The 56,025-nt window shown below is 71.0% G+C and carries 50 protein-coding genes and 1 rRNA gene (1 of these 51 only partly in view); 15 read left to right on the top strand and 36 right to left on the bottom strand.

Features of this window, described 5'->3' with window-relative positions; all coding sequences use genetic code 11:
* The 3 genes in view from ACLJQE_RS41410 to ACLJQE_RS41400 are tightly spaced (each overlapping or abutting the next) and all read right to left on the bottom strand, a layout consistent with a single transcriptional unit that may run on beyond the window.
* Positions 1 to 680 carry the 5' portion of a flavin monoamine oxidase family protein gene (locus ACLJQE_RS41410; protein ID WP_410645223.1) on the bottom strand. Its footprint begins 1,012 nt before the window's first position, so the window shows 680 of its 1,692 coding nt (coding positions 1–680); its start codon is at positions 678 to 680; its stop codon lies beyond the left edge, outside the window.
* Positions 677 to 1,420: a carbon-nitrogen hydrolase family protein gene (locus ACLJQE_RS41405; protein ID WP_410645221.1), complete on the bottom strand. Its 744-nt coding sequence runs from the start codon at positions 1,418 to 1,420 to the stop codon at positions 677 to 679. The genes ACLJQE_RS41410 and ACLJQE_RS41405 overlap by 4 nt, the downstream gene beginning before the upstream one ends.
* On the bottom strand, positions 1,417 to 2,808 hold the full coding sequence (locus tag ACLJQE_RS41400; protein WP_410645219.1) for an amino acid permease: 1,392 nt from the start codon (positions 2,806 to 2,808) through the stop codon (positions 1,417 to 1,419). The genes ACLJQE_RS41405 and ACLJQE_RS41400 overlap by 4 nt, the downstream gene beginning before the upstream one ends.
* 220 nt (positions 2,809 to 3,028) lie before the next feature.
* Between ACLJQE_RS41400 and ACLJQE_RS41395 the strand changes: the two genes are divergently transcribed.
* Entirely contained in the window at positions 3,029 to 3,862 is an 834-nt protein-coding gene (locus tag ACLJQE_RS41395) for an SCO6745 family protein (protein WP_410645217.1), read from the top strand.
* 38 nt (positions 3,863 to 3,900) lie between these two features.
* Here the strand turns inward: ACLJQE_RS41395 and ACLJQE_RS41390 are convergent, their stop codons facing one another.
* The 6 genes from ACLJQE_RS41390 to ACLJQE_RS41365 all read right to left on the bottom strand — a co-directional run bounded on the left by ACLJQE_RS41390 (position 3,901) and on the right by ACLJQE_RS41365 (position 9,736).
* Positions 3,901 to 5,190 (bottom strand): sensor histidine kinase, encoded by a 1,290-nt coding sequence (locus ACLJQE_RS41390; protein WP_410645215.1) that lies wholly within the window; start codon positions 5,188 to 5,190, stop codon positions 3,901 to 3,903.
* A gap of 2 nt (positions 5,191 to 5,192) precedes the next feature.
* Positions 5,193 to 5,903 carry a response regulator transcription factor gene (locus tag ACLJQE_RS41385; protein ID WP_410645213.1) on the bottom strand — a complete coding sequence of 237 codons (711 nt, stop codon included), beginning with the start codon at positions 5,901 to 5,903 and terminating at the stop codon, positions 5,193 to 5,195.
* A 46-nt stretch (positions 5,904 to 5,949) separates the two neighbouring features.
* A complete protein-coding gene (locus ACLJQE_RS41380) occupies positions 5,950 to 6,615 on the bottom strand; it encodes an IclR family transcriptional regulator (RefSeq protein WP_410645211.1) in 666 nt (221 codons plus the stop codon).
* Positions 6,616 to 6,667: 52 nt separating this feature from the next.
* Positions 6,668 to 7,480: a sugar phosphate isomerase/epimerase family protein gene (locus ACLJQE_RS41375; RefSeq protein WP_410645209.1), complete on the bottom strand. Its 813-nt coding sequence runs from the start codon at positions 7,478 to 7,480 to the stop codon at positions 6,668 to 6,670.
* Positions 7,480 to 8,613, bottom strand: a complete 1,134-nt coding sequence (locus tag ACLJQE_RS41370; RefSeq protein ID WP_410645207.1) for a dihydrodipicolinate synthase family protein — start codon at positions 8,611 to 8,613, stop codon at positions 7,480 to 7,482. The genes ACLJQE_RS41375 and ACLJQE_RS41370 overlap by 1 nt, the downstream gene beginning before the upstream one ends.
* Positions 8,614 to 8,695: 82 nt before the next feature.
* Positions 8,696 to 9,736: a LacI family DNA-binding transcriptional regulator gene (locus tag ACLJQE_RS41365; RefSeq protein WP_410645205.1), complete on the bottom strand. Its 1,041-nt coding sequence runs from the start codon at positions 9,734 to 9,736 to the stop codon at positions 8,696 to 8,698.
* A gap of 218 nt (positions 9,737 to 9,954) precedes the next feature.
* On the opposite strand from ACLJQE_RS41365, the gene ACLJQE_RS41360 reads away from it, so the two are divergent.
* The 5 genes from ACLJQE_RS41360 (at position 9,955) to ACLJQE_RS41340 (ending at position 15,933) form a co-directional block, all read left to right on the top strand.
* Positions 9,955 to 10,359 (top strand): nitroreductase family deazaflavin-dependent oxidoreductase, encoded by a 405-nt coding sequence (locus tag ACLJQE_RS41360; RefSeq protein ID WP_410645203.1) that lies wholly within the window; start codon positions 9,955 to 9,957, stop codon positions 10,357 to 10,359.
* A 91-nt stretch (positions 10,360 to 10,450) separates the two neighbouring features.
* Positions 10,451 to 11,215: a lysophospholipid acyltransferase family protein gene (locus ACLJQE_RS41355; RefSeq protein ID WP_410645285.1), complete on the top strand. Its 765-nt coding sequence runs from the start codon at positions 10,451 to 10,453 to the stop codon at positions 11,213 to 11,215.
* Positions 11,216 to 11,300: 85 nt separating this feature from the next.
* Positions 11,301 to 12,692, top strand: a complete 1,392-nt coding sequence (gene lpdA, locus ACLJQE_RS41350) for a dihydrolipoyl dehydrogenase (protein ID WP_410645201.1) — start codon at positions 11,301 to 11,303, stop codon at positions 12,690 to 12,692.
* 287 nt (positions 12,693 to 12,979) lie between these two features.
* Positions 12,980 to 13,876 (top strand): NADP-dependent oxidoreductase, encoded by an 897-nt coding sequence (locus ACLJQE_RS41345; RefSeq protein ID WP_410645199.1) that lies wholly within the window; start codon positions 12,980 to 12,982, stop codon positions 13,874 to 13,876.
* Positions 13,877 to 14,028: 152 nt separating this feature from the next.
* Positions 14,029 to 15,933, top strand: a complete 1,905-nt coding sequence (locus tag ACLJQE_RS41340) for a S8 family peptidase (protein ID WP_410645197.1) — start codon at positions 14,029 to 14,031, stop codon at positions 15,931 to 15,933.
* Positions 15,934 to 15,977: 44 nt separating this feature from the next.
* On the opposite strand, the gene ACLJQE_RS41335 is transcribed toward ACLJQE_RS41340, so the two are convergent.
* Positions 15,978 to 16,607: a class I SAM-dependent methyltransferase gene (locus ACLJQE_RS41335; RefSeq protein ID WP_410645195.1), complete on the bottom strand. Its 630-nt coding sequence runs from the start codon at positions 16,605 to 16,607 to the stop codon at positions 15,978 to 15,980.
* 21 nt (positions 16,608 to 16,628) lie between these two features.
* Between ACLJQE_RS41335 and ACLJQE_RS41330 the strand changes: the two genes are divergently transcribed.
* Together ACLJQE_RS41330 and ACLJQE_RS41325 are read left to right on the top strand one after the other, a co-directional pair.
* On the top strand, positions 16,629 to 17,363 hold the full coding sequence (locus tag ACLJQE_RS41330; protein WP_410645193.1) for an SDR family oxidoreductase: 735 nt from the start codon (positions 16,629 to 16,631) through the stop codon (positions 17,361 to 17,363).
* A 19-nt stretch (positions 17,364 to 17,382) separates the two neighbouring features.
* Positions 17,383 to 18,378: an AraC family transcriptional regulator gene (locus ACLJQE_RS41325; RefSeq protein ID WP_410645191.1), complete on the top strand. Its 996-nt coding sequence runs from the start codon at positions 17,383 to 17,385 to the stop codon at positions 18,376 to 18,378.
* A 136-nt stretch (positions 18,379 to 18,514) separates the two neighbouring features.
* On the opposite strand, the gene ACLJQE_RS41320 is transcribed toward ACLJQE_RS41325, so the two are convergent.
* Complete coding sequence (locus ACLJQE_RS41320; protein WP_410645189.1) at positions 18,515 to 19,522, bottom strand: SDR family oxidoreductase; 1,008 nt, start codon at positions 19,520 to 19,522, stop codon at positions 18,515 to 18,517.
* A 70-nt stretch (positions 19,523 to 19,592) separates the two neighbouring features.
* Here ACLJQE_RS41320 and ACLJQE_RS41315 point away from each other — a divergent pair, with 70 nt between their 5' ends.
* Positions 19,593 to 20,471, top strand: a complete 879-nt coding sequence (locus tag ACLJQE_RS41315) for a LysR substrate-binding domain-containing protein (protein ID WP_410645187.1) — start codon at positions 19,593 to 19,595, stop codon at positions 20,469 to 20,471.
* On the opposite strand, the gene ACLJQE_RS41310 is transcribed toward ACLJQE_RS41315, so the two are convergent.
* Both ACLJQE_RS41310 and ACLJQE_RS41305 read right to left on the bottom strand, forming a co-directional pair.
* Entirely contained in the window at positions 20,468 to 21,040 is a 573-nt protein-coding gene (locus ACLJQE_RS41310) for a nucleotidyltransferase domain-containing protein (RefSeq protein ID WP_410645185.1), read from the bottom strand. The two genes, ACLJQE_RS41315 and ACLJQE_RS41310, sit on opposite strands and share 4 nt — an antisense overlap.
* Positions 21,037 to 21,228: a hypothetical protein gene (locus ACLJQE_RS41305; RefSeq protein ID WP_410645183.1), complete on the bottom strand. Its 192-nt coding sequence runs from the start codon at positions 21,226 to 21,228 to the stop codon at positions 21,037 to 21,039. Before ACLJQE_RS41305 ends, ACLJQE_RS41310 begins: the two co-directional genes overlap by 4 nt.
* Before the next feature lie 397 nt (positions 21,229 to 21,625).
* Between ACLJQE_RS41305 and ACLJQE_RS41300 the strand changes: the two genes are divergently transcribed.
* Positions 21,626 to 21,976 carry a VOC family protein gene (locus tag ACLJQE_RS41300; protein WP_410645181.1) on the top strand — a complete coding sequence of 117 codons (351 nt, stop codon included), beginning with the start codon at positions 21,626 to 21,628 and terminating at the stop codon, positions 21,974 to 21,976.
* 16 nt (positions 21,977 to 21,992) lie between these two features.
* Here ACLJQE_RS41300 and ACLJQE_RS41295 read toward each other — a convergent pair whose 3' ends face one another.
* The 8 genes from ACLJQE_RS41295 to ACLJQE_RS41260 are packed head-to-tail and all read right to left on the bottom strand — an operon-like array spanning position 21,993 to position 30,744.
* Positions 21,993 to 22,619 (bottom strand): VOC family protein, encoded by a 627-nt coding sequence (locus ACLJQE_RS41295; protein ID WP_410645179.1) that lies wholly within the window; start codon positions 22,617 to 22,619, stop codon positions 21,993 to 21,995.
* On the bottom strand, positions 22,616 to 23,893 hold the full coding sequence (locus ACLJQE_RS41290) for an MFS transporter (RefSeq protein ID WP_410645177.1): 1,278 nt from the start codon (positions 23,891 to 23,893) through the stop codon (positions 22,616 to 22,618). The genes ACLJQE_RS41295 and ACLJQE_RS41290 overlap by 4 nt, the downstream gene beginning before the upstream one ends.
* 51 nt (positions 23,894 to 23,944) lie before the next feature.
* On the bottom strand, positions 23,945 to 24,841 hold the full coding sequence (locus tag ACLJQE_RS41285) for a hypothetical protein (RefSeq protein ID WP_410645175.1): 897 nt from the start codon (positions 24,839 to 24,841) through the stop codon (positions 23,945 to 23,947).
* The gene (locus ACLJQE_RS41280) at positions 24,838 to 26,217 is read right to left on the bottom strand and encodes an FAD-binding oxidoreductase (protein ID WP_410645173.1); all 1,380 of its coding nucleotides are present in this window, start codon (positions 26,215 to 26,217) and stop codon (positions 24,838 to 24,840) included. The genes ACLJQE_RS41285 and ACLJQE_RS41280 overlap by 4 nt, the downstream gene beginning before the upstream one ends.
* A complete protein-coding gene (locus tag ACLJQE_RS41275; protein ID WP_410645171.1) occupies positions 26,204 to 26,803 on the bottom strand; it encodes an O-methyltransferase in 600 nt (199 codons plus the stop codon). Before ACLJQE_RS41275 ends, ACLJQE_RS41280 begins: the two co-directional genes overlap by 14 nt.
* Positions 26,800 to 28,458: an alpha/beta fold hydrolase gene (locus ACLJQE_RS41270; RefSeq protein WP_410645169.1), complete on the bottom strand. Its 1,659-nt coding sequence runs from the start codon at positions 28,456 to 28,458 to the stop codon at positions 26,800 to 26,802. The genes ACLJQE_RS41275 and ACLJQE_RS41270 overlap by 4 nt, the downstream gene beginning before the upstream one ends.
* Before the next feature lie 4 nt (positions 28,459 to 28,462).
* Positions 28,463 to 29,701, bottom strand: coding sequence for a hypothetical protein (locus ACLJQE_RS41265; protein ID WP_410645167.1), 1,239 nt, complete (start codon positions 29,699 to 29,701; stop codon positions 28,463 to 28,465).
* A gap of 17 nt (positions 29,702 to 29,718) precedes the next feature.
* Positions 29,719 to 30,744 carry a YcaO-like family protein gene (locus ACLJQE_RS41260; RefSeq protein WP_410645165.1) on the bottom strand — a complete coding sequence of 342 codons (1,026 nt, stop codon included), beginning with the start codon at positions 30,742 to 30,744 and terminating at the stop codon, positions 29,719 to 29,721.
* A 662-nt stretch (positions 30,745 to 31,406) separates the two neighbouring features.
* Here ACLJQE_RS41260 and ACLJQE_RS41255 point away from each other — a divergent pair.
* The gene (locus tag ACLJQE_RS41255) at positions 31,407 to 32,705 is read left to right on the top strand and encodes an aminopeptidase (RefSeq protein ID WP_410645163.1); all 1,299 of its coding nucleotides are present in this window, start codon (positions 31,407 to 31,409) and stop codon (positions 32,703 to 32,705) included.
* The gene (locus tag ACLJQE_RS41250; protein WP_410645161.1) at positions 32,698 to 33,546 is read left to right on the top strand and encodes a DUF5829 family protein; all 849 of its coding nucleotides are present in this window, start codon (positions 32,698 to 32,700) and stop codon (positions 33,544 to 33,546) included. The genes ACLJQE_RS41255 and ACLJQE_RS41250 overlap by 8 nt, the downstream gene beginning before the upstream one ends.
* Positions 33,547 to 33,575: 29 nt before the next feature.
* Here ACLJQE_RS41250 and ACLJQE_RS41245 read toward each other — a convergent pair whose 3' ends face one another.
* The 8 genes from ACLJQE_RS41245 to ACLJQE_RS41210 form a co-directional block, all read right to left on the bottom strand.
* A complete protein-coding gene (locus tag ACLJQE_RS41245; protein ID WP_410645159.1) occupies positions 33,576 to 35,177 on the bottom strand; it encodes an alpha-amylase family glycosyl hydrolase in 1,602 nt (533 codons plus the stop codon).
* Between the two features lie 31 nt (positions 35,178 to 35,208).
* A complete protein-coding gene (locus tag ACLJQE_RS41240; protein ID WP_410645157.1) occupies positions 35,209 to 36,078 on the bottom strand; it encodes a carbohydrate ABC transporter permease in 870 nt (289 codons plus the stop codon).
* Entirely contained in the window at positions 36,075 to 37,040 is a 966-nt protein-coding gene (locus tag ACLJQE_RS41235) for a carbohydrate ABC transporter permease (protein WP_410645155.1), read from the bottom strand. Before ACLJQE_RS41235 ends, ACLJQE_RS41240 begins: the two co-directional genes overlap by 4 nt.
* Entirely contained in the window at positions 37,018 to 38,394 is a 1,377-nt protein-coding gene (locus ACLJQE_RS41230; protein ID WP_410645153.1) for an ABC transporter substrate-binding protein, read from the bottom strand. The genes ACLJQE_RS41235 and ACLJQE_RS41230 overlap by 23 nt, the downstream gene beginning before the upstream one ends.
* Before the next feature lie 264 nt (positions 38,395 to 38,658).
* Positions 38,659 to 39,666 carry a LacI family DNA-binding transcriptional regulator gene (locus ACLJQE_RS41225; protein ID WP_410645151.1) on the bottom strand — a complete coding sequence of 336 codons (1,008 nt, stop codon included), beginning with the start codon at positions 39,664 to 39,666 and terminating at the stop codon, positions 38,659 to 38,661.
* 1,159 nt (positions 39,667 to 40,825) lie between these two features.
* Complete coding sequence (locus tag ACLJQE_RS41220; protein ID WP_410645149.1) at positions 40,826 to 42,286, bottom strand: ATP-binding protein; 1,461 nt, start codon at positions 42,284 to 42,286, stop codon at positions 40,826 to 40,828.
* A complete protein-coding gene (locus ACLJQE_RS41215; RefSeq protein WP_410645147.1) occupies positions 42,283 to 42,957 on the bottom strand; it encodes a winged helix-turn-helix domain-containing protein in 675 nt (224 codons plus the stop codon). The genes ACLJQE_RS41220 and ACLJQE_RS41215 overlap by 4 nt, the downstream gene beginning before the upstream one ends.
* Before the next feature lie 100 nt (positions 42,958 to 43,057).
* Positions 43,058 to 44,569, bottom strand: coding sequence for a discoidin domain-containing protein (locus ACLJQE_RS41210; RefSeq protein WP_410645146.1), 1,512 nt, complete (start codon positions 44,567 to 44,569; stop codon positions 43,058 to 43,060).
* Between the two features lie 159 nt (positions 44,570 to 44,728).
* Here ACLJQE_RS41210 and ACLJQE_RS41205 point away from each other — a divergent pair, with 159 nt between their 5' ends.
* Positions 44,729 to 45,511, top strand: coding sequence for a class I SAM-dependent methyltransferase (locus ACLJQE_RS41205; RefSeq protein WP_410645145.1), 783 nt, complete (start codon positions 44,729 to 44,731; stop codon positions 45,509 to 45,511).
* Between the two features lie 10 nt (positions 45,512 to 45,521).
* Here the strand turns inward: ACLJQE_RS41205 and ACLJQE_RS41200 are convergent, their stop codons facing one another.
* The 5 genes from ACLJQE_RS41200 to ACLJQE_RS41180 all read right to left on the bottom strand — a co-directional run bounded on the left by ACLJQE_RS41200 (position 45,522) and on the right by ACLJQE_RS41180 (position 52,255).
* Complete coding sequence (locus ACLJQE_RS41200; protein WP_410645143.1) at positions 45,522 to 47,285, bottom strand: choline/carnitine O-acyltransferase; 1,764 nt, start codon at positions 47,283 to 47,285, stop codon at positions 45,522 to 45,524.
* Positions 47,282 to 48,106 carry a class I SAM-dependent methyltransferase gene (locus tag ACLJQE_RS41195; protein ID WP_410645141.1) on the bottom strand — a complete coding sequence of 275 codons (825 nt, stop codon included), beginning with the start codon at positions 48,104 to 48,106 and terminating at the stop codon, positions 47,282 to 47,284. Before ACLJQE_RS41195 ends, ACLJQE_RS41200 begins: the two co-directional genes overlap by 4 nt.
* Positions 48,107 to 48,135: 29 nt before the next feature.
* Positions 48,136 to 48,990 carry an arpA protein gene (locus ACLJQE_RS41190; protein ID WP_410645139.1) on the bottom strand — a complete coding sequence of 285 codons (855 nt, stop codon included), beginning with the start codon at positions 48,988 to 48,990 and terminating at the stop codon, positions 48,136 to 48,138.
* Between the two features lie 90 nt (positions 48,991 to 49,080).
* Complete coding sequence (locus ACLJQE_RS41185; protein WP_410645137.1) at positions 49,081 to 49,608, bottom strand: DUF4232 domain-containing protein; 528 nt, start codon at positions 49,606 to 49,608, stop codon at positions 49,081 to 49,083.
* A 49-nt stretch (positions 49,609 to 49,657) separates the two neighbouring features.
* Positions 49,658 to 52,255 (bottom strand): bifunctional FO biosynthesis protein CofGH, encoded by a 2,598-nt coding sequence (locus ACLJQE_RS41180; RefSeq protein ID WP_410645135.1) that lies wholly within the window; start codon positions 52,253 to 52,255, stop codon positions 49,658 to 49,660.
* A gap of 153 nt (positions 52,256 to 52,408) precedes the next feature.
* On the opposite strand from ACLJQE_RS41180, the gene ACLJQE_RS41175 reads away from it, so the two are divergent.
* A complete protein-coding gene (locus tag ACLJQE_RS41175; protein ID WP_410645133.1) occupies positions 52,409 to 53,956 on the top strand; it encodes a transposase in 1,548 nt (515 codons plus the stop codon).
* Here the strand turns inward: ACLJQE_RS41175 and ACLJQE_RS41170 are convergent.
* Together ACLJQE_RS41170 and ACLJQE_RS41165 are read right to left on the bottom strand one after the other, a co-directional pair.
* A complete protein-coding gene (locus ACLJQE_RS41170) occupies positions 53,941 to 54,699 on the bottom strand; it encodes an SDR family oxidoreductase (protein WP_410645131.1) in 759 nt (252 codons plus the stop codon). The genes ACLJQE_RS41175 and ACLJQE_RS41170 overlap by 16 nt on opposite strands.
* Positions 54,696 to 55,484, bottom strand: a complete 789-nt coding sequence (locus ACLJQE_RS41165) for an alpha/beta fold hydrolase (RefSeq protein WP_410645129.1) — start codon at positions 55,482 to 55,484, stop codon at positions 54,696 to 54,698. The genes ACLJQE_RS41170 and ACLJQE_RS41165 overlap by 4 nt, the downstream gene beginning before the upstream one ends.
* Positions 55,485 to 55,943: 459 nt before the next feature.
* Here ACLJQE_RS41165 and ACLJQE_RS41160 point away from each other — a divergent pair.
* A 16S ribosomal RNA gene (locus ACLJQE_RS41160) occupies positions 55,944 to 56,025 on the top strand; the annotation flags it as partial.

Genomic DNA, 56,025 nt, shown 5'->3' with positions numbered 1-56,025 from the left:
ATCTCGCGGTGGCGGAAGGAGGCGAACGCCGGCGAGTCGCAGAGGAACCCGTAGAACGTCTGGTTGTCCAGCCGTGGCACCAGGTCGTTCCACAGCCGCTTGATCGTCTTCGCGTCGCGGTCGCGGATCGCCGTCTGCATCTCGGCGAAGGAGGCGTGCTCGGCCAGCGTCCGGTCCCAGGCCGCGGCGACCTCGCCGAAGACGGCGGGCAGGTCGCCGGCCGTGCGCGCGTAGTGGCTCTGTCCCTTCAGGTCCACGACGGTGCTCGGCGTTCCCGGTGCCAGCGGGTTCGGGAACGGCGTGGTCGCCAGCCCCACCTTGTCGATGTAGTGGAACAACGCGGTCGACGCGGGCGGGAAGCGCATCGCGCCCATCTCGGCGACGACGTCGTCCGGGCAGCCGGGGAACCGCACGGTCCGCAGCCGCCCGCCGAGCTCGGCGGCTTCGTACACCACCGGCCGCAGGCCCAGCTTCATCAGCTCGTACGCGGTGACGATGCCGGAGAGGCCGCCGCCGATCACGGCGACCTCGGTGCCGTGCCGCCCGGCGGGCAGCGAGCCCAGCCCGGCGGGGTGGGCGAGGTGGTCGTCGTAGGCGAACGGGAAGTCCGGGCCGAACATCGTGATCGGGCGGCCGGCCGGTTCGTCGTGGTGGATCGCGGTCGGGACGGCGGAGGTCATGCGGTGGTTCCCCGGTACAGTTCGGGCCGTCGGTCGGCCAGGTGGGTGTTCTCGAGCCGGGACGCGGCCAGCGCGGCCCGGGTGACGTCGGCGGCGATCACCCCGGGGCCGGCACCGGCGCGGGCCAGCACCTCGCCGGTCGGGGCCACGATGCAGGACCGCCCGCAGTAGGTCAGCTCCCGCTCGGTGTCGCAGCGGTTCGCGTAGGCGACGAACAGCTGGCTTTCGTAGGCCCGCGCGGGCACGAGCGTGTCGGCGACCAGCTCGTAGGGGAGCATCAGCGCGGTCGGCACGACCAGGAGCTCGGTGCCGGCGAGCGCGTGCGCGCGGACCAGTTCCGGGAACTCGACGTCGTAGCAGATGAGCAGCCCGACCCGGACGCCGTCGAGGTCGGCCTGCACCACCGCCTCGTCGCCGGGGGTGAACCACGCCTTGTCGAGGTCGCCGAAGAGGTGCGTCTTGCGGTAGTTGGCCAGCCGCCGTCCGGTGGCGTCGACGAGCTGGACGCTGTTGTAGACGTGCTCGCCGTCGGTTTCCGGGTAGCCGTACACCAGTGCGGTGCCGGTTTCCCTGGCCAGCGCGGCCATCCGGGCCGCGGTGGGCCCGTCTGCGGGCTCGGCGAGCTCGTGCGTGCGCGCGCCGATGTGGTAGCCGGTCGTGCCCATCTCCGCGGTGACGACGAGGTCGGCGTCGATCCGGGGCAGGTCGCCGAGCGGCCCCTGGTGGACGGCGACCCTCATGCCAGCCTCGACTTCCGGATCCCGTAGCCGAAGTAGAGCAGCAGGCCCAGTGCGATCCAGCCGCCGAAGACCAGCCAGGTGGCGCCGTCGAGGCTGAGCATCAGGTAGCCGCAGCAGAGCACGCCCAGGATCGGCGTGACCGGCGAGAGCGGCACGCGGAACGACCGCGGGCGGTCGGGCTGGCGCTTGCGGAGCAGCAGGACCGCGACGTTGACCAGCCCGAACGCGAACAGCGTCCCGATGCTGGTGGCGTCGGCCAGCTTCCCCAGCGGGATGAAGGCGGCCAGTACCGCGACGAAGGCCGAGACGACGAGGGTGTTGGTCCGCGGCGTGCCGGTTTTGGCGTCCACTTTGGACAGGGCGGCCGGGACGAGGCCGTCGCGGGACATCGCGAACAGGATGCGCGTCTGTCCGTAGAGGACGGTCAGCACGACGCTGGTGATCGCCACGATCGCGCCGACGGCCAGCAGCCCGGCCCAGAACGGGTTGTCCGAGACGACGCCGAGCACGTGGGAAAGCGCGGCTTCCTGCCCGTCGAACCGCTGCCACGGCAGTGCGCCGACCGCGGCCACGGCGACCAGGCAGTACAGCACGGTGACGATGCCGAGGGAGAGCAGGATCGCCCGCGGCAGGTCGCGTTGCGGGTTCTTCGCCTCCTCGCCGGCGGTCGAGGCCGCGTCGAAGCCGATGTAGGAGAAGAACAGCTTGGCGCCGCCGGCGCTCAGCCCGGCCAGCCCGAGCGGCAGGAACGGGGTGAAGTTCTTCGCCTGCACCGCGCTGAAGGCGATCGCGCAGAACAGCACCAGCGTGCCGATCTTGACCACGACCATGACCGCGTTGGCCCGGGCGCTCTCCTTCGCCCCGGACAGCAGCAGGACCATGGCGAGGACGACGACGAGGATGGCGGGCACGTTGACGACACCACCGGAGCCCGGAGGCTGGCTGAGCGCGTCCGGGATGGCGAAGCCGAAGGCCAGCCGCAGCAGTTCGTTGAGGTACTGCCCCCAGCCGACGGCGACCGACGCCACCGACACGCCGTACTCGAGCACCAGGCACCACCCGCAGACCCAGGCGACGAGCTCGCCGAGCGTGGCGTAGGTGTAGGAATAGGACGAGCCGGACAGCGGGATCATCCCGGCGAGCTCGGCGTAGGACAGGGCCGAGAACAACGCCGTGACACCGGCGAGCACGAACGAGAGCACCACGGCCGGGCCGGCCACCGGGACGGCTTCGCCGAGCACGACGAAGATGCCGCTGCCCAGCGTGGCCCCGATGCTGAGCATGGTCAGCTGCCCGAGGCCGAGCGACCGTTTCAGCGTGCCATGATCGCCTTCGGCGACCAGGTCGGCGACCGGTTTCCGCCGCGCCGCCGCGGCTCGCAAAGTCATGCCGACGACGGTAACGTTCGTTTCCGGAGCGCAAAACACGAGGACGTTGCGCGTACAGATGAATCACAGGTGATTCATTGCACAGCGGCGTCGGGTCGTGGCGATTCGTTCCGCGCTGCAAATTGGCCGAGAACGGGGTGTCGGATCCCGGGGGAGCCGTTCGTGGAGGAGGTGAAGCGGCCGCCACGAGGGCGCCGCCGAGATCCGCAAGGGGATGAAGATGCCGCACCCGGAGCCTGTCGCCCGCCGCATGTACGACCTGGTCGAGCCGCTCGGCCTGGTGCCCTACTTCGCCGACGAGCCGGACGAGGCCCTGCTGGCGCTGGGGCTGGGCAGCGTGTGGGACGCCTACTTCGCCGGCCGGGCCGCGCCCTTCGGCCGGGAGATGCCGGCCGAGGCGGTCCACGCGGTCTTCTACAGCTTCGCCCCCGGCGAAGTGGCCCGGCACATCCCGCGCGTGTGGCAGCTGACCACGCCCGAGGCGGCGCTGGCCGCCCGCGAGCGGGGCTGCGTCGCCGGGATGCGGCGGATCCTCGGTGACCGCGCCGAGGACCCGGCGATCGCCCGCGCCGGCGACCTGCTGCTGACGGCGGCGATCAGCGCACCGGTGGTGGGACGCGCGCTCTTCGCCGCTCTCCGCGCGCTCCCGGTCCCGCAGGAGCCGGTGGCCCGGTTGTGGCACGCGGCCACCCTGCTGCGCGAGCACCGCGGCGACGGCCACAACGTCGCGTTGCTGGCCGAAGGTGTCGGCGGGACGGAAGCCCACGTGCTCCACGCCCTGTCCGTCGACCTGCCCGCGAAGGACTTCGGCCGCCTCGGCCACCTTCCGGAAGCGCAGCTGACCGCGGTCGTCGACGGCATGCGCGCCCGCGGCCTCGTCGGCACCGACGGGTGGCTCACCCCCGCCGGCCGGGCCACGAAGGAGCGGGTCGAGGCACTGACCGACCGGCTCGCGGAGGCGCCGTACAACGCTTTGAGCCCCGGTGAGCTCGACCGCCTCGTCGCCGGCCTCGAACCGATCTCGGCCGCCTTCCGCGCAGTCTTTCCGATGTAGCAGTCTTTCCGATGTAGCGATCTTTCCGATGTGAACAGTCACGCCGGGGCGGTGGCGGGCAGGAGGAGGGTGAACGTCGGCGGGTCCGGGCGGCTCAGCCGCAGCCGGCCGCCCTCCGCTTCGGCGAGGCCGCGGGCCAGGCGCAGGCCGATGCCGTGCCCACTCGGCGTCGTCGCGAACGGGTCCGTCTCGCCGAGGTCGGGGCCTTCGTCGGCGACGTCGATGGCGAGTGCGTCGCCGGCGTCGCGGGCCAGCACCGTGACCGTGCCGCGTCCGTGTGTCGCCGCGTTGTCCAGCAGCACGCCGAGGACCTGCCGGACCGCCGCGGCGGCCACGCGCGCCGGTGGCGGGTCCTGCCGCATGATCCGCAACCCCCGTCCGTGGGGCGCCAGCAGCGCCTCTCCGGCCTGCCGGACTTCGTCGAGGAGCGCATCGAGGTCGAGTTCGGCTCGCGGCGCCCGGCGTTCGCGGCCCAGCGAAAGGAGGTCCTCGATGGTGCGTTCCAGGCGGTCGGCGGACGCGATCCCGGCGCGGATGGCCGCGTACGGGTCCGCGGCCGGGGTTTCCAGCGCCGCTTCCAGCTGCAGGCGCAGGCCGGTCAGCGGGGTGCGCAGCTGGTGCGACGCCTCCGCGGAGAACGCGCGCTCGCGTTCCAGGGTCTCGCCGATCCGGGTCGCGGTGGCGCCCAGCGCCTCACCGACCCGGTCGATTTCGGCGATGCCCGCGCGCGGCGACCGGGCGGTGAAGTCGCCGTCACCGAGACGTTCGGCCGCGGTGGCGAGTTGTTCCAGCGGCCGGACCAGCCGGATCGTGAACCGCCGGGCCAGCAGCCAGCTCACCCCGGTCGTCACCACCGCGAGCCCGGCCATGCCGAGCCAGGTCAGCACGATCCGCAGCCGCAGCTGGGACAGCGGCAGCGCGGCGCGGACCACGCCCGTCAGCCGGGGGCCGCTGACCACCGGCACCGCCAGTGCGATTTCGCCGCCTTCGCGGCCGATGACGACGTCCTCCTGGGCCCTGGCCGCCTGCTGCTCGACCGGGCCGCCGACGGCGGGCCCGTGCCCGGCGAGCAGCCGCCCGTCGGGGGCGTAGATCCCGACCTCGCCCTCGGCTTCGTCGTCCGGCCCGTCGAAGGAGGGCACGGTCGGCCGCCGGCCGGCGTTCAGGTCCTCCGACACGGCGAGCGCGGTGGCGTCCGCGGCCCGCTCCAGGTCGCCCTTCACGTCGTCGTGGTAGTACTGCCACACCGCGATGCCCAGCGGCAGCGCGAACAGCAGGGTGGCGACGAGTGCGGCCAGCACCGTCAGCGAGGTGATCCGGCGGCGCACGGCTACCCTTCGGCGACGGTTCGGGCCGGGTCTTCGAGCCGGTAGCCGTGCCCGCGCAGGGTGGCGATCCGCGGGACCTCGTCGCCCGGTCCGGCGGCCGCGGTGAGCTTGCGGCGCACCGCCGCGATGTGCACGTCCAGCGTCTTCGTCGAGCCGTACCAGTGCGCGTCCCAGACCTCGGACATCAGCGTGTCGCGGCTGATCGCCACCCCCGGCTGCTCGGCGAGCCGGGCCAGCAGGTCGAATTCCTTGGCGCGCAGCACCACTTCGCGCCCGCCGAGGGTGGCGCGGCGGCCGGCGACGTCGACGGTCAGCCCGCCGATGGTCACCGGCGGCCGGGCCGCGGCCGGCGCGCCGCGCCGCAGGTGCGCCCGCACCCTGGCCAGCAGCTCGTTCAGCCGGATCGGCTTGGTGAGGTAGTCGTCGGCTCCGGCGTCGAGGCCGACGACGACGTCCATCTCCTCCTGCCGCGCGGTGAGGATGACCAGCACCGCGGCGGGCAGCGCGGCCCGCAGGCGGCGGCAGACCTCGACGCCGTCGAGGTCGGGCAGGCCGAGGTCGAGCAGCACGAAGTCGAATTCCCCGGATTCGGCGGCCCGCAGGGCGGTCCGCCCGTCGCGGGCCCAGCACACCTGGTGACCGTGTAGTTGCAGGGTCGATTCGAGCACGCTGCCGATCGCCGCGTCGTCTTCCACCACCAGCAGGTTCGGCATGCGGGAAGCCTAGCCAACGCTGCCGCGGAAGCCAGGGAACCGTGGCCTATTCCGTCCGTGTACTGAGCCCGATCCGCGATATCCGCCGGGAAGCCCGCGCCACAGCTTCGGTTAACGCAGTGGTTTCCGCCGGCCCGAACCGGCTGGTGGGCCCGGTGATCGCCAGCGCGGCGAGCACCCGGCCTTCGTCGTCGCGCACGGGAGCGGCGACGCTCGACGCACCCGCCTCCGGTTCGCCGTGGCTGACCGCGGTGTCCCCGGCCGTGCCGTCGAGCACCTCCCCGGCGGCCCCGCACCGCAGCGGCAGCTCGTCACCGGCGCGGCCGACGTGCCGGATGGCCCGGGAGCCTTCCTGCTGAGCCACGCAGACCAGCACGGCGTTGCTGCGCACGTACAGGCTCACTGTTTCGCCGCAGTCGCGGGCCAGCTCGCGCAGCACTTCCCGGACCGGCTCGGGCAGCTGCCACGCCGTGTTCGCCAGCTGCGCCCAGCGCAGCATCCCCGGCCCGACGGTGATCCGCCCGTCCGGCCGGGTCCACAGCAGGCCACGCTGCTCGCAGGTGGCGACCAGCCGCAGCACGGTCGTCTTCGCGAGGCCGCTGGCCGCGGTGAGGTCCTTGACCGCCCACGTCCGGCGGTGTTCGGTGAACAGGGCGAGCAGGTCGAACGCACGCAGGACACTGCGGATCCCGCCGTCGTCTTCCGCCGTCATCGAGCGTCCCCCGTCCGCCTGATGGACGCAGCGTACCGCCAGGCGGACGGACTCAGGCCACGTGTCGCTCGAACGCCGCAACGGTTTCCGCGAGGACGGCCCCGCCCGGCCGGGCCCACAGATCGGCGTTGAACACTTCGACCTCGATCGGCCCCGTGTAGCCCGCGGCTTCGACGGCCGCGCGCAGGTGGCGGTGGTCGATCGGGCCGTCGCCGGGCAGGGCGCGGCCCAGCAGCGGGTCCGGCAGCGGCACCAGGACGTCGCACACGTGGAACCCGGCGATCCGGCCGGCGGCCGCGGCGATCGAGGCCTCGATCCGCGGGTCCCACCAGACGTGGAACTCGTCCACGATCACGCCGACCTGCTCGGCGGGGTGCTCCACCGCGATCGCCAGCGCCTGCTCCACAGTGGACAGCACCGACCGCTCCGCGCACTGCACCGGGTGCAGCGGCTCCAGGCCGAGCCGGACCCCGCGCTCCCCGGCGTAGGGCGCGAGCTCGCCGACGGCGTCGGCGACCCGCTGGCGGGACGCGGCGAGGTCGTTGCCCGCGATCCCGCCCACGACCAGCACGAGCACGCCGGCGCCGAGCGCGGCGGCTTCGTCGATCGCCTCCCGGGTCTGGGCCACACCGTCCACAGGAGACCCTTCCGGCGTCACGCCGGTGAAGAACCCACCGCGGCACAACGACGAAACCCGCACACCGTGCTCCTTGAGCAGCCGCGCGGCCTCGTCGACGCCGGTCTCGGCCACCTTGTCGCGCCACAGCCCGATCCAGCCGACGCCCGCGTCGGCGCAGCCGGCCACCGCCTCGGGCAGCGACCAGGACTTCGTGGTGATCTGGTTGAGGCTCAGCCGGGGATCCATCACACGACCCCCGCGACCTGCAGCAGCGGCCGCATCCGGGCCTCGGCCAGGTCGGGGTCGGCCAGCACGCCGGCCTCGTCGGCGAGCCGCAGCAGCGTGGCGAGGTGGGTGATCGTGCGCGCGGACTCACTGCCGGCGATCATCCGGAAGTGGTCCTGGTGGCCGTTGAGGTGGGCCAGGAACACGACGCCCGTCTTGTAGTGCCGGGTCGGCGCGCGGAAGATCTCGCGGGACAGCGGCACGGTCGGGTCGAGCAGGGCGTGGAACCCGGCCCGGTCGCCGTCGTCCAGACGACGCAGCGCGGCCGCGGCGACCGGGGCGATCGGGTCGAAGATGCCGAGCAGAGCCTCGCTGTGGCCTTCGGCGTCCCCGGCGATCAGCGCGGGGTAGTTGAAGTCGTCGCCGGTGTAGCAGGCGACGCCGTCCGGGAGCGCCCGGCGGAACTCGACCTCGACCTCGGCGTCGAGCACCGACACCTTCACCCCGGCGATCGCGGGAGCGTGCTCGGCGCAGAGCGCGGCCAGTTCGCGGGCGGCGGCGCGGACGTCGGCGTGGCCCCAGTAGCCGGCCAGCGCCGGGTCGAACTGTTCGCCCAGCCAGTGCAGCAGGACCGGCCCGCCCGCCTCGGACAGCAGCTTGCCGTACGCGGCGTGGTAGTCGCCGGGTCCGGTCGCCGCCGCGGCCAGGGCGCGGCTGGCCATCACGACCGGGACCGCGCCCGCGCCGGAGACCAGGTCGAGCTGCTCGCGCCAGGCATCCACAATGGACGACACGGTGGCCGGTCCCGGCGGCAGCTGGTCGGTGCCGACCCCGGCGCACCAGCGCCGTCCGGCCGCGACCGCGCCGGTGCGGGTCACCAGCTCCCGCGTCGTCGGCCAGTCCAGGCCCATGCCGCGCTGCGCGGTGTCCATCGCCTCCGCGACGCCGAGTCCGCACGACCAGAGGTGCTCGCGGAAGGCCAGCGTCGTGTCCCAGTCCACGGCGCAGGGCTCGTCGGCCAGCGCGTCCGCGACGACGTGCGCGGCGGCGTAGGCGATGCGCGATGCCGGCGGCGCTTCCGGGGGCGCGGGGGGCCGTGGCCCGGACGGCGACCAGTTCAGCAGCTCGCCGCCGGGGGCCGGGAGCACGAGCATCGGAGACCTCCGCAAGGGTCAGAAAGCGCTTTCTCAACCCACGGTAGGGCCTGTGCCGCGCTCGCGGCAAGGCCCGGTGGGGTCAGCGTTTGGGGCGTCCGGTGCTTTCGCGCAGGACGACTTCGCCGGACAGCCGGACCGTCCGCGGCCGGCCGGGCGCGGAGCCCTTGATCGCCATGTCCATCGCGCGCTCGCCGAGTTCTTCCAGCGGCAGCCGGACCGTGGTCAGCGCCGGGGCCAGGTCGCGGACCACCGGGATGTCGTCGAAACCGGCCACCGAGATGTCGCCGGGCACGGACAGGCCTTCCTCGCGCAACGCCGTCAGCGCGCCGATCGCCATCACGTCGGTGACGGCGAACAGGCAGGTGGGCAGCTTGCGCTTGCGGCCCGCGAGCAGCCGTTTCGTCGCCTCGTAACCACCGTCGCGGCTGAACGCCGCCTCGACGACGTCGTCTTCGCGCAGTTCGATGCCGTGGGCGGCCAGCTCGCCGGAGAACCCGGCCAGCCGGTCGATCACGGTGCTCAGCCGCCGCGGCCCGGCCAGCACGGCGAACCGCTTGTGCCCGAGGCCGACCAGCTCCCGCGCCAGCGCCGCGGCCCCGCCCTTGTTGTCCGGCTGCACGGTGTCGACCTTGAGCCCGCGGTGCCTGCTCACCGCCGCGACCTGGCCACCGCCGCGGCGGTAGGGCTCCAGCTCGGCGGCCATCGCGCGTTCCCACGCCCGGTCTTCGAACGCCGAGCCGATGAGCAGGATCGCCGCGGCCCGCTGCGCGCGCAGCGTCGAGACGTAGGCGACCTCGCGGTCGGGGTCGCGGAAGGTGCCGGCGAGCATGACGAGCAGCCCGTTGTCGGTGGCCACCCGCATCACCCCGCCCGCGATGGCCGCGAAGTACGGGTCGCTGACGTCGTGGCAGATCACGCCGACCGTGCGGTGGGTGCCACCGGCGAGGGCCTGTGCGTGCGCGTTGGGGGCGTAGGCCAGCTCGGCCGCGGCGGCGGACACCCGCTCCCGCAGGTCGGCGCGGACGGACGCGGTGCCGTTGAGCACCCGCGACGCCGTCGCGAGCGAGACGTTCGCGCTGCGTGCCACGTCTTCGAGTGTCACGTGCGGCCGGGCCTTCATGGCTGGCTCCTCCAAGATCGGTCTCGAGTTGTCTCGGCGTGCTCGGTCGGTGCAATCTACTGGGAGGTGGGTGTGCCGGGAGAAGCCGCTGCTCGGGGGACCTCCCCCGAACGAGTGAAACCCCAGGGGAAGATCGCGTGCCGCGCGTGTGTTGTCCACAAGGAGAACCATCAAGTGGTCAGCCCGCCACAGCCGACCGCCCACGAAAGGAACCACGCATGCTGTTCGGTGACGAGCACGTCCGCCGTTACGAGGAGACCGACGGCGAGGTCGGCCACGACTGGCAGGGAGGCGTCCCGACACTGGTCTTGACCACCAAGGGCCGCAAGACCGGCCAGGAGCGCAAGTTCGCCCTGATCTACCAGGAAGTCGACGGGAACGCGGTGATCGTGGCCTCCAAGGGCGGTGCGCCGAACCACCCCGGCTGGTACTACAACCTCGTCGAGCACCCCGAGGTCGGCGTGCAGATCAAGGCGGACAAGTTCACCGCGCGTGCCCGCACCACCTCCGGCGAAGAGCGCGCGAAGCTGTGGGAGAAGCTCGCCGCCGTCTGGCCGGACTACAACGAGTACGCCAAGAAGACCGACCGCGAGATCCCCGTCGTGGTGCTCGAGCGCCGGTGACCTGCTCGCGGTGAACTTCTTGCTGTGATCTGCGCCGCGTTCGGCGCGGGCGGGGGCCGAACCGGCCGGTGGTGGGCTACGAATGACACTCATGACCGACCGCTGGACCACCCTGGACCTCGAAGGCGAGCTGCTCACCCGGCGCCAGATGATCGCCTACGGCCGGCGCTTCGCCCGCGCCGGCCGTGGTGCCTGGTACAGCTTCGCGATCGAGGTGGTCTGGCAGTTCCTCGTCCAGACCACCCGCTTCCGCGTCCGGGGCTCGCGGCACATCCCGAAGTCCGGTGGCGTGCTGGTGGCGTCGAACCACCTGTCGTTCGCCGACCCGACGACGCTCACGGCGTTCTGCCTCGCCGCCGGCCGCGTGCCGCGCTACCTGGCGAAGGCCTCGCTCTGGAAGCTGCCGGTGGTCGGTCGCGTGATGCGGTCCGGGCGGCACATCCCGGTCTACCGCGGCGCGGCGACGGCCGCGGAGGCCTACCGCGACCTGGTGGCGTCCGTGCGGGCGGGCGAATGCGTCGCGATCTTCCCGGAGGGCACGTTCTCGAACGACCCGGACGGCTGGCCCATGCGCGGCAAGACCGGCGTCGTGCGGGCGGCCCTGGAGACCGGAGCCCCGGTGATCCCGGTGGCCAACTGGGGGACCCACCACCTGCTGCCGTCGACGGCGAAGCTCCCGCGCGCACTGCCGCGCAAGACGGTCGAGCTGATCGCCGGGCCGCCGGTCGACCTGTCGGACCTCGTCGGCCGCGAGCTCACCCGTGCGGTGCTGGAGGAGGCGACGGCCCGCATCATGGCCGCGATCACCGAGCTGCTGGTGTCGATCCGCGGCGAGCAGCCGTCGGTGGCTGCCTGAAATCGTCGGTGGTGGGCGTGGGCTCCTCGCCGCATGAGGCCCGGGTCACCCCGCCCAGGAGCGCCCGGAAGGGTAGTTTCGGGGCATGAGTGCACAACACTTTGATGTCGTCGTCCTGGGGGCCGGGGTAGGCGGCTACGTCGCGGCGATCCGCGCGTCCCAGCTGGGGCTGAGCGCCGCGGTGGTCGAGGAGAAGTACTGGGGTGGCGTCTGCCTGAACGTCGGGTGCATCCCGTCGAAGGCGCTGCTGCGCAACGCCGAGCTGGCGCACGTGGTGACGCAGGAGGCGAAGACCTTCGGCATCTCCTCGGACAGCCCGATCCGCTTCGACTACACGGCCGCGTACGAGCGCAGCCGGAAGGTCGCCGACGGGCGCGTCAAGGGCGTGCACTTCCTGATGAAGAAGAACAAGATCACCGAATTCGACGGGCACGGCACGTTCGTCGACGACCACACCCTCGAGGTGAACGGCGAGCGGATCACGTTCGGCCACTGCGTCATCGCGACCGGTGCGACCACGCGGCTGCTGCCCGGGACTTCGCGCAGCGACCGCGTCGTCACCTACGAAGAGCAGATCCTCTCGAGCGAGCTGCCGTCGAGCATCGTGATCGCCGGCGCGGGCGCGATCGGTGTCGAGTTCGCCTACGTGCTGCACAACTACGGCGTCGACGTCACGATCGTCGAATTCCTCGACCGGATGGTGCCGCTCGAGGACGCCGAGGTGTCGGCGGAGCTGGCGCGCCGGTACCGCAAGCTCGGCATCAAGGTGCTGACGTCGACGCGCGTCGAGTCGATCGACGACTCGGGCTCCTCCGTGCGCGTGACGGTGTCCTCGGAAAAGAACGGCGAGCAGGTCCTCGAGGCCGACAAGGTCATGCAGGCGATCGGCTTCCAGCCGCGCGTGGAGGGCTACGGCCTGGAGAAGACGGGCGTGGCCCTGACCGACCGCGGCGCGATCGCCGTGGACGGCCGCGGCCGCACGAACGTCGGCCACATCTTCGCGATCGGCGACGTGACGGCGAAGCTGATGCTGGCGCACGCGTCGGAGTCGATGGGCGTGGTGGCGGCGGAGACGATCGCGGGTGCCGAGACGATGGAGCTCGACTTCCCGATGATCCCGCGCGCGACCTACTGCCAGCCCCAGATCGCCAGCTTCGGCTGGACGGAGGAGCAGGCCCGCGAGAAGGGCTTCGACGTCCAGGTGGCGAAGTTCCCGTTCACCGCCAACGGCAAGGCCCACGGCCTCGGCGACGCGGCCGGGTTCGTGAAGCTGATCAGCGACGCCCGCCACGGCGAGCTGATCGGCGGGCACCTGATCGGCCCGGACGTGACCGAACTGCTGCCGGAGCTGACGCTGGCCCAGCAGTGGGACCTGACCGTGCACGAGGTGGCGCGCAACGTGCACGCCCACCCGACGCTGGGCGAAGCGGTGAAGGAAGCCGTTCACGGCCTCGCGGGCCACATGATCAACATGTAGGGACGTCGAAGCGGAGCTCGGCCGGTCCCAGCGAACCTTCGGCGGTTTCGCCGGGACCGTGCCCGAGCGCCGCGCACCCATTCGCAGGTAGACCCCTTTGCCTTGGTACGCCGAAGAAGCGAGCATCAAGGCCCCGGCTTGCGCCGGGGTGGCGCGGCGGATCTCGATCTCTTCCATGCCGCGGACCGTACGGCAGGGCACCGACAGTTTCCGGCGCCGCGCGGGTTGACCTCCAGCGAGGTCGAGGTTCCAGGATGGTGGAACCGACCACCAGCTGGAGGAAAGCCGTGAAAGCCGTAGCGTTCACCGAATTCGGCGGGCCCGAAGTGCTCCGCGTCCTCGACCTGCCGGAGCCGCACGCCGGGCCCGGGGAGGTTCGCGTGCGCGTCAAGGCCGCCGGGGTGCAGCCGTACGACGCCGCCGTGCGAGCCGGGTGGGAACCGCCGAATCTGACGCTCACCTGGCCGCGGGTGCCCGGCAACGAGTTCGCCGGCGTCGTCGACGAGGGCGAACTCGAGGCCGGTACCGAAGTTCTCGGCTTCACCGCCGTGCAGGCCGCCGCCGAGTACATCGTCGTCCCGGCCTCCGACGTCACGCCGAAGCCGCCGGAAATGCCGTGGGAGGTGGCCGGCGGGTTCACCGCCGGGACGCAGACCGCGTCCATCGCGCTGGAGGTCCTCGGCCTGCGCGAAGGGGAGACGCTGCTCGTCCACGGCGCCGCCGGGTCGGTCGGCGCCGCCGCCGTGCAGCTCGCGCGGCTCCGGGGCGCCCGGGTGGTCGGCACCGCGAGCGAGGCCAACCAGGACTACCTGCGCGAGCTGGGTGCGACACCCGTCGTCTACGGCGAAGGACTGAAGGACCGCGTCCTGGCCGCCGCGCCGCAGGGGGTCGACGTCGTGCTCGACGGGGCCGGCGGGGAAGCACTCGACGTCTCACTCGAACTGGTGAAGGCGCGGGAGCGGATCCTCACCCTCGTCGACCACCACCGGGCCGCGGACCTCGGCGTGCTCGTCTCGACATCCGGACGTTCCGCCGAGCGGCTCGCCGAGCTGGCCGCGCTCTACGCCAAGGGTGACTTGCGCTTCCTCGTGCGCCGGGCCTACCCCTACACCGAGGCCGCGGCCGCCCACCGGGAAATCGAAACCGGACACGGCCGCGGAAAAATCGTTCTCACGTTTTCTTGAGCGAGCCGGCGCCCAGCTTGTCCAGTATGTGGACCAAAGCACCTTCCCGACTTTGGTCGCTGGAATCCGGACCGGTCGCTCCTTAGATTCTCCCCATTACACCCGGTCGGGTGTCATTCGGTCGAGTGGCCGAGTACCACAGGGAGACATCGATGGTGAGATTCAGCCGGGTCGCCGCGCACGCGGTTCCGCTGACGGTCGGTGCGTTGCTGCTGACGACGGGGGTCTCGGCGGCCCAGCCGTCCACCGTGGACGCGGCGGCCGCGCGCACCGAAGCGGGCATCAACGCGCTGCAGAGCATCAAGAAGAGCCTGAGCCCCGCGGAGCGCAAGCAATCGAGCCAGCTGGTCGTCGAGAAGCGGTTGCGGGCCGACCGGTCGCTGGCCGCGAAACTGCCCGAATACCGCTCCGGCGTGGGCGTCAGCAACACCGGCGCCGTCGCGGTCGACGTCGTCGCGCACAGCAAAGCCGTCGCGAACGCCGTCAAGGCGGCGGGCGGCGCGGTCCGGCACGTCTCGCCGGACGGCGCCGTCCGCGCCGACCTGCCCCTGTCCGCGCTGGACGCGATCGCCGGCCGAGCCGACGTCGCCGAGGTGAAGCCCGCCGTGCAGGCCACCACCTGGAGCGAGCAGGGCAACCGCGACTTCCGCCAGGCCTTGGCCAAGCAGGCCGTCGCCGCGACGCAGGTGTCCGAAGGGGACAAGGCGCACGGCGCCGACACCGCCCGCACCACCTACGGCGTCAGCGGCTCCGGCGTGAAGGTCTGCGTGCTCTCCGACGGCGTCGACTCCCTGGCGAAGTCGCAGAGCGCCGGTGAACTGCCCGCGGTCGACGTCCTGTCCGGCCAGAAGGGCAGCGGCGACGAGGGCACCGCGATGCTCGAGATCATCCACGACCTCGCGCCGAACGCGACCCTCGGATTCGCGACCGCGTTCACCAGCGAAGCCAGCTTCGCCGCGAACATCCGCGCGCTGCGCACCACCGGCAAGTGCCAGATCATCGTCGACGACGTCTCCTACTTCGACGAATCGCCGTTCCAGGACACGCAGGTCGCGCAGGCGGTCAACGACGTGACCGCGGCCGGCGCGCTCTACTTCTCCTCGGCGGGCAACTCGGGCAACGCGACCGACGGCACCAGCGGCTACTACGAGGGTGACTTCCGCGCGTCGTCGTCGAAGATCAGCGGCGTCACCGGCACCCCGCACGACTTCGACCCGAGCAGCACCACGCAGAACTTCGACGCGCTTTCGGCGGGCTCGCTCGGCCGCCCGGTGACGCTGTTCTGGTCCGACCCGTGGGGCAAGTCCGCCAACGACTACGACCTGTTCATCCTGAACTCCGCGGGCAGTGTCGTGGCCTCCAGCGAGAACGCGCAGTCCGGCTCGCAGAACCCGTACGAGATCGCGTCCGTGCCCACCAGCGGCTCCGGCTTCAAGGTGGCGGTCGTGAAGTACAGCGGCGCCGACCGCTTCATCGCGCTGAACGTGATCCGCGGCCGGTTCGTGGCTTCGGGCTCGCTCAAGGCGTTCAGCACCAACGGCGTCACGAACGGCCACTCGGCCGCGGTCAACGCGTTCAGCGTGGCGGCGGCACCGGCGGCGGGCGCGTTCACCCGGCCGCTGGAGACCGGTGACCCGGCCAACCCGGCCGGCCCGTACCCCGGCCTCTACACGGCGTCGAGCAAGTGGGAGCGGTTCTCCTCCGACGGCAAGCGCCGCGTGTTCTTCAACGCCGACGGCACGGCGATCACCCCGGGCAACGTGTCCTCGACCGGCGGCACGGTCCGCAACAAGCCGGACATCACCGCGGCGGACGGCGTCGCCACCTCGGTGACGGGCTTCCAGCCGTTCTTCGGGACGTCGGCGGCGGCTCCGCACGCGGCGGCCATCGCGGCCCTGCTCCTGTCGGGCAAGCCGACGGCCACCCCGGCCCAGATCCGCACGGCACTGGTGTCCTCGTCGATCGACCTGGGCACGCCCGGCTTCGACACGGTGACCGGCAGCGGCGTGATCATGGCCGGCCCGGCACTGGCCGCGCTGGGCGTGGCGGCGAAGTAAGGCGGTTTTTCGAGCGGGGTCCGGCGCGCGCCGGGCCCCGCTCGTCATTTCCCGGACACGAGCAGGTGGAACCCGAGGCCGCTGTGGGTGAACCGCTCGTGCCGCGACAACCGCAGCCCCGCTGTGTCCAGGGTGGCTTCGATCTCGGGGATCGGACGGATGCAGAAGCCGTTGTCGGTGAGCATCCGGGCGCGGCCCATGAGGTCGGGGTCACCGATGCCGAGCACGAACCGCCCGCCTGGCGCGAGGACCCGCGCGACCTCCGCGAAGGCCTTCCCGAGGTCGTCCACGAAGTAGACCGTGTTCGTCGTGACGATCGCGTCGACCGAGCCGTCGTCGAGAGGCAGCGCGGTCATCGGTCCCTCGCTCAAGACGAGCCTGCCCGCCCCGATCTCCCGGCGGAAGGTCCTGCGCGCCCGGTCGAGCATCGTCTTCGAGATCTCCACGCCCTGCACGGTGGCGGTTTTCCGCAGCAGCAGGCCGAGGCCCAAGCCGCCGCCGAAGCCGATGTCCAGGGCCCGTTCCGTGCCCGACAGCTCGAGCGCCGCGACGGCCTGCACGACCGCTTCCCGGTTCCGGCGGTTGAGCGCCGAGCCGACCAGACGGCCCCGCAGGCCGTTAGGGTGGCCGAGTTGCCGGGCGAGACCAGCCTGAAAACGCTCGCGAAGACCCATACGGGCAGTGTAGGAGGCGGGATGGCGAAGACGGCGGTCGTGACCGGAGCCGGTTCGGGGATCGGGCGGGCGGTCGCCCGGGCGCTCCTGCAGGACGGCTACCTGGTCGCCCTGGCCGGGCGGCGGGCCGATGCTCTCGACGAAACCGCCGCAGGCTTCGAAAACGCGCTCGCCGTGCCCACCGACGTCTCGGACGAGCAGGCCGTCGAGGCGCTCTTCGCAGCCGTCCGTGACCGGTGGGGGCGGCTCGACCTGCTCTTCAACAACGCCGGGATCGGCGCTGCCGGCACCATTGCCGAGCTGTCCGTCGAAGACTGGAAGCGGACCGTCGACGTCAACCTCACCGGGATGTTCCTCTGCGCGCGGCAAGCCGTGCGGCTGATGAAGGAGCAGGACCCGAGGGGCGGCCGGATCGTCAACAACGGCTCCATCTCCGCCCACGCGCCGCGGCCCGCCAGTGTCGCCTACACCGCGACGAAACACGCCGTCACCGGCCTCACCCGGTCGATCTCGCTGGACGGCCGGGCCTGGGACGTCGCCTGCGGGCAGATCGACATCGGCAACGCCGCCACCGAAATGACCGAGCGGATGGCCGCGGGCATCCCGCAGGCCGACGGCCGGATCGTCGCCGAGCCGACCTTCGACGTCCGGCACGTCGCCGACGCCGTGCGGTACATGGCCGGGCTGCCGCTCGACGCCAACGTCCAGTTCCTCACCGTCACCGCGACGACCATGCCGTTCATCGGCCGCGGCTAGCTGCGTTCGGGGGGACGAAATGCCGATGCTGTTCGAGGGGCACGACGTTGAGGCGCTCGACGAGGTGGTGACCCGGGAGTTCTCGCCCCACAGCCTGCGCGTCGGCCGGGAAGAAGAACGAGCGCCCGGCCGCTTCCGCCGCCTGCACCGGCAGGGGCTGGCGCTCTACACGCTGGGGTGGGGCCGCCCGGTCGACGTCGCGGCTGGTGAACTGCCCGACTTCTACAACGTGCACATCCCGCTCGCCGGCGAAAGCTCGGTCCGGGTGGCCGGCCGCGAGGTCTCCGCGTCGTGCTCGGTCGCCGGGCCCGGCATGACGCTGGGCATGTCCCTGCCGGCCGGGTCGGACACCCTCATCCTGTTCCTGCCGCAGGCGGCGGTCGACAACGCGGTCACCGCGCAGACCGGTGAACCGCCCGCCGCCGCCCTGCGGTTCGACCCCGGCCTCGCGGACGGCGACCCGGCGGTGGCCGCGTGGCTGGGGACCGCGCGGGCCTTCGCGCAGTTCACCGCGTCTCCGCTGGCGGCCCGGTCCCCGCTGGCCGCCGCGCACTTCGAACAGGTCCTCGTGCACGGCCTGGTGGACCTCCAGCCGCACGACCACGTCGCCGCCCTGCCCGCCTACGCCCATCCGGCGCTGCCGCGGGCTGTGCGGCGAGCCATGGCGTACTGCGAGGAACACGCGGGTGAGCCGGTTTCGGTCGCGGACATGGCCGCGGCGGCGCGGGTCAGCCCCCGTACCCTGCAGGACCGCTTCCGCGTCGACTTCGGGACCACCCCGGCGGCCTACCTGCGGCGGGTCCGGCTGGACCGGGTGCACCAGGACCTGCTGCGCATCGCGGACGGTTCCGCGTCCGGCACGGTCGCCGAGGTCGCGACCCGCTGGGGCTTCACGCACCTGAGCCGGTTCGCCGCGTACTACCGCGAGGCGTACGGGCAGCTGCCGTCCTGCACCGCCGAAAGGCGCCCTTCCGGCAAGCCGATACACGCGGACCTCCCGGCGGATAACGGATAGAGGGCGGCGCTCCGTCCTCCGTACGCTGAACCGGAGGCTGCCGTCGGCGCAGGGGGTTCCACGGGGGATGGACGTCGGCGAGCAGCTTCCGAACCGCCCGGCCGGCGGTGTCTTCGTCCGGCACCGCCGGCCGCGGCTAGGGGATCACCCGCGCCTTCCGGAACTCGTCGAACAGCCGGTAGAACATCTGCTCCGTCTCGACGTACTCGGCGAACCCCGCCCGCCGTGACTTCGACGTGTCGGCGAACACGTCGTAGTCCCAGCCGAACACGAAGTCGCCGAACGCCCACGAAGCCGAGACGTCCGCATACGACGCCGAAAGACCGTGTTTCGAAGACATGGCGGTCCACAGTGGACTTTTGTCGGCCATGACGTCCACCAGCGACATCCGCAGCGGCGGAGCGACGTCGAGGTCGAAGTACGCCGCCAGTTTCGGCCAGAGCTCGCGCCAGCGGAACAGGTCGCCGTTCGCGATGTTGAAGGCGCCCTGGTGCCCGGTCGCCCAAACCGTCGCCGACGCCAGGAGTCCTGCGTCGGTCATCTCCAGCAGGCTGTCGTACGCGCCGGGCTTGCCCGGGAAGCGCAGCGGCAGCCCGAGTTCCTTCGAAATCGACGCGTACACCGCGATCACCAGCGCGAGGTTCATCGGATTGCCCAGCGTCGTGCCGCCGACCACCGACGGGCGGATCGCCGACCACGTCCACGAGCCCGCCCGCCGTTCGAGGAACTGCTGCTGGTCGACGTTGAACTCCGGCGGCATGTGTCCGGCGTCGGTCTCGCGCGCCGGGGTCTTGAACGGGCCGAGGTGCGCGCCGTACACCTTGTAGCCCTGCATCAGGCTGACGTGCTCCAGGCCGGGCGGGGCCGCCTCGACGAGGTTCGCCAGCATCGCCAGGTTCGGCGGGACCAGCTCCGCCCACGTCGGTTTGTCCTGGTAGGCGGCATAGAACAGGTGCGTGACGCCGGTCAGCGGGGCGAGCTTCGCCCGCGTGTCGGCCGGGTCGAGCAGGTCGACGGCGATCGACCCCGGCCCGCCGCGGCGCGAGAGGCCGGTGACCTCCCAGCCACTCGTTCGCAGGTGTTCGGTGAGTGTGCGGCCGATGATCCCGTTCGCCCCGGCGACCAAAGCTGTCTTGCGTTCCATGTCCTCAGGTTGGAACGGCGAAAGCGATAAGTCCAAGGCTTCCTTGTCACCAAGTCGATAAGCTGCCTTCATGGCAAGCCTGCGGCAGCTCGAGTACCTGGTCACGGTGGTCGACACCGGCTCGTTCACCCGCGCCGCGGAGCAGCTGCACGTGACGCAGCCGGCGTTGTCGCACCAGATGCGCGCCCTCGAGCGCAGCCTCGGCGGGCCGCTGCTGGAGCGGCTGCCCCGGGCGGTCCGGCTCACGCCGATGGGCCGGGCGATGCTGCCGCACGCCCGCGCGGCGCTGGCCGACGCCGAACGCGCGCGCTGCGCGGCCCGGCTCGCGTCCGGGACGACGGCGGGTGAGCTGCAGGTCGCCACGGTGTACTCGGTCAGCCTGGGCGTGCTGCCGCCCGCGCTGCGGGTGTGGCGGCGCGACCGGCCGGAGGTCGACGTCCGGCTGATCGAGTTCCGGCACGCCGACGAGCTGCGCGAGGCGATGGCCGCGGGCGAGGCCGACGTCGCGCTCGGCCCGCACCCCGGCGACTGGGCGGGCCCGGTGCGGGAGCTGGGGGTGGAGGAGTTCGTGATCGTGCTGCCGGCGGACGGCGCCACGGAAGCGGACGCCACCGGGGTCGTCGACCTGGCTACCCTCTCCGGCTGCGCCTGGGTGCACTACGCGCCGGGCAACGGCCTGGCGGAGCTGGTCGACGCGGCCTGCGCGGCGGCGGGCTTCCGCCCCCGGGCAGCGGTCCGCACCGAGCAGACGGCGGCCGCGCCGATCCTGGCGGCGGCGGGCCTGGGGCCGGCGTTGGTGCCGGCGAACGTGCTGCCGGCGCGGTTCGACGGCCGGGTGCTGCGGCCGAGCGCGCCGGTCCGTCGAGTGCTGACGGCGTACACCCGGACGGCTCCGGATCCGCTGACCGGGGCGTTCATCGAGACGCTCGTGAAGCACGCCACGGTCTAGAGCCGGTCGAGCCAGGGATGGTCCTTCTCCAGGGCCTCCGCGAGCCAGCGCCGCTGCACCGCATCGAGCACCGGCAGGGCCGCGGCGAAGTCCTGCTCGTCCTTGGGGCGGGTTCCGTGGGCCTTGGCGAACAGCTGGACCTCCGGCGCCAGATAAGGGATGCCGTCGGCCGAGACTGCGCCCAGCGACGCGATTTCCCGGCGCACCGCGGGGTTCCGGCGGGAGACCCACTCGTCACCCTCGGCCTTGTCCAGCATGAACTGGATCCGCCACGGCGCGGCCGCCGACGGGCGGCACCACACGTCGTCGACGGCGTCGCCCAGGACCTCGCCGCGCGACCAGGGCCGCAGCGTGCCCGGCGGGTCCGCCGCCCACCACTCCCACGACGGCAGTGCCTCCTGGATCGCGAGCTGGTCGCGCCGGAGCAGCAGGACGTCGACATCGGCGTGTTCACGGAACGCCCGGCCCACCGCCAGTTCGATCGCGTAACCGCCGGCGATCCACCACGGCGCGCGCACGCGCGAGAACAGCTCGGCCACCTCGGGCAGGGCCGCGGGCTCCCAGCTCACGAGACGCCGATCCCCGCGAGGACCAGGCCGGTGAACGGCGTCGCCGTCACGTCGTGGACCCGCGGCGCCCAGACCGCGTGGCCGTGGCCCGACCACAGCGGGACCACCGGCAGGTCCCGCAGCAGCTGGTTCTCCGCCAGCCCGGTACAGCTCGCCCCCCTCCTCGGCCGTCGCCGCCGCGTCGGCAAGCTCCGGGTTCTGGCGGAAGATGTCGTCGCGGTAGCCGGACGCCGTGACCAGCTCGGAGAGCAGCTCGTCCGGGCCAGGCCGCCAGGGTGGCCCAGTTGCCGGGCGAGCCTCGCGCGGAAACTCTCGCGAAGTCCCATGCGCGAGCAGTCTAGGAGGCGGGATCGGGCGCGCCCTGCTCGACGACGGCTACCAGGGCGTTCTCGCCGGACGGCGCGAGAACGCCCTGGCCGAGACCGCCGCCGGGCCGGCAAATCCGGGTGTGCACTGTGAAACACCCGTACGGCCGGTGGTCCGGCGTGACTCGGCGGCGGTAGTTTGACGTGCACCGGAGGGGAGTCCCATGGGAGACAACGCAGGATTCGTCATGCCGTTCGTCGATGGCGGGAGGAGCCGCCGATGAGCGACGGCCCGCAGCTGCGGCAGGTACAGCACCCGGTGTCCGACGTCGGCGCGGCCGTGGCGTTCTACGCGGCCGCCTTCGGCTTCGCCGAGAAGTTCACCGACGGCGACCGGTACGCCGCGCTGGACGCCGGTGGTCTCACCCTCGCGCTGGTGGGCGCGGCCGAGGATGTCGCCGGCGGTGCGCCCGCGGCCTCGATCAAGGTGCCCGATGTGGCCGCGACGCTCGACGCCGTGGTGCGCGCCGGTGGCTCCGTCGTGCGGGCGCCGGAGCAGGGACCCCACGAAACCCGGGCGGTGGTCCAGGACGCCTGGGGCAACGCGGTCATCGTGTACGGCCCGCGCTGAGAGGTCAAGGCCGGGATCACCGCACGGTGACTTCTCCGGCCGGGGTCCTCAGCGTTGCCTGCAAGGAAGGTTCCGCCGCCTGCCGCACGGTGACGCAGTCCGCCAGGCCGAGCGCGGCCAGGTGCCCCCGCACCATCGCGGGCTCGGGATGCGACACCACCAAGGACACCAGGTGGATGCCCTTGGTGGACAGTTCGGCGGCGTACGCGTCGGTCTCCCACTGGACGAGAAACGGGATGACCCTGCCGAACCCCTGTCCCTCCGACGGTGCGGCCGCCCGCCAGGCGAGGTGGACACCGTCGCCCCGGTCCCGGGACATGGCCACGACCGGGTCGAACCGGCACCCGCGGGCGGTGGCGGTTCGCACGGCCTCGTCCAGATCGTCCACCCGGGCCGCCCAGGTGGACAACCGCGGCCGGGTCAGGTCGTCGATGCCGAGCGGCCGTCCGTGCGCCGGATCCGGCTGGTCCGGGTCGGGGCCCAGCACCTCGAAATACGTCCGCTCGCCGAGATCGGCGAGGTAGTTCCGGGTACCGAGCGTGAGGTGCCGGCCGCCGGGGGAAAGCCGGACCCCGAACCGCCGGTTCAGGTCGCCGACCGCGGACTCGAGATCCGGTGTGGCGTAGAGAATGTGGTCGATCATGGTGTCTCAGCCGGTACTTCGTTCAGTTCAGTGGCCGGCGGCGTTTTCTTCGGCACCCGGACCAGGCCGAGGATCGCCACCGCGACCAGCACCTCGATCGCGCCGAGGAGGGGCCACAGCAGCGCGGTTCCGAGGGAGAGGAACAACCAGCCGCCGACCACCGGGGCGACCGTGTTGCCGAGTCCGAAAGCGAACTGGAAACTGCCGATGTAACGGCTCTTCAGGGGGCCGGCACCGACGACCGCGGGGTACGCGAACAGCGACGGGCCACTGATGATTTCGCCGATCGTCCACAGCAGTGTCCCGCCGATGATCACCGCCGGCACCATCGGCAGCCCGTACACGCCGACCCCGATTCCGATGAGGGCGAGACCGATCGCGATCGACAGCCGCATCGGCATCCGCTGCACCACCTTCGTCGCCGGCAGTTCGAGGGCGATCACCACCAAGCCGTTCAACGAAACGGCGAGCGTGTACCAGAAGATGTCCAGCTTGACCTCGTTCACCGTGAGGGGCAGCGTCGAAAGGTATTGCTGGTAAACGATGGTGTGTACGGCGGCCACCAGCAGAAAGACGACATAGCGGCGGTTTCGGAGCACCGCGAGGTAGCCGCCGCGGCCGGAGCCGGTGGCGGGGTCGGGCGCCACGGGCGCGGCCATCGTCCGCACCACGTCCCGGGCCGGCAACATCACCCAGGCCAGCACGGCGTACGCGACGGCGACCAGCGCCTCGGTGAGGAAGACCACCGTGTACTGCTTGCCGTCCAGGTAATAGAGGGCGAAGCCGAGCATCGGGGCCACGGTGGAGCCGACGTTGAGGCCGAACCGCCAGATCGCGAAGATCATCACCTGGTTGTCGGCGGGGGTGAGGTCCGACAGCAGGGTGGAGGACGCGGGCCGGAAGACCTGCGAGGTGACGCCGACCAGCACACTGGCCAGCAACAGCAGCGGATACTGGGTCGGCACCAGCATGAACGCGATCAGCAGGCCGCTGAGGCCCATGCTCGCCGCGATCGTGAGACGCGGCCCGAGCCGGTCGGAGAGCACCCCGCCGACGAGCGTGCCCACGACCCCGCCCGCTCCGTAGGCGCCGAGGGCGAACACGGCCTGGGCGGTCGAATAGCCGCGCGCGGTCACGTAGAGGACCAGGAAGATCACGAGAAAGCCGCTGAGACGATTCACGATGACGCCGAACATGATCGTCTTCGCCGCCGCGGGAGCGTCGCGGAATGTCGCCCAGACGCCTGGTTTCTGCGGATCGGCAGCCGCCGTCATACAACCCCCTTGCGAACCGGCGAGCGGATTTTTACTCGCGCCGAGCGGATACTACCGAACAATGGAGGTGAGGACCCCCTCCATCGCCGCACCGAAACGCGCTGGAAACGCGTGGCCCATCCCGTCCTCATAACGGAGGAAGCAGTCGATCCCCCGAGTTCCGGCCCATCCTGCGAAGCTTTCGCACGAGGCCACCGATGCCGGTGTCCCACCAGGGAAAATACAGATTCGGGGCTCGATGGCGACAACGGAGCCGAGCGGCCGCAGGTTCGGTGCGAACGCCACCGCGCCGGCCGCCGCCACCGCGCCGGTGAGGGTCGCTTCGATCGCGATCCGCCCTCCGGCGCCGAGTCCGGCGAGGACCAGCGGCACCTCCGGTCCGAATTCGGCCCGTGCGGCCCGCGCGACGGTCCGGACATCGGCGACGGCAAGGTCGTGGTCACGCCACTCGTGGACGCCGCGGGCGGCCAGCTGCGGTGAGCGCACCAGGAAGGCCGCGCACGAGCCGAGCTCGGCCCACAGCGAGGCGAAGAGATCCGCGGGCGCCGGACCGTTGCCGTGCAAGGAAATGACGACGGCGGACGGCGGCGTGGCCGGGCGGACGACCGCCCAGCTCACCTCGGCACGCTCCTGCGCCGCCCGCCAGCGCCGCTCCGACCTGGCCCGGACGTCCTGATCGTCGAGCGGCCAGATGGTCTCCAGTGCGGGATCGGCCAGCAGCTGCGGGCTCCACCAGCCACCGCGCTCGACGGCGTCGGCGAGCAGGCGCAGACCGGCGTCCGGTGCGCCGCGCAACGCCATGACGCCGGCGCGGATGTACGTCGACCACGCGTGCAGTTCGGAGTGCGCGGCCCCCAGTTGCGAGGCCGCCGCGTCGACCTCGGGCAGCGCTCCTTGCTCGTACGCCTCCATCAGCCGGGCGAGGATCCGGTCGGCACGGGAGGTCACGGCTGACGGGCGGCCCACGCGAAAAGTCCCTCCGGGTCGAATTCGGTGCGGATCGCGTCCAGCCGGGCCGCGCTCGGGCCGTAGACGGCGTCGCGCACGGAGTCGGCTTCTTCGGCCAGGCCCGAGAAGTTCAGGTAGACACCCCCGTTGGCGTGCGGCACCAGTGCCGTCCAGCTCGTGCGGCACCAGTCGAGGATCGCGTCGTCGAGTCCGGTCTCGCGCCACATCGCGTTGACGTTGACGTTGAACTGCGCCGCGCGGTGCGGAAACGCGCTGCGGTCCGCGGGGATGTCCCGGACGGCGCCGCCCATCGTGCGGATCACCAGCTCGGTGCCCCCGCCGGTCCACCGCGCCTGCCGATCGAGCAGGGTCCGGATCGCGTCGTCGGTGAGTTCGTCCAGGAAGTGCGACTTCATGAAAGCGCGTGTCTTCCCCGCGGGCGGGCTGGGCGACTGCTCGTAAGGAACGGTCCCGCTCACGTCGAGCACGGGGGTGGCCAGCCGGCGCAGCGGGGCGAGTGCCGCCTCCGCCTCTTCGGGTGGGCCTGCGCACACCGCGCCGACGCCGACGACCGGGGTGTCCCGCCGCTCGGCAGGCACCTGGGGATACGGGGGCATCCCGCGCAGGACCGCCATCGGCGAGACCGTGTCCGGCAGGGCCGAAACCGCGTCGCGCCAGGCCCGCAGCACCTGTTCCCCGTGGTCCGCCGGGTAGTACACCTCCACGTACGAGACTTCCGGCCCGAGGGTGACGAGGTCGAACTCCATGCTGGTGACGACGCCGAGGCCCCGGCCGCAGCCGCGCGCCGCCCAGAGCAGGTCCGGGTACTCGTCCGGACCCGCCGTCCGGACCCGGCCGTCCGCCGTCACGATCTCCATCGACCGCAGGTGGTCGCAGGTCAGGCCGTGTGCCCGGGTCAGCATGCCGATCCCGCCGCCCAGGGCGAGGCCCGCCACGCCGGTGCCCGTCACGTCCCCACCCGGCACCGCCAGCCCGAAGACCTGCGTCTCGGCGTCCAGCTTGCCGACGGTCACCCCGCCCTGCACCCGCGCGACCCGGCGCGCCGGGTCGACGTGCACCGCGGTCATCGCCGACAGGTCGATCACGAGCCCGTCGTCGCACACCGCGCTGCCGGCGACCTGGTGGCCGCCGCCCCGGACGCTCACCGGCGGACGGTGCTCAGCGGCCACGCACACCGCTTCGACGACGTCCGCCACGTCGGTGCACCGGGCGATCAGGGCCGGACGGCGATCCACCAGGCCGTTCCACACGCCACGCGCGTCGTCGTACCCGGGGTGCCACCGGTCGACGACCGTCCCGCCGAACCCGGTCCCGAACGCACGGCGGAGTGCGCGGCCGTCCTCAGCCGTCGACATCGGCCGCGATCCGGGTCGCGACGCAGACGCCCGGCCCCCAGTCCATCAGCGTCACCTGGAAGCCGGGCTCGTCGAAGATCTCCACCCGGAACCGGTCGACCCGGTCCTTGCTCGGCCGCACCGCCGGATCCCAGCTCGCCGACCAGATGACGTCGTCGCACACGAACAGGCCGCCCGGGGCGATCCGGGACAGCGTCAATGCCCGCTCCTCGTACTTCGGCACGCTGGCGTCGACGAAGATCATGTCGAAGAGCGGACCGTCGTACGCCTGCAGCCACTCGATGGCGTCGGCGTGCACCACCTCGACCCGGGGGTCGGAGGCCAGCATCTCCTTGCTGATCTGGGCTGCCTCGGGGTGCACCTCCAAGGTGATCAACCGCGCGGCGCGGTCCATGCCGTCCAGCAGCCATCCCGCGCCGACACCGACGCCCGTACCGATCTCCAGCAGCAGGCCGCCCGGCTTGCTCGCGGCGAGCGTACGCAGCAGCTGGCCCGTGTCACGGGCACTCGACATGTGGAAGTCCTCTTCCATGGCGCGCTTTTCGGCGACCTCGACCAGCTGCGGCACCTTCACCAGTTCACTCACGATTCCTCCACGCCGTCTCGGACGCGGCGGCCCGCGGCCAGTGCCCGGCCGCCGCGTACATCGTTCATCCACTCCAGTAGTGGCGGATAAGCCAGGCGAGCACCACGGTCGGTGCGGATGGCGTGCCCCTCGCCGTCGAGCTCCACGAAGGTGGCCTGCTGGTCCATCCGGCCGAGGTGCCTCCGCACGGCAGGCAGCGGAATCCGCTCGTCCAGCTCACCGTGCGCGATGAAATAGCGCTTGCGCAGACGGTCGGCTCCCAGCGGTGCGCGGTCCCTGAACGCGAACTCGGCGAACTGACGCACGCCGGGGTGTGCGGTCCCGGCAAGGTCGTCGTGGTGCAGGAAGCCACCGAGGAGAGCCACGCCGGCGCACCGGTCCGACAACTCGCCCGCGAGCGCCGCCACGTACCCGCCGTAGCTCATCCCCATGGTGACGACCGGGCCGTCGGCGAGCTCTTCGATCGCCGCGCACAGGTCCGCCACGTCGTCCACGCCGAACCGGACCGGCCCCTTCGGCCGGTACTCGGGCTGGCGCAGCCCGCTGGAGCTCAGGTTGACCCGCACGACCCGCCAGCCCACCTTGTTCAGGGCCCTCGCGAGCGAGGTGAACTCGCCCCACACCGGAACGTGCGGGCCACCGGGGACGAAGAACGCGGTTCCGCGGCAGGCGGCCAGTGGCTCGTGGACCAGGCACGGCAGCAGCTGGTCTCCCCGCCGCACGACCACCGCACGGACCTCGTCACTCGACGCCGGCGCCAGCGAGGACGTGTCGTCGAGGGACCGGAGTGTGCGCGGCAGGGTGGGGGTGCCGACCGCGGCGGCACACGTGCCGTCCGGCGCGGTGGCCACGGACCGGACGGATCCGGTCGTCCCGGGTGCCCACACCGGATCGAGGCGCCCGCTCGCCCAGTCCCAGACGTACGGAACGACGCTCGGCCACTCCTCCGCGCAGAGCACGACCCGGGTGTCGTCCAGCCAGGCGGAGGACGGCAGCACGACCTTGCGCAGCGACTGCGGGCTGAGCACCCGGCCGGTCCCGCACGAGATGACGACGATCTGGTAGCTGCCACCGCCGCGGATCACCGTCAGCACCGCCTCGCGGTCCGGTGACGGCGAAAGGTGCGACACCGTGGCCCCACGCGGGACGCCGATCTGCCACCCGGGCCCGGTCAACGCCGACGTCCCGTCCGGCTGCGTCGTCACCTGGACCGGTTCGCCGCCGGCCGTCAGGACGGCCGCGTTGCCCGCCGGGCTGCGATGCGCCAGGAGCCTGCCGTCCCAGTCGGTGATCCCGGATTCCTCGACCTTGTCCTCGAGCACGTCCCAGCGACCGTCGCGCAGGACGAGCTGCCGGCCGTCGTCGGCATGGTGCTCGTGCCACAGCACGCTCAGCCGGTCGCCGCCCGCCGACATCGGCCGCCGGATCCAGCCGGCCGGCGCCGGGAACTCGGTCCAGCGACGGGCGTCCGGGTCGAACTGCGCCGCCCTGCGGTCTCCCCACGCGTCCGTGGAGACCAGCCAGCGGTCCCGGTACCAGCACACCGAATCCGGCAGATAGTCCACTTGGGACCGCCGGAACGCGTCCGACAGCCCACTGATGACGTCGTCCGGGCGATCGGGCAGATCGGCCACCAGCCGGGTTGCTTCCGTCATGGCGTCAGGCCACCGTGGCCGCGGGATCCAGCTCCGCGGCCACCGCGAACCAGGTTTCCGCCTCTTCCTTGCGATCCAGTGTCTCGAAGGCGACGCCGGCGCGCGCGGCGGCCAGCGCACCGGGGAAGGTGCCCAGCACGCCCCCCGCCGTGAAGCATTCGAGAGCGCGTTCGTCCTGGCCGACCATCCACAGCGTGTCGCCCGCGTAGAGCTGCGTATAGGGGTCACCCGGGTCCAGTTCGAGCAGCCTGCCGGCTGCCGCGTCCGGTTCCATGTCGACGACCATCGCCCGGCCCTTGGAGTTGATGAAGGCCTTGAGACTCGCCTCCAGGCTCAGCCGCTCGTTCTGGGCGGCCGCCACCTTCTCCGCCGGGGTGCTCGCCGCGGAGCTCAGCCCTCTGGCGAGGTCGATGGCGAGCTGCATCTTCTCGGCGATGTCCGCCATGTCACGACGGCGCACCGCGTACAGGGCGAGTGCCCGGTAGGTCCGGCTGATGTACAGGCGCAGGTCGAAGGTGTCCGCCGTGACGCCGTCGATCAGCGCTTGTGCGTCCGCGGCCACCTCGGCGCACTCGTCGAGGTCGTGTTGCCGTCGGCAGTAGTGCGCGATCAGCCGCCCGTAGGCGCTCAGCCGTATCCCCGGCGAATTGCCGGTGTCCGCGACCAGGCTGTGGAACGGTCGCGCCGCCTTGTCCGGGTCGATGACGAGCCCGTAGCACGAGCGGGCCACTTCATAGGTGAGAACGGGGTCGCCGCTTTCGACGGCTCGTTTTCCGAGCGCCTTGGCGGAGATGCTGAACAACCCCAGCACGTTGAGGACCTGTGCCAGGGACGTGAGGGTCGGTACGGACACGTCCGAGCCGGGCTCGAGCATGGCGCGCAGCTCCGCCAGGAATGGCAGCCCGCTCTCGTCCGCCGCACTCAACCGGTGATCGATGGCGTCGTCCGGGAATGCGGTGTGACCGAGGACGTGCTGACGGAAACCGGGTGGGTAGTACGAGCCGGGCACGAACGGGAGTCCCGCGCCGGAGCGGGTGCGGATCAGCTCGAGCAGCAGCGGGATGAACCGCGTGGCCACCGCCGCGTCCGGGCGGCTTTGGCCGCGCAGGTAGGTCGACCACAGCTCACGCCGCCGCAGCACCATCGTCCGGTTGCGGTCGGAGAGTTCCAGCGTGGCCAATGCGGTGTCATCGGATCGGGGATAATCGGCCAGCGCCGGGCGTGTAGCGGCGGTCGAAGTCATCGTTCGGATCCCTTCTGCTATTCCAGGTAGCCCGGAGCGACGATGTAGTCGCCGCCCGACCGCGGTGTCAGGAACTCCGCCGTCGGGATGACCGCCTTGACGACGGCGGTGGAGTTCACCGACGGCACGTCGATGAGCAGCGGCGCGACACCGAAGCGTTCTTCGACGAATGCCGGTAGTTCAGTGGGCGTGATCGCGGCCGGGTTACTCGCCTCGCCCTCGTCGATGGGCTTTTCGAGGTGGCGCAGGAAGGACAGGAACGCCTCCTGGTGACCGGCCGAACGGGCACCGCGGAGGAATTCGGGTTCGTTCCGGTTGACCGGGTTCCCCAGCGAAGCCCGCACCATCACGGCCTCGTGCAACGCGTGCAGCAGCGCGGGCCCCTGCGTGAACCCCGCACCGGCGCCGAAGGTCGCCTGGGCTCGGTCATGCCGGCCGACCAGGACCAGCGTGACGTGGATCGGGGCCATTTCACGCACGTCCCAGGCGTGGACGACGAGCTGACGGTCCGCGAGCGCCTTCGCCAGCCCGGGCGGTATCAGTTCGCCGAGCCGCTCGGTGGCGGGCTCCAACGTGACCGTTCCCGCCCACACCCGCCTGATCGCCTGGCGTTCCAGGCATTCCAGGATCCCGCTGACACCGGCGACGTCGCGGTCCGGGTGTGCGGCCGTGCCGACCGAACTCTGCCGCCACGGCAGCACGCGCAACTTCGTGCTCACCCTGCGGAGCAGGGCGAGGTCCGCCGGCACGCCGGCAGCCTCGCCGGTCGTGGCACGCCGGGCCGGGACCCAGTCCTCGGCGTCCTCGAGGATTTCGTGCGGGGTGAACAGGAAAAGGCCGCGCTCCGCCGCCTCGTCTCGGGAGATGACCAGGAGCGGACCGTTTTCGATCAAACTCGCCCGCTCGGTGGCCTCGCCGTGGGCCCGCACCATCGCGCGTTCGGGCACGTCGTCGCAGGCCCCACCCGCGAACCGGCCGGACCGGGCGTCCACGTGATCCAAACCGAGGTACAATTGATCATCGAGAATCGGCGTAGCGCTCACCGAAAGATGCTCCGTTCTGACGGACGGACAGGTCTCGCCACGAGACCTGTCCGTCCGCGTTCAGTTCGCTGTGTTTGACGCCCGCTCGGGCAGAATTGCGTTTTTTGCCATGCTCAAACCACCCTTCGGCCGCACGACACCGAAGGGTTTGATGGCAATCTCACGCAAGAACGCATCGAAACAGTGCCAGGGATCAGCTGGCTTCTCGACAGGCCCCTCCAGATAAGCCCGAACAGGTCATCGGCGAGCTGTTCCCCTTAGTACGAGGTGCAGAGAAGAACGGGGAAGTCCTGCGTGTCCTCGACGATGTCCAGCTCAAACTCGACCATTTCAACCTCCGAAAGGTGAATTGCCTCTGATTGGTGGTTCAAATTTGCGAATTCCGCCCCGGTCCCCATGCGATCCAGGAGCCGAGCCGTGGTCGCGTCACGATGCTAGCAGGGTTTCTCGCAGAATGCCAAGGTAACGTTGCCGTATGTGCCGTTCGGGCTAATTGCACGCCGCTCGTGGGTGTCCGATTCTGCTGGGCCGTTCGGTGTCGGTAACCGCAATTGATCATGCTTTCCCGTTGTGGGCACGTAGGTATTCAGTCGTTGGCTCGCTATAGTGATCACCATGATCGACGGGGGTGCACGTGCGGATGATCTAGAAACATCGTACCGATGCGCATTACCACTTTTCTGTTGTACTGTCGGGCAAATTCGCAGATCTTACCTGATTTTAACAAGGACGGGTCGATGGTGAGCACGGTCGAGCGGTTGAACCGCTATGCGAAGTTGGCAGTGGAGGTCGGCGTGTGCCTCCGGCCGGGTCAGGACCTCTTGGTCGAGGCGGCGGTGGAGCACGCACCGCTCGCCCGCAGCGTGGCACGCGCGGCGTACGCGGCAGGCGCCCGTTACGTGGATGTCCTGTACAACGACCAGCAGATCCTGCGCGCGCAGGTGGAGCTCGGTGCCGACGAGGGCCTGGGCTGGCCTCCGCCCTGGCAGGTCAAGCGGCTCGAAGACGCGAGGCGCGGGCAGGTGTGCCGCATGGTGATCGTCGGCGACCCGGACCCGAACGTGATGGCGGGCCTCGACGGCGGCCGGGTCGCCCGCGCGGACGCGATCGACGTCCGCAAGGAACACCTGCGCGGCATCAACGAGCGTGCGGTCGCCTGGTCGATCATCGCGTGCCCGACCGAAGGGTGGGCCGAAGCGTTGTTCGGCGAACCCGACGTCGATCGGTTGTGGGGTCTGATCGAGCGAGCGGTGCGGTTGGACGAGCCGGACCCGGTCGCGGCTTGGCGGGAGCACATGGCGCGGCTGGAAGCGCGTGCGAGGGCCATCACCGAGCGCCACTTCGACGCCATCCGGTTCCGCGGACCCGGTACCGACCTGACGGTCGGCCTGTTGCAGGCCGCGCGCTGGGGAGCCGCGGTCTTCGAGACGGAATGGGGGCAGAAGCACCTGCCCAACCTCCCGACCGAGGAGATCGGCACGGTCCCGGACGCCCGTCGCGGCGACGGCGTCGTCCGCGCCACCCGCCCCCTCTACGCGGGCGGCGTCGAGGTGCGGGACCTGACCCTGCGCGTCGAGGGCGGTCAGGTGAAGGAAGCGAGCGCCTCCGCCGGTGAGAAGACCATCCACCAGCTGATGGCCAGGGACGAAGGGGCGACCCGGTTCGGCGAGGTGGCCCTGGTGGACGCCACATCGAGGGTGGGCCGGCTGAACACGCTCTTCCGGACCACGCTCCTCGACGAAAACGCGACGTGTCACCTGGCCCTCGGCAACGGCGCGCCGTTCGCGGTGGAGAACGCGCCGGCGAACGACCCGGTGGCCTTGAAGGAAATGGGCATCAACCAGTCCAGCATCCACCTGGACTTCATGGTCGGCGGTCCGGAGGTGGAGGTGGACGGTATCGAGCCGGGTGGCACCGCGGTGCCGCTGGTGCACGGCGACGAATGGCAGCTGGATGCCTGAAAGCCGCGCCGCGGGGGAAGCTCGGCAGCTGCTGCAGCTCAACCACTGTTACGGCGTGCTGGACGCAGTGACCGCCGACGCCGTCGCAACTTCCGAATACTTGCGGACGTTCGCCGGCTGCCACCCCCGTACCACGGCGGACGACAGCCGGACGTGGACCGGGCGGTACCTGATGGGCCGGGCGACGTACCTGGAGCTGTTCAAGGTCGGCGACGTGCCCGGTCAGGAAGCCGCGCTCGGTTCGGCCGGGGTGGGCCTGTCCGTGGAGCGCTCGGGCGAGCTGCGCACGGTCGTCGACCGGCTGCCGGCGCTCGGGGTGCCCACGCCGGTGGAGCGCCGGCAGACCCGCGATTTCGGCGACGGCGTGCTGGTTCCCTGGTTCCGGGCCGTTTACACGGGGCAGACCTACGACGCGTTCCGGGCCTGGGGGATGGAATACGAACAATCGTATTTCGCCGACCCTCGCAGCAAGAGCGGGCCCGCGGCCCACCCGGGCGATGTCAGCCGTGCGCGCTACCTCGAGGATTACCACCACCCACGGCACCTGCGCGACCTCACCGCGGTCACGGTCGCCGTCACCGCGAACGACCTCGCCGACAGCGTGCCCCTGCTGCGGGCGGGCGGGTACGCCGTGCGGGAAGGACCCGGCGGCGTGGTCGCCACGGGCGACGGTACGGTGCTGCGGTTCGACGCGGTGCCGCGCGCGGCCGCCGGGCTGCGCCGGGTGGACATGGCACTGCTCGCGCCGATGCCCCGGGCGCACCGCGAAAAGATCGGCAACTCCACTCTCACCGTCGGCCCCGGCCCGCGTGCGGTATGGACCTTTCCGCCCAACGCGTGACCGGGACCCTCGGCGGTGGAGCGAACGACTCAGGTCGTCGCCACCGCGCGACGCCGGTGCCGCAGCCAGACCGCCGTGTCCGTGGGCAGCTCGGTCGAAACCGGCCCGCTGGCCAGCAGGATCTCCCCGGCCGGGAGCGGCACCGATGAGTCCGCGAAGTTCAGCACGAACGTGAACTCCGTCCCCAGCCGGAACGCCAGAACTCCTTCACCCAGCGAGAGCCATTCGAGCGGGCCGGCCGGGAGATCCCGGCGCAGCCGGAGTCCCGGGCGGTACAGCGACAGCATCGACGACGGGTCCGCCGACTCCGCCTCAGCCGTGTAGGCACTCCATTCCGGCGGCTGGGGGAGCCAGGTGTCTCCGCTGCCGAAACCGAACGGTGGCTCGGACTCCGACCACGGGATCGGGACCCGGCAGCCGTCCCGGCCCGGGTCGGCGCCGCGGGTGCGGGCGAAGACCGGGTCCTGGCGCAGCTCGTCCGGGATGTCCAAGACCTCCCACAACCCCAGCTCTTCGCCCTGGTAGATGTACAGGCCGCCGGGCAGCGCCAGCGTCAGCAGCGCCGCGGCCCGCGCGCGGCGGGTGCCCAGGGCGAGATCCACCGGCGCCGAGTGCAGCCGGTTCGCGAAGCTGAAGCCGGTGTCGCCGGCCCGCCCGTAGCGGGTGACGTGCCGGGTGACGTCGTGGTTCGACAGCACCCACGCCGCCGGTGCGCCGACCTCGTCGTGCGCCTTCAGCGTGCGGTCGATGACGTCGCGGAAGCGCCGGCAGTCCCACGGGCAGACCAGGAAGTCGAAGTTGAACGCCGAGTGCAGCTCGTCGCGGCGCAGGTACCGTGCGGCCCGCGACATGTCCGGCAGCCACATCTCGCCGACCAGCACACGTTCTCCGTCGTAGCTGTCGGCGATCTTGCGCCACGACCGGTAGATCTCGTGCAGCCCATCCCGGTCGGAGAACGGCGTCTCGTCGCCGTCGTCGACGTCGGGCAGGTGCGGGTCCTTGACCAGGCCGTCGGCGACGTCGATGCGGAAGCCGTCGACGCCGCGGTCGAACCAGAAGCGCAGCACGTCCTCGAACTCCGTGCGGATCTCCGGGTTGTCCCAGTTGAAGTCGGGCTGGCGCGAGCTGTAGAGGTGCAGGTACCACTCGCCGTCCGGCACGCGCGTCCACGCCGGCCCGCCGAAGCGCGACTTCCAGTTGTTCGGCGGTTCGCTGCCGTCCGGGCCGCGACCGGGCCGGAACCAGAACCGTTGCCGCTCCGGCGATCCCGGGCCGGCTTCGAGCGCGGCCTGGAACCAGCGGTGCTCGTCGGAGCAGTGGTTGGGCACGATGTCGATGATCACCCGGATGCCGCGGGCGTGGGCCCCGGCGATCAGGTCCTCCGCCTCGGCGAGGGTGCCGAACAGCGGCTCGACGTCCCGGAAGTCGGCGACGTCGTAGCCGCCGTCGTCCATCGGCGACGGGTACCACGGCGTGAACCAGATCGCGTCGATCCCCAGGTCGGCCAGGTGGTCCAGCCGGGCGCGGACGCCGGCGAGGTCGCCGACGCCGTCGCCGTTGCCGTCCGCGAAGCTGCGGATGTACACCTGGTAGATCGCCGCGCTCCGCCACCAGCCGGTCTTGTCGGTCACGAAAGTGCCCCTCCTGGTCGTCGTGTGAAGCTCAGCCCTTGAGACTGCCGGCGGTCAGCCCGGCGAGGATCTGCCGCTGGAAGGCCAGGAACAGCGCCACCATCGGCAGGCTGGCCAGCACCATCCCGGCGACGAGCACGTTGAGCGGCAGGTCGATCGCCACCCGTTGCAGCATCACCGAGAGCGTCTGCTTTTCGGTGTCCGGGAACACCAGCAGCGGCCAGATGAAGTCCTTCCAGGTGGCGACCACCGCGAGGATCGACACCACGGCCAGGATCGGCCGCGAGATCGGCAGGACGATCCGCCAGAGCGTGCGCACCGGCCCGGCGCCGTCGAGGCGCGCGGCCTCGACCAGCTCGTCGGGGATCTGGTCGAAGAACCGTTTCAGCAGGTAGATGTTGAACGCGTTCGCCGCCGCGGGCAGCCAGACCGCGGCCGGGGAGTTGATCAGGTTGAGGTGCAGCAGGGGCAGGTCCGTCACCGTCACGTAGGTCGGGACCAGCAACGCCGTGGCCGGCAGCATCAGGGTGGCCAGCATCAGCCCGAGCACGACGTTGCCGAACTTCGGCCGCAGCTTCGACAGCGCGAACGCGGCCGGGACGTCGATGGCCAGCTGCGCGAGCCAGGCGCCGCCGGCGATGACGAGCGTGTTGAGGAAGTACTTGCCGAGGCTCAGCTGGTCCCAGGCGTCGGCGAAGGTCTCCGGGTGCCACTCGTGCGGGACGAGCGTGGCCGGCGTCTGCGCCAGTTCCTGCGGCGACTTCATCGCGCCGGTCACCACCCAGTAGAGCGGGAACATGAAGGCCAGCACGAAAACGGCGAGCGTGCACGCGAAGACGACGCCGTAGCCGAGCTTGCCGCGCGGGCTGCGGAGCGCGCCGGGGGAGACGAGCGTCCTCATGATCGGTCCGCCTTCCGCGTCAGCCGGACGTACCACGCCGAGAACACGCCGAGCGCCACGAACAGCAGCAGGCTCATCGCGCTCGCCGCGCCGAAGTCGTTGTAGACGAAGGCGTAGCGGTAGAGCAGCAGGAGCACGGTGACCGTCGAGTCGTCCGGGCCGCCGCCGGTCATCACGTACGGCTCGGTGAACACCTGCATGGTGGCCACGACCTGCAGCAGCAGGAGCACCAGCAGCACGAACCGGGTCTGCGGGAACGTCACGTGCCGCAGGCGTTTCCACAGCCCGGCGCCGTCGAGTTCCGCGGCTTCGTAGAGCTCGCCGGGGATGGTGCCGAGCGCGGCCAGGTAGATGAGCGTGGTGCTGCCCATGTTGGCCCACGTCGAGACGAACACCAGCGACAGCATCGCCGTGCCGCTCGAGTCCAGCCACTGACCGCCCGGCAGGCCGACCGCGCCGAGCGCGGAGTTGAAGAGGCCGGGACCCGGGTCGTAGAACCACTTCCACATCAGCGCCGTCACGACGGGTGGCAGCATCACCGGCAGGTAGACGGCCAGGCGGAAGAACGCCTTCGCGTGGCGGAGTTCGTTCAGCAGCACGGCGGTGAAGAACGGGACGGCGAAGCCGAAAACCAGCGCGAGCCCGGTGAAGAGCAGCGTATTGCGCCAGGCGACGCCGAAGAGCGGGTCCGCGAAGAGCCGGCTGAAGTTGTCGAACCCGACCCACGTCGGCGCGTTGACGAAGTCGACCTGCTGGAAGCTCAGCAGCACCCCGCGCACGATCGGGTACCAGGAGAACAGCGCGAACACCACGAGCGCGGCGCAGAGCAGGCCGTACGCGGTGAGGTTTTCCTCGAGCCTGCGCCGGAGCCGGGTCCGGCCCGCCGTTGCGGCCGGGCGCCCGGCCTGCGACGGTTTCGCCGCGGGCCAGGCGAGCAGGCTACCTGACCTGGGCGAGGACACTGTTGACCTTCGCCGCAGCCGACGACAGCTGCTGGTCGATGTTCGCGTTCCGGTCGGTGAGCACCGCCTGCATCACGCTGTCGAGCGCGGCGTAGACCTGCTGCGCGTTCGGGGGTTCGACGCTGCCCTTGATCCGGCTCGTGGTGTCCACATAGGACTTGTAGTTCTCCGCGGGGACGTTGGCGTACTTGGCCTTCAGCGCCAGCTGCTGCTCGCGGACGGCGCCGGTCCAGACGTCCGGGGTCGGCTCGGCGGGCAGGCCGACCGGCTGCTTGCCGTCGACGTACTGCTGGATGTGCTTCTCGAAGCGGTCCGGGTTGAGGTACTTCCACTGGATCCACTCGAGGCCGGCCTTGACCTTCTCCGGCGACGCCTTCGGGTTGATCATGTAGCCCTCGCCGCCGAGCAGGGTGCCCTGGCCGCCGGGCATGCCCGCGATGCCGTAGTCCTCGTACTTGCCGTTGAACTGCTTGACGAGCACCGGCACGTTGTCGGGGGCGGCCATGTACATGCCGAGCTGGCCGGCACCCATCATGCGTTGCACGTCCTGGGCCTCCAGGAGTTGCTTGGCGCCCATGGAGTTGTCGGTCCAGCGCATGTCGTGCAGGTACTGGAGGGCTTTCTTGCCCTTGTCGCCGTCGAAGCCGGCCACCCACTTGTCGCCGTCCTTGCGGGCGACCTCGCCGCCCAGCGAGTAGAGCCAGCCGGTCAGGTGCCAGCCGCCCTGGTTGTTCTTGCTGTAGTCGGCGTACCCGACGACGCCGTTGCCGAGCGCGGAGATCTTCTTCGCGGCTTCGCGGACTTCGTCCCAGGTCTGCGGCGGCTTGTCCGGGTCGAGCCCGGCCTTCTGGAACAGCGGGCGGCTGTAGAGCAGGCCCATCGTGTAGTTCATGGTCGGCAGGCCGTAGAGCTTGCCGGTCGCGTCGCGGAAGTTGCCGAGCAGTTCCGGCTTGATGTCGTTGATGTGCGGAACGCTCTTCGCGGCTTCCGTGATGTCGGCGGCCTGGCGGCGGGCGATGATCTGCGCCGGGTCGGTGAAGTAGACGTAGTAGACGTCTTCGAGCTGCCCGCCGGCGAGCTTCGCGGAGAAGGTCTTGGGGTCCATGAAGCCTTCGTGCGGGTCGATGTCGATGTTCGGGTGCGAGGCCTCGAACTCCTTGACGTCGGCGTCGAACACGCTGCGCTCGAACGGCTGGCTGGTCGGCGGCTGCCCGGTGACGGTGATCTTGACCTTGCCGCCGGCCTGGGTGCCGGCGTCACCGTCCCCGCAGGCGGCGATCGTGAGGGCAAGGCCGCCCGCGGCGAGCAGGCACAACGTCCGGCGAGCGGCGGTTCTGGACCAGGGACTGCTCATCTCAAGCCTCTTCTCGAGTCGCGACGGCTGTCACGTGATTGCGGTCACTCTAAAGTCGGAGACCGGATTCCCGCAATAACCAGACGAGACTCTGCAACTTACGAACAGCCCCCAGCGCCCCAATGTGGCCTTCGGTGCGTTGGACGCACCGAAGGCCACCTTGGGTGCGTTGAGCGCACCCAAGGCCACCTTGGGGCGCTTGAGGCTGGGCGCACGAAAAAGGCGCGACGGCTGGTGAGCCGTCGCGCCTTCCGGGGTGCGGGGTCAGGCGGTGCGGCGGGCGGTCGACCCGCGGACCACCAGTTCCGGGGCGAACAGCAGCTCCTCCGCCGCCACCTCGCCGCCGTTGATGCGCTTGACCAGCAGTTCCACCACCGCCCGGCCCATCGCCTCGATCGGCTGGCGGGTGGTCGTCAGTGGCGGGTCGGTGCAGTTCATCAGCGCCGAGTCGTCGTAGCCGACCACCGAAATGTCCCCCGGTACGGACAGGCCCTGGCGGCGGGCCGCGCGGACGGCTCCGAGGGCCAGCAGGTCGCTTGCGCACAGCACGGCCGTCGCCCCGCGGGGGTAGAGGCGGGCCGCCGCGGCGTGGCCGCCCTCGATCGAGAACATCCCGTGCTCGATCAGCTCGTCCAGCACCGGCAGCCCGAGCTTGGCCGCGTAGGAGCGGAACGCCTCGAGCTTCCGCCGCGAAGGAACGTGGTCGGACGGCCCGAGGACCAGGCCGATCTTCTCGTGCCCGAGCGAGTGCAGGTGCCCGACGACCTGCTCGACGGCCACCGCGTCGTCGCACGAGACCTGGGGCAGGCCGAGGTGGTCGACGGCGGCGTTGATCAGCACGGTCGGCAGCCGGCGCTCGACGAGGTGGTGGTAGTGCGAGTGGATCGCGTCCGCCTGCGCGTACAGCCCGCCGGCGAACACCACGCCCGACACCTGCTGCTGCAGGAGCAGTTCGACGTACTCCGCCTCCGACACCCCGCCCGCGGTCCGCGTGCAGAGCACCGGCGTGAACCCCTGCTGGGCGAGGGCGTTGCCCATGATCTCGGCCAGCGCCGGGAAGATCGGGTTCTGCAGCTCCGGCAGCACCAGCCCGACCAGGCGGGCCCGCTCGCCCCGCAGCTGGGTCGGCCGCTCGTACCCCATCACGTCCAGCGCCGTGAGCACGGCGGCCCGGGTACTCGCGGACACCCCGGACCGGCCGTTGAGCACCCGGCTGACCGTGGCTTCGCTGACCCCCACCTGACGGGCAACTTCGGCAAGACGACGCGTCATAGCCGAAACTTTACAGCAACTGAGCGCAAAAGCATGACAAGCCTGTGCGTGCGGAAGCGCCGCGGAACTGGTGAGCGACGGTCACGCGGTGCGCACACCCCGTTCTTAGCTTGGCGTTCGTGATCAGCACACTCGACCGCTCCACGGTCCGGAGCACGCACGGTCTCACGGCGCTCTTCGCGCTCGCTCTGCTCCTCGCGGCCTACCGCGGGTTCCGGATGCCGGGCGACTGGGCCGCGACGCTCGAAGCCGTCTCCGCGACCGACGGCTTCCACCGCCGGTTCCTCGTCGGGACCCTGCTCCACCCACTCGCCGTCGCGACCGGCTACGCGTACTGGGTCTTCGCGGCCGCGGCGTTGGCCGTGCTCGCCGTGCTGCTGGCGGTGCTGGCCGCCGCCTTCTTCCGCGCCCGGCACCCGGGGCACCGGCTCGTGGTCGTCGGCTGGCTGCTGCTGCCGTCCGGCGGGTTCTTCTTCCACGAGGTCGGCTACTTCGACCAGGTGCTGTACCTGCTGCTGTTCGCCGCGCTGTGGCAGCTGCCACGCCGGCCCGCGGTCGCGTCCGGTCTCATGACGGCCGCGGTGCTCGTGCACGAGATCACCGCACTCACCGTTCTTCCCGTCTTCGCGGTCGTGCTGGTGCGGCGGTTCCCGGTGCGGATCACGGCAATGCTGCTCGTGACGCCGGTGGCCGCGGAACTCGCCGTGCTCGCGATCCCGGCGTCGAGCCCCGGCGCGGCCGAACGGCTGCGGACCGCGATGGCCGGTGCGGACTTCACCCCGAGGGCCGACGCGCTGGCGTTGTTCGAACGCACTCAGAGCGAAAGCTGGCAGCTGTATTCGATCACCGAAGTCCTGCTGCTCGTGGCCCCGATCCTCGTCGTGGTGGTGACCGGCTTCCTGGTGCAACGGCGTGACGTGCTCGCGGCCGCGGCCGTCGCGGCTCCGGCGTTGCTCGCCTTCGCGGGCTGGGACTGGGCGCGCTGGGGGTTCCTGCTGGTGACCAACTTCGCCGTGGTGCTGTGGCTCGGCCCGGCACGGGACTTCCGCCCGCTGCCGCTGATCGGCGCCGCGGTCCTGCTCGCGCACCTGCCACTGCCCTACTTCGACGCGCAGTACCCGCGTGACCTGTCCTGGCGGCAGGTCACCGCGTTCCCCGCTCAGGCGTTTTCGACGCCCCGCGGGAGCCGCACGGTGAACACGGCACCGCCGTCGTTGTGCACCGACAGCGATCCTCCGTGTGCCAGCGCGTTCTCCCGCGCGATCGCCAGGCCGAGCCCGCTGCCCTCGGTCGCCTGACGCGCGTGGTCGCCGCGGGCGAACCGGTCGAACAGGACCGGCAGCAGGTCTTCCGGGACTCCGGGACCGGCGTCGGCGACGCGCACGACGACGTCGCCGCCGGTCCCGTCGAGGGTGACCGTGACCGGCGCGGCGCCGTGCCGGACGGCGTTGCTCAGCAGGTTCGCGACCACGGTGTGCACCCGCCGCGGGTCGGCGACGACCGTGACGTCCCCGGTCGCCGTCACGGCGGCCTCGACGCCGGTGACCTCGGCGGCGTCGGCGACCAGGTCGGCGAGGTCGACCGGCGCCACCCGCAGCTCGGCCTTCCCGGCGTCGAACCGGGCGATCTCCAGGAGGTCTTCGACGAGCTTCGCCAGCCGTCGCGCCTGGGTGCCGAGGATTTCGGCGGCGCGGGTGCGGGTGGCGGGCTCGGCGTGGTCGAGGCTGTCGACGGTGGCGATCATCGAGGCGAGCGGGGTCCGCAGGTCGTGGGCGACGTCGGCGACGAACCGCCGTTGCTGGCGATCTTTCGCGTGCAGCTCTTCGATCGATTCGCCGAGGCGGGAGGCCATCGTGTTGAACGACTCGGCGAGCGCGGCGACTTCGTCGCGGCCCTTGACCGGGACACGTGTGTCGAGCGCGCCCGCGCCCAGTTCGTCGGCGGCCGCGGACAGTGCCTTGATCGGACGGCGGATCCGGCGGCCGATCAGGAACGCGACGCCGACCCCGAGCACGCTCACCCCGAGGGCGATGAAGGTCAGGTTCCGGCGCAGCGCGCCGAGATCGGTTTCGAGCACGCCGAGGTCGAAGAACATGACGAGGAAGTAGTCGGTGCCGCCGAAGTCGCGGCTCACGACGAGCACTGGGCGGCCGGTCTCCGAATTCGTGGTGATCGCGGTGCTTTGGTCGACCACCCCGACCGGAGGGAAAAGTACTTCCGCTTCGACCGGCCTCAGCAGCTCCTCCGGTGTCTCGGTGCTGACCATCGCAGGCGGCCCGACGTAGACGATCCGGTGCCCGTCGAGTGCCGGGGGTGGGCGGGCGATCGTGACGAACGGCTTGCCGGGTGGTTTGGTCACGAGCAGCCAGCCGACGGGCAGGAACTGGAGCTCGGCCAGGATGAGCCCGGCCCGTTCCTCGGGCCGGGCCCGGTCGATCTTCTTCTGTAGCTCGAGGTTGTCGCTGATCATCCGGGACTGGGCGGCGATGGTGAACGCCTGCACCGCGTCCTGGGACTGCACCTGGTAGGCGAAAAAAGCCATGACCGCCGTCGCCGTCGTGGTCATCCCGACGATCGCGGCGACGATCCGGGTCCGCAGGCTGACGGCCGGGAGCCTCACTTCGTCACCAGGCGATAGCCCAGGCCGCGGACCGTCCGCAGCAGCACCGGGTTCCCCGGATCGTCCTCGACCTTGGCGCGCAGCCGGGCGACCGCCGCGTCGACGATCCGCGAGTCGCCGACGTAGCCGTAGTCCCAGACCCGCTTGAGCAGCACCTGGCGGCTCAGCACCTGGTTCGGGTGCTCGGCGAATTCGACGAGCAGCCGGATCTCCGTGGCGGTCAGCGCGAGTTCCTCGCCGCCGCGGGTGACGCTCATCGCGGCGGCGTCGATCTCCAGCTCGCCCACGCGCAGCAGGCCGGCTTCCGGCACGGCCGGCTGGGCGCGGCGCCCGATCGCCTTGATCCGGGCGTCGAGCACGCGCGGTTCCGCGGGCTTGACCACGTAGTCGTCGGCGCCGCACTCGAGCCCGGCGACGACGTCGATCGGGTCACCGCGCGCGGTCAGCAGCACGATCGGCAGCCGGCTGCGGGCCCGGATCCGGCGGCAGACCTCGAACCCGTCGATGCCGGGCAGCATCACGTCGAGGAGCACGAACTCGGCCTCGCCCACCGCGGTCAGCGCGTGCTCCCCGGTGGGTGCGTGGACGACGTCGTGGCCGAGCGCGCGCAGGGCCAGGGAAAGGGCTTCGGCCAGGGCCTCGTCGTCCTCGACGAGCAGCAGACGCGGCACTGGTCCTCCCCGGGACGATCTCCCGGGGAGACTAGTGCAGGGGCACGGCGGCCCGGCGGATCCGTGCGGAACCGTCGAACCGCCGTGCCGTTTCGTCACACTAGGCCGCTGCCACCTCGAACTCGGACACCTGGCCCGCGGGCCAGCCCGTGTTGCCGGTGAACGTCAGCCGGACGAAACGCTGCGACGTCGCCGCGAACGACGCCGACGCCGTGTTGCCGGAAGCCGGGTCGAACGGGTAGCCGCGCGGACCCACCAGCGTCGTGTACGAGCCGCCGTCCGTGCTGGCCGCGATCGTCACCGTCTGGGTGCGCGTGCCCCACGCCGGGGACGGCGGCAGGCGCAGCGTGACCTTGGTGATCGACGACGGCGCGCCGAGGTCCACCGTCAGCGTCTGCGGGAACGCGTTGTTCGTGCTTTCCCAGTAGGAGTCCGGGTTGCCGTCGACCGCGTTGCCCGGCGGGAAGCCGCCCTGGGCGCCGGACGCGCTGATGGTCTTGTGCAGCGCGAGGTTCCCGGACGGCGGCGGGGTGGTCGTCGGGCCGCCGTTGTCCGAGCCGTACACCGGCGCTGGCCACGAGCCGCAGTACGTTGTCGTCCAGCCCGAGTTGCCGCCCTGGTCGGCCAGGCCGCCCAGGGCGTCCGGGCCCAGGCAGTTGTTGACGCCCGCCTGGCCGATCCCGGTCGCGACGACGTTCTTCACCGACCCCGACGGCTTCGACTGCAGCTGCCAGGCGAACGTCCCGGCGCCGGTGATCCGGACGCCGTCGAAGTGGACGTCCGTGGTGGCGCCGTCGATGAACTGGATCGCCTCGTAGTTGTTGTCCAGCAGGTCGTTGTCCGTGACGTCGATCCGGCCGGTGATGGCCGAGTCGCGGCCGTCGAACCACAGCGCGCCGACGCCGAACTGCCAGTTCGAGTCGAGCACGCCGGTGCGGATCGCGGTGTTGCGCGTGACGGTCGTGGTGCCCGCCAGCGGCACCGCGCCGAACCGGTTCGCGATGTGCAGGCCGCCGCCCTGGTCCTGGTTGTCGGCGACGACGTTGTCGGACACGGTGTTGTCGTGCCCGCCGTAGACCGCGATGTTGTTGGCGAGGATCGGCAGCAGCACGGTGTTGAACGAGAACACACCGGCCGTGGCGCCGTAATCGGTGACGGACACCGAGTTCGCGGGACGCGGGGCGGCCGCGCCGACCTGTTCGAAGTCGGCGAGGTCGACGGTGACCGGAGTGACGTCGCCCGCGTCGACCTGCAGCCGGATCTTCGTCCCGGCCGGGTACGACGTGCCCAGCAGCGCACGGGTCTCGTCGTAGAAGTGGTGCGCGCGACCGTCGCCCGGGTTGTTGGTGAACGGGTACGAGCCGTAGTACCAGGCCCACTTCGACGTCAGGGCGATGTCCCGGTGGTGGGCGCCGCCGACGTACAGCGAGATGCTGCCACTCGCGAAGTCCGGGACGCTGTACCGGAAGTCGATCGAATTCGCCGGTGCGGTGAGGGTGAATTCGATCGACTGGCCCTGGCCGGAAAGCGTGACCGCCTTCCGGCCGGACGGCGGTGAGCGCCGCGTTGCCCGCGGGACGGCGGCGATGGTGAGCCCGGCGGCGGCGATCACGGCCGGGGAGCATACGAATTCCGGACAAGAAATCGCAATAGTTGGACGAACTTACGCAACTTTGCGATAGAAATTGACGACTGGACCGCACGCCCGGCGTTCGCTCACGCCCGCCGGAGCAACGCGGTCGCCGGCGGCCCGCGCTGATAGTTTTCTGTCATGAGCCAGCGACGTGCGGACGGGAGCGCCGGGGACGCGGACTACGGCGCGATTGGCGGCGTCTACACCGACTACCGCAAGCCGGATCCCCGTATCGGCCAGTACATCCTCGACGCGCTGGGGGACGCGAGGACCGTGCTGAACGTCGGCGCGGGCGCGGGTGCGTACGAACCCGAAGACCGCGAAGTGACCGCTGTCGAGCCCTCGGCGTCGATGCGTGCGCAGCGCCCGGCGGGCCTGCAGCCGGCAGTCGACGCCGTCGCCGAGAAGCTGCCGTTCCCGGACCGGGCGTTCGAGGGCGCGATGAGCACGTTCAGCGTGCACCAGTGGAACGACCTGTGGACCGGCCTCAAGGAGATGCGCCGCGTCACGCGCGGCCCGATCGCCATCCTGACCTGCGACCCGGATCTGCTGCGCCGCTTCTGGCTGCTCGACTACGCGCCCGAGGTGATCGAGACCGAGGCCCGCCGCTACCCGTCGGTCGACGACATCGCCGACGGGCTCGGCGGGCACACCTCGGTCGTCGGCGTGCCGATCCCGATCGACTGCACCGACGGCTTCAACGAGGCCTACTACGCCCGCCCCGAACGGCTCCTGGACCCGGGCGCGCGGCTGTCGTGTTCGGCGTGGAGCTTCGTGGACGACCGCGTGCACCACCGCTTCGCCGCGGAACTGCGGCACGACCTCGAAGACGGCACGTGGGAACGCCGCTACGGCAAGCTGCGCGAGCAGCCCGTCTTCGAGGGCTCGCTGGTCCTCGTCGTCTCGGACCCGACGGCGTGACTGCGCCCGGCTAAGCCAGGAGCTCCTGCAGCTCGCGCACCGCGTGCGCGAGTTCGTCGGCGAAGCGGTACATCTCGGCCGAGACGTGCTTCGGCGTGCTCAGGTAGATGTTCCAGCGGTCCGGCAGCAGCACGTAGGCGATGCCGATGCACTGCGGGCTGGTCGAGCCGAAACCGAAGTACTGGATGTTGACCGACGGCGCCGAGCTGGTGCTCAGGTAGTCGTCACGCATCTTCAGCCAGCCGGGCGAGGTGTACAAAGCCGGCGTTTCGGTGTCACCACGGCGTTTCCCGATCAGCTGCAGCTCCCACAGGTGCTGCTCCGGCGCGTCCCCGGCCTGGCACTCCTTCGCGCGCGCGACGTGCTTTGCCGCGGCCGCACGGAACGCCTCGCGCTTCTCGTCGAGCGAAGCACCCGCGTCGGTCATGACGTCGGCGAAGCGCACGACCTCGGGCGTGACGACCCGCATGGCCTCGGTCCGGCCGTTCTGGAACTGCCGGGTGGCGATCGACTCGTACGTCGCCCCGGTCAGGCCCTTCGCGCGGCGGTGGGCCAGCTGGTACGACATCTGCGCGAAGGCGTCCGGGGACATCCCGAGCTCCTTCGCCCGGTTCGCCCCGAAGTCGAACGACACGGTCTGCGTCGCGGTGGCGTCCGCGTACGCCTCGTAGGCGGCTCCGGCGGCGCGCGCGTCTTCGCGGAGTTCGCCGGTCAGCGTGAACTCGACCGCCTCGAAGCCCGGCACGCCGTCGGCCGTCTCCCGTGGCTCCCGCGAGCCGCTCAGGAGGGCGTCGGTGAAGCCGAGGATGGTGGTGCCGTCGAGTTCGCAGTGCTCGACGTTGATCCCCGCGGTGCCGTCCTCGAACACGATCAGCGACACGGCCTTGTCGTACCAGCGGTTGTCGCCGTACAGCAGCCGGTCACCCGCCTCCAGGGTGTTCGACGGCGTGAAGTCGTCCAGGCACAGGCAGAACAGCGCGGTTTCGATGGTTTCGAGCGCCTCGGCGTTGCCGGCTTCGAGCAGTGCGGCCCGCGAAGCCGCCCACTCGGCACGGGCCTTCGTGGTGAAGTGCCCGGCGGCGGCCTCCGGCTCGTCGGTGAACCGGCCGGTCTTCAGGATCGAGTGCAGGCCCTCGGCGATCTGCGCGGGCGAGTACGGGCGCCCGTCTTCGGCGATGACGTCCATGCGGAACGGCGTGTTCCGGTGGAACACCACGATGTGCCGCTCCCGCGAAGGGCCTTCCCGGCCTTCGCGGTACGGCGTGCGCGCGCTGTCCAGGACCTCACCGGGGATCCGCGTGGCCGAGAACAGGTACTTGTGCTGCACCATCGACTGCGGCGTGCCGCGCAGCAGCACCGGCGGCACCCGTTCGTCGTCGAGCTTCAGCTTGTAGTCCACGGCGGACGCGGTCAGCTCGGCCGCGCGGTCCACCTGACCCAGCGGCGATTCGCGGAACAGGAAGAAGAAGTTGGCGTTGAGCGCGATCCGGTCGCGGCGGCCGAGGTAGCGGTACGGCCAGAACGTGTCGAGCCAGCTGCGCACGCCGGGCGAGCGGTCGTACTCCTCGAGCCGGGCCTGCAACTCCGGGCCGGGACCCGCCAGGAACTCCGCGACCGCCGCTTCGGTCTCCGCCAGCTCCTCCGGCGTCAGCAGCGGCCCGCACCACTCGAGGAAGCGGCGGCAGCTGTCCTCCGGCGTGGGGAGCGGGACGCGGGGGAGCCGGTCCTCGTTGCCGAAGGTGCGGGTGGACCATTCCGGACTGCTCACGGTCATCCTTCTCGATCTGGATCTTCGAGCGCGGCCGCGAGTTCCGCGGCCGCGCCCCCGGGACGGGAAACATACAGCCGGGCGTAGAGCCACCCGTCGGACTCCAGTCCGGCGGGGTCGACCCCGGCCGCGTTCAGTGTGTCCAGGATCTGCGTCTGCTCCTCGGCGGAGGCGAACTGCCGCTGCCGGAAGACCCCGCCGACCTCCGCCGTCTCGTACCCCAGCTCGGCGAGGCTCTCCGCGATCGGCTCGTAGGAGAACATCCGCAGCACGAAGTGCGCCATCCACGGCCGCGCACCGCGGGCGACCCGGGTGAGGGTCTTCTCGGTGACGTACCCGACGCAGCCGGTCGAGACGACGAGGTCGACGTCGTCGAGCAGCTTCTGCTGGGTGCTGTCCGGGTCGTCGCGTTCGAGGTCGGCGTGGAGCGCCTCGTCGAGGAACCCGGCGGACAGCGCGTACTCCAGCGCCGGGGCCGAGTTGTCCAGGCCGTAGAACCGCGGGTTGCCGGTGCGGATGCGCTTCCGGTCGGCCTCGACCAGCGCCGCGTGGTCCAGCGCGCGCACGGCCGGATCGGTGTAGTGGGCGTAGAGCTCGTCCATGGTCGTTTCGCAGCGCTGCAGGACCGCGTTGACGCCGTACGAGCAGCCGACGTCGAGCACGGTCGGCCGCTCGGCGGGGTGCTCGGCGACCAGCTTCGCGAAGTACGGCTTCGCCAGCTGCGGGATTTGGTAGCCGACGCGCTTCAGCGTGCCGAAGAACGGACGCGGGTCGGGCGCGGTGTAGATGTGGTCGAACGAGATCTTGCCGGTCGAGTCGAAAGGCACGGGCCAGGCTCCTGATCTGGTCGAGTGAGCTAGTCGAGCAGCTCGTCGCCCCGGACGCCGCGTCCGGCGAGGTGGGCGGGCAGGACGCGGCCGAAGAGCTGCCTGGTCCGCTCCGCGCTGCCGATGACCCCCGGGCGCTCGCTGTAGGCGAAGATCGCGGAATGCCGCGCGACCGCCCCCTCCACGGTACTCACCCGGTGCAGTGCGAAGCGTCCTTTGAACAGCTGGAGATCACCGGGCCGCAGGTCGAGGCGCCGGACCAGCCGGTCCTCGCCGGCCAGCACCGAGCGCACGGCGGCGAAGTTCTCGTCCGCGGCGGACCGGATGCCGGGACAGTACTCGAAGATCCCGCCGTCGTCCGCGGCCTGGGTCAGCATGCTGACGGTGTGGGTGTTCGTGTCGAAGTGCCACGGGTGCGCGCGGCCGGGCGCGATCACGTTGAGCGTCAGCCCGGACAGCGGGTCGGCGAGTTCGTGCAGCTCCGGCAGCCCGAAGCAGTCCGCGATGAATCGCCGGAACAGCGGGCTGGTGTAGAGCCGGCTGATGATCGAGGACGCCGGGATGTCGTCGCGTGCGACGAAGGCGTTGCCGCGTTCCATGATCGTCCGGCCGGGGTGGTCCGCGGGCAGCGGCTCGTCGATCGCGGTGTTGTAGGCGTTGACCTTCTCGATCTTCGTGTACGCGTGCGGTTCGAGCACGGCGCACTCTTCTCGCAGCACCTCGTGCAGCTCGGGGCGGATGAAGTCGGTGAGCACGCTGCAGCCGGCTTCGGCCAGCTCGGCCCGGGTGCGGCCGACCGTCTCCCGCCAGGCGGGGCGATCCGGATCGGTGAGCGGGTAGCGGTCGGTGTCGACCATCTCCAGTGGCGCTACGGAGGTGCTCATCATCGAGGTCCCTTCCGGCGGGTGAAGGAACAGAGTTAGCACAGAAGCCCGCTGGTCAACCGTCGGTTTGTGAGCGGTGACACAGGGTCGTCAGGCGCCGACCTCGGTGGCCCAGGAGCTGACGGTGACGGTGTCCGTGGTGCCCAGATCCGTGTCGAGGGGCTGCTTCTGCGCAGGTTCGCCCGGCACCGGCACCACCGCGATGGCCGCGCCGGTGCGCTTGTCGCCGCTCGTGACGGTGGCCGACCACGCGAGCACGGCGACCACCTTCCCGCCCGGCTGGACGGTCAGGTCCTGCGGGCCGAGGTCCCGCGCGAAGTACGAAGTCCCGCGCTCGACCTTCACCTCGAGCGGGGTGCCGTCACCCGCGAGGATCTTCAGGTCGGGGTAGCCGGTGACCTTCCGCGGCGCGGTGTCCCGGTTGGTCAGCGTCAGCACGCTCGCGCGGTGGCCCAGCCCGGCTTCGACCTGGCCGACCGAAAGCGACAGACCGGTCGGCGGCGGTGGGCCGTACGTCGGGCTCGGGGTGGCCGTCGGCGTCGGATGGGGCGGTGGCGGACTGCCACAACCCGCGAGAAGCGCGACGACGAGAAACGGGACGAAGCGGAAAACCCCCATGCGCCAGAAGAGTAGCGGGCGCCCTGGAGCCCGGGCGCCCGCTACTGCCTTACGGAGTCAACAGCGGCAGGAGCGGCTTGCGCACGGCGGTCGCGACGCCGTCCGACGCCTCCGCGGCGGCGAGCCGCTCGGCCGGCGGACGCCCGTAGCCCGTCGTGCGCTGGACCAGCGGACGGCCCAGCGGCTCGACCATCGCGCGCATGTCGCTGATCGTCTTGTACGACCCGTTGGACGCGCCGGCCATCCGGCTGATCGTCTCCTCCATCAGCGTGCCGCCGATGTCGTTGACACCGCCCTGCAGCACCGCTCGGCTGCCCTCCGTGCCGAGCTTCACCCAGGAGCTCTGAATGTTGTCGATCATGCCGTGCAGCAGCAGCCGGGCCAGCGCGTGCACCGCCCGGTTCTCGTTCTGGGTCGCTCCCGGGCGGGCGAGCCCGGCGAGGTAGATCGGCGAGCTCTGGTGGATGAACGGCAGCAGCACGAACTCGGTGAACCCGCGCCGGCCGTGCTTCTCCAGCCCTTCGCGCTGCAGCCGGGCGAGCAGCTTGAGGTGCGCGATCCAGTGCGCGGGCGTGTCGACGTGGCCGTACATCATCGTGGACGTCGTCGGCAGGCCGACCTCGTGCGCCGTCGTCACCACCTTGATCCACTCCGACGTCGGCAGCTTGCCCTTGGTGAGCACCCAGCGGACGTCGTCGTCGAGGATCTCCGCCGCCGTGCCCGGCAGCGAGTCCACACCGGCCTCCTTGGCCTTGATCAGCCAGTCCTTCAGGGACAGGTTCGTCCGCGAAGCGCCGTTCACGACCTCCATCGGGCTGTAGGAGTGCAGGTGGATCTCCGGCTGACGGCGCTTGACCTCGGCCGCGAGGTCGAAGTACGCAGTGCCCGGCAGGTCGGGGTGGATGCCGCCCTGCATGCAGATCTCGGTCGCGCCGGCGGCCCAGGCCTCGTCGACGCGGTCGCCGACCTGCTCCAGCGAGAGCGTGTACGCGTCGGCGTCGGTGCGTCGCTGGGCAAAGGCGCAGAAGCGGCAGCCCGTGTAGCAGACGTTGGTGAAGTTGATGTTCCGCGTGACGACGAAGGTGACGTCGTCGCCGACCGTCTCGCGACGCAGGTCGTCGGCGAGCTTCGTGAACGCGTCGAGTTCCTCGCCCTCGGCGGACAGCAGCGCCAGCGCGGCGTCGTCGGACAGCCCGGCCGGGTCCTTTTCCGCGCTGCGCAAGGCTTCCAGCACGGTGGAGTCGAACTTCTGCGGCCCCGTCCTGATCCGGTCGCCGATCTCCTTCCAGTCCCCGTAGACGGAGTCGAAGTCGCTGCGGCGGTCCTCGGTCCGGCCGGTGGTGTCGATCTCGGTGTGCAGGTCGGTGCGCCCGGACTCCTGCCAGCCGCCGTCCGGCTCCTGCCACGGGATGCCGACCGGCATCGCGCCTTCGCGGGCCATCCCGGTCTTGGCGTCGACGAGGGCCGCGACGTGCCGCGTGATCCGCGGGTCCAGCCACGGCTCGCCGGCCTTGACGTACTCCGGGTAGATGGTGAGCCGCTCCTTGAGCTCGAACCCGGCCTTCCCGGTGCGGCGGGCGAGCTCGTCGATCTGCGGCCACGCGCGTTCCGGGTTGACGTGGTCCGGGGTCAGCGGCGAGACGCCGCCCCAGTCGTCGATGCCGGCGCGGATCATCAGGTCGTACTGGTTGCCGATCAGGTTCGGCGGCGCCTGGATGCGCATCTTCGGGCCGAGCACCAGCCGCGCGACCGCGATGTTCGCGGCGAGTTCTTCGAGGTCGGCGTCCGGTGTCGCGCGCATCTTCGTGTCCGGCTTGGCCCGGAAGTTCTGCACGATGACTTCCTGGATGCCGCCGTAGGTCTTGGCGACCTTGCGGATCTCGAACAGTGCGTCCGCGCGCTCCTCGAACGTCTCGCCGATGCCGATGAGGACACCGGTGGTGAACGGGACGCTGCTGCGCCCGGCGTCCTCCAGCACCCGCAGCCGGACGGCGGGGTCCTTGTCCGGCGACCCGTAGTGCGGGCCGCCCTTCTCGCTCCACAGCCGGGTCGCGGTGGTCTCCAGCATCATGCCCATCGACGGCGCGACCGGCTTGAGCCGCTGGAAGTCCTGCCAGGTCAGCACGCCCGGGTTGAGGTGCGGCAGCAGGCCGGTCTCCTCGAGGACGCGGATCGCCATCGCCCGGACGTAGGAGAGCGTGTCGTCGTAGCCGTGCGCGTCGAGCCAGTCGCGCGCGGCCTTCCAGCGGTCCTCCGGCCGGTCGCCGAGCGTGAACAGGGCTTCCTTGCAGCCCATCTCGGCACCCTTGCGGGCGATGTCGATGACCTCGTCGGGGGACAGGAACGGCGATTCGAGCCGGCCGGGCACGGTGACGAACGTGCAGTAGCCGCAGCGGTCGCGGCACAGCCGGGTCAGCGGGATGAAGACCTTCTTGCTGTAGGTGATGACACCGGCGCGGCCGGCCTCGGCCAGGCCCGCGTCGCGGATGCGCGAGGCGTACTCGGACAGCTGGGTGAGGTCGTCACCGCGCGCGTGCAGCAGGACGCTCGCTTCGGCTACGTCGAGTGTCTTCCCGTCACGCGCCCGGGCGAGCGAGCGGCGCATCGCGGAGGCGGTCGGGGTGGTGGCGTCGGGTTCGGGTCCCATTCCGCCCACGCTAGGACCGTCCTCGCCGGACCAGCCAGTGTGTGTTCCGCACCCGTCTTGCCTGCGTGGTGCGGGTGATCGTCGTCCCAGGTCAGCGGGTTCACGTGGTTGTCGATCAGCGTCCCGGCGTGTATTACCTAAAGGGTGGCATCGGTGGTCGGCAAGAAGATCGGCGGACGGACGTACTACTACCTGGCGGAGTCGGCCCGCGTGGACGGCAAGCCGCGGGTGGTGACCCAGCGTTACCTCGGCACGGCCGACGAGATCGCCCGTGCCGTCCCGGGCGGCGAGCCCGCCTCGGCGTCGTACCGGACGTACGGCGACGTCGCGGCGGTGTGGGCGACACTGTCCCGGCTGGACTTCGCCGGCCGCGTCGACGACGTCGTGCGCGCGAAGCCGTCGCTGGGGCTGACCCTCGCCGTCGCGGTGCTGCACCGCGCGACCGCTCCGGAGACGCCGATCGGCGACTGGTGGGCCGCGTCCGCGGCGGCGGACCTCGTCCGGCCCCGGCTGTCCACAGTGGATGGCCTGTGGCGGGCCCTGGAACGCCTCACCCCGGACCGCATCGCGGGCATCGAGGAAGCCGTCGCTTCCGCGGTACTGGCCACCTTGGACGACCACGCGGCACTCGCCGTCGACGTTCCGCAGTTCGCGGCCTTCGCCCCGGCGGACTGCACGCTGCCGTCGGCCTGCCGGGGCGTGCTCGCCGGAGCGGGCCTGCGGGTGACCCGCGACGGCGCCATCCCGCTCCAATCTCGGCTGTACCGGCGTGACGACGGCAGCGCGCCGACGTTCGCCTCGGTCATGGCGGAGCTGGGGCCCGCGACGCTCGTCTTCCACGCCGGCCAGGCGGCCCAGCTCGACCTGGGCTCACGCGGCGGCTTCGTCGGGTCGCTGCCGCTGACCGACCACCCCGAGCTGCTGACCCAGCCCGCCTCCGCGCGCAAGCGCGTCGACCCCGAGCGGTTCGCCGGGCTCACCGCGCTCGACACGCACGCGGTCGTCGACGGTGTCCGGCGGCGGGTGATCCTGACCCACTCGGCGACGCTGCACGCGGCCCAGTCCCGCGCGTTCGCCGACGAGCTGGCCACCGCGACCCGGGAGCTCGACGGCCTCGCGGAGGCTCTGGCGGCGGGCACCCACCGCGGCGACCGGGCCCAGGTGCACGCCGAGATCGGCCGGGTGACCCGCGGGCGGCGCATCGAGCGGGTGCTCACCGCCGTGCTGAGCGGGAACCGGCCCGGCGAGATCCGGGTGGAACGCCGGATCGACGCGCTCGCGCTGGCCCGGCTCGACGAGGAGTTCTTCGGCAAGCAGGTGCTGGTCACCGACCAGGACTGGCCGATCGGCGACGTCGTCACGGCCTACCGGGCGCGCACCCACCTCGAATCGACGTTCCGCTGGCTGACCGGGCCCGCCGTCACCGGCCCGACCCCGCGCTGGGAGTGGACGCGGCAGCGGATCGCCGCGCACGGCCTGGTCTCGATGCTCGCCGCGACCGTGACCCACCTGATGCGCCGCGAGGCGGACCGGGCGGGGATGAACCTGTCCGTGCGGGAACTGCTCGACCGCCTGGCGGGGATCGGCGAGCTGGTGCTGCGGTACCCGTCCACCGGCGGGCGGCCGCGGGCGAAGCGCCTGCTGACCGAGCTGGACCCGGAGCAGCAGGCGCTGTTCTCCCTGTTTCAGCTTTCGCGGTAGATCTGCAGCGCCGAGAAGCTCTGGACCACCGGCATCAGCTCGATGACGTTGATGTTGACGTGCGCCGGCTGGCTGGCGGCCCAGTAGACGGACTCGGCGACGTCTTCGGCGGTGAGAGGCGTGGTGCCCTCGTAGACCTTGTCGGCCTTGGCCTGGTCACCGTCGAAGCGGACCTTCGAGAAGTCCGTGCCGCCGACCATGCCGGGCTCGACGTTCGTCACCCGGACACCCGTTCCGTGCAGGTCGCTGCGCAGGTTGAGGCTGAACTGGTGGACGAACGCCTTGGTCGCGCCGTAGACGTTGCCGCCGGGGTAGGGGTAGGTGCCGGCGATCGAGCCGATGTTGATCACGTGACCGCGGCCGCGCTCGACCATGCCCGGCAGCAGCGCGCGCGTGACGTGCGCGAGGCCGCGGACGTTGGTCGCGATCATCTCGTCCCAGTCTTCGAGGTCCGCCTTGTGCGCGGGCTCGAGGCCCTTGGCCAGGCCGGCGTTGTTGACCAGGACGTCGATCTCGCGCCAGCCTCCGGGGAGGTCTTCGACGGCGGTCTTGACCTTGGCCGGGTCGCCGACGTCGAGGGTCACCGGGAGCACGGCGCCGCCGAGCTCGCCGGCCAGCTTCTCGAGCTTGTCCTCGCTGCGGGCGACGGCGACCACGCGGGCGCCCTCGGCGACGAACCGGCGCGCGATGGCGGCACCGAAGCCGGCGCTCGCGCCGGTCACGAACACGGTCTGCTGGGTCATGGGGTGGCTCCGCTGCTCTTCAGGAAGGTGCTGAGTGCCTCGTCGAACTCGGTCTCGCGTTCCAGGTTAGGCAGGTGACCCGCGCCCTCGATCACCACCAGGGTGGAAGTTCTGATTGCCCGGTGGATGAGCTCGGCGTCGCTGACGGGTGTGAACTCGTCCTCACTGCCGACGACGACGAGGGTGGGGACTTCGACTCGTTCGAGGCCGCTCGTGTAGTCCGGGCGCTCGGCGCGTCCTCTCAGCGCCGCGGCGGCTCCTGCTGCCGGGGCGCTGCGCATCATCCTCCTGACGTGCGCTTCGACGTCCGGCCTGGTCGCGCGGGTGTGCTTCGAGATCATCTTCGGGAGGAGCTCCTCGGCGTAGCGCTCCATGCCTTCTTCGGAGATGCGGTCGGCGGTGTCGTAGCGGGCCTGCTTCGCCGCCGGGGTGTCGAGGCCGGCGAAGGTGTCGGCCAAGAGGAGGGCCTCGACCCGGCCGGGGTGGTCCTTCACCAGCTGCATGACGATCTGGCCGCCCATGGAGAGGCCGCCCAGGACGAACCGGTCCAGCTGCAGGTGGCCGGCCAGCTCGACGAGGTCGTTCGCGAAGACGTCGAGGCCGGTCTTGGTGTCTTCGCTCGTTGATTGCCCGTAGCCGCGGAGGTCGGGGGTCACGACGCGGTAGCCGCTCTTCGCGAGGTGCTCGGCTTGGGGCCGCCACATCGAGCGGTCGAAGGGGTGGCCATGGACCAGCAGGACGGGCCGCCCGGTCCGGGGGCCGAGGTCGTCGTACGCGAGGTTCATGCGGCCGACGTTAAGCGGAGCTTTGCATCGGAGCAATACGATGCAATGTAGTCGGAGCAATGTTTCTGCGGGCTCTTTCGGTGGCGCTCGCGGCCGGTTCGGGGCAGACTGGGCCTCGGACGGGCTCCGTCATGGGGTCTGACCTGCGCTGATCTTGTTAACCGACCCCCCTGTTTCGGGCCGTTTCGGGGCATGTAAAGTTCTCCAAGTCGCCAGGGAAACCGGGCCGACACTGGGAACACGAACCAAGCTCTCGCGAATAGCGATTGAGTGGGTGTCCCACCAAAAACTGCTAGGAATAACCCGCTTCGAGTGACGCTGGGCCTTGGGTCTAGAGTTGGTCGGGTGTGTTGCTTGAGAACTCAACAGTGTGCTAGTGAACTAAGCCAGTAGAGCTTATGTATGAACCTCGTGTGAGGTTCCTTTGAGAGCATTTATTTGCCTCGATTAAACTGTTCATTGATGGAGAGTTTGATCCTGGCTCAGGACGAACGCTGGCGGCGTGCTTAACACATGCAAGTCGAACGATGAAGCCTTCGGG

Source organism: Amycolatopsis sp. lyj-346 (assembly GCF_046548975.1).
GTDB lineage: Bacteria > Actinomycetota > Actinomycetes > Mycobacteriales > Pseudonocardiaceae > Amycolatopsis.
The sequence above is the reverse complement of the archived record's forward strand: the minus strand, read 5'-3'. Positions and strand labels throughout refer to the sequence as shown.

Coding starts and splice junctions, on each gene's coding strand:
- ACLJQE_RS41405 (WP_410645221.1), bottom strand. CDS start 1,420: ATGAGGGTCGCCGTCCACCAGGGGCCGCTCGGCGACCTGCCCCGGATC.
- ACLJQE_RS41400 (WP_410645219.1), bottom strand. CDS start 2,808: ATGACTTTGCGAGCCGCGGCGGCGCGGCGGAAACCGGTCGCCGACCTG.
- ACLJQE_RS41395 (WP_410645217.1), top strand. CDS start 3,029: ATGCCGCACCCGGAGCCTGTCGCCCGCCGCATGTACGACCTGGTCGAG.
- ACLJQE_RS41385 (WP_410645213.1), bottom strand. CDS start 5,903: ATGCCGAACCTGCTGGTGGTGGAAGACGACGCGGCGATCGGCAGCGTG.
- ACLJQE_RS41380 (WP_410645211.1), bottom strand. CDS start 6,615: ATGACGGCGGAAGACGACGGCGGGATCCGCAGTGTCCTGCGTGCGTTC.
- ACLJQE_RS41375 (WP_410645209.1), bottom strand. CDS start 7,480: ATGGATCCCCGGCTGAGCCTCAACCAGATCACCACGAAGTCCTGGTCG.
- ACLJQE_RS41370 (WP_410645207.1), bottom strand. CDS start 8,613: ATGCTCGTGCTCCCGGCCCCCGGCGGCGAGCTGCTGAACTGGTCGCCG.
- ACLJQE_RS41365 (WP_410645205.1), bottom strand. CDS start 9,736: ATGAAGGCCCGGCCGCACGTGACACTCGAAGACGTGGCACGCAGCGCG.
- ACLJQE_RS41360 (WP_410645203.1), top strand. CDS start 9,955: ATGCTGTTCGGTGACGAGCACGTCCGCCGTTACGAGGAGACCGACGGC.
- ACLJQE_RS41355 (WP_410645285.1), top strand. CDS start 10,451: ATGACCGACCGCTGGACCACCCTGGACCTCGAAGGCGAGCTGCTCACC.
- lpdA (WP_410645201.1), top strand. CDS start 11,301: ATGAGTGCACAACACTTTGATGTCGTCGTCCTGGGGGCCGGGGTAGGC.
- ACLJQE_RS41340 (WP_410645197.1), top strand. CDS start 14,029: ATGGTGAGATTCAGCCGGGTCGCCGCGCACGCGGTTCCGCTGACGGTC.
- ACLJQE_RS41335 (WP_410645195.1), bottom strand. CDS start 16,607: ATGGGTCTTCGCGAGCGTTTTCAGGCTGGTCTCGCCCGGCAACTCGGC.
- ACLJQE_RS41330 (WP_410645193.1), top strand. CDS start 16,629: ATGGCGAAGACGGCGGTCGTGACCGGAGCCGGTTCGGGGATCGGGCGG.
- ACLJQE_RS41325 (WP_410645191.1), top strand. CDS start 17,383: ATGCCGATGCTGTTCGAGGGGCACGACGTTGAGGCGCTCGACGAGGTG.
- ACLJQE_RS41320 (WP_410645189.1), bottom strand. CDS start 19,522: ATGGAACGCAAGACAGCTTTGGTCGCCGGGGCGAACGGGATCATCGGC.
- ACLJQE_RS41315 (WP_410645187.1), top strand. CDS start 19,593: ATGGCAAGCCTGCGGCAGCTCGAGTACCTGGTCACGGTGGTCGACACC.
- ACLJQE_RS41300 (WP_410645181.1), top strand. CDS start 21,626: ATGAGCGACGGCCCGCAGCTGCGGCAGGTACAGCACCCGGTGTCCGAC.
- ACLJQE_RS41295 (WP_410645179.1), bottom strand. CDS start 22,619: ATGATCGACCACATTCTCTACGCCACACCGGATCTCGAGTCCGCGGTC.
- ACLJQE_RS41290 (WP_410645177.1), bottom strand. CDS start 23,893: ATGACGGCGGCTGCCGATCCGCAGAAACCAGGCGTCTGGGCGACATTC.
- ACLJQE_RS41280 (WP_410645173.1), bottom strand. CDS start 26,217: ATGTCGACGGCTGAGGACGGCCGCGCACTCCGCCGTGCGTTCGGGACC.
- ACLJQE_RS41270 (WP_410645169.1), bottom strand. CDS start 28,458: ATGACGGAAGCAACCCGGCTGGTGGCCGATCTGCCCGATCGCCCGGAC.
- ACLJQE_RS41265 (WP_410645167.1), bottom strand. CDS start 29,701: ATGACTTCGACCGCCGCTACACGCCCGGCGCTGGCCGATTATCCCCGA.
- ACLJQE_RS41255 (WP_410645163.1), top strand. CDS start 31,407: ATGCGCATTACCACTTTTCTGTTGTACTGTCGGGCAAATTCGCAGATC.
- ACLJQE_RS41250 (WP_410645161.1), top strand. CDS start 32,698: ATGCCTGAAAGCCGCGCCGCGGGGGAAGCTCGGCAGCTGCTGCAGCTC.
- ACLJQE_RS41240 (WP_410645157.1), bottom strand. CDS start 36,078: ATGAGGACGCTCGTCTCCCCCGGCGCGCTCCGCAGCCCGCGCGGCAAG.
- ACLJQE_RS41230 (WP_410645153.1), bottom strand. CDS start 38,394: ATGAGCAGTCCCTGGTCCAGAACCGCCGCTCGCCGGACGTTGTGCCTG.
- ACLJQE_RS41225 (WP_410645151.1), bottom strand. CDS start 39,666: ATGACGCGTCGTCTTGCCGAAGTTGCCCGTCAGGTGGGGGTCAGCGAA.
- ACLJQE_RS41205 (WP_410645145.1), top strand. CDS start 44,729: ATGAGCCAGCGACGTGCGGACGGGAGCGCCGGGGACGCGGACTACGGC.
- ACLJQE_RS41200 (WP_410645143.1), bottom strand. CDS start 47,285: ATGACCGTGAGCAGTCCGGAATGGTCCACCCGCACCTTCGGCAACGAG.
- ACLJQE_RS41190 (WP_410645139.1), bottom strand. CDS start 48,990: ATGAGCACCTCCGTAGCGCCACTGGAGATGGTCGACACCGACCGCTAC.
- ACLJQE_RS41185 (WP_410645137.1), bottom strand. CDS start 49,608: ATGGGGGTTTTCCGCTTCGTCCCGTTTCTCGTCGTCGCGCTTCTCGCG.
- ACLJQE_RS41180 (WP_410645135.1), bottom strand. CDS start 52,255: ATGGGACCCGAACCCGACGCCACCACCCCGACCGCCTCCGCGATGCGC.
- ACLJQE_RS41170 (WP_410645131.1), bottom strand. CDS start 54,699: ATGACCCAGCAGACCGTGTTCGTGACCGGCGCGAGCGCCGGCTTCGGT.
- ACLJQE_RS41165 (WP_410645129.1), bottom strand. CDS start 55,484: ATGAACCTCGCGTACGACGACCTCGGCCCCCGGACCGGGCGGCCCGTC.